Source organism: Scopulibacillus darangshiensis (assembly GCF_004341035.1).
GTDB classification, from domain to species: domain Bacteria; phylum Bacillota; class Bacilli; order Bacillales; family Sporolactobacillaceae; genus Scopulibacillus; species Scopulibacillus darangshiensis.
In genome coordinates this window covers 1-56,046 of record NZ_SLXK01000026.1, presented here as the reverse complement: position 1 = coordinate 56,046, position 56,046 = coordinate 1, and the positions used below count along the sequence as shown (strand labels likewise).

Sequence of the window (56,046 nt, the reverse complement as noted above, 5' to 3'; positions counted from 1 at the left end):
CCGTACCAGGAGGCAAATCAAGAATGAGATAATCTAAATCTCCCCAGTCAACCTCGCTAAAGAAATTATTCAGCATTTTGCCGAGCATTGGGCCGCGCCAAATAACAGGCGAATTGTCCTCAACGAAGAAACCCATTGAAATGACCTTTACGCCAAAGCGTTCAACAGGAATAATGGTTTTGCCTTCCACTTTAGGACGGTCTTCAATTCCCATCATATCAGGCACACTAAATCCATATATATCTGCATCAAGTATGCCAACCTTCTTGCCCATTCTTTGCAATGCAACAGCCAAGTTGACAGAAACAGTCGATTTTCCAACGCCGCCTTTCCCGCTTGCCACGGCAATAAAAACGGTTTTGCTCTCTTTTGACAACAGAGATGGACCAGCTTCAGGGACCCCCCCGAGATCTGCAATGTCTTCTTCAGACAAGGCTTCGAATCGTAATCCGACTGATTCTGCCCCTTTTTCCTTAAGCTTGTGGACTATTTCCTGCTGTACCTTCATTTGCTCTGCCGTGTTAATTTTCGCAAGAGCAACCTTGAGGCTCACAAAGGAATCAGTAATTTTCATTTCCCGGACACCATTTGTTTCCTCAATGCTTTTATGTAAATGTGGGTCCTTAACAGTTTTAAGGACCTCCATGACTTGATCCTTGGTAAGCATCTAAAGAATCATCCTCTCTCGAAATCAATTACATAGCTAGTATAACAAATTTGCTTATGAAAGCATAAAAAGAAAACTTTTACTGCTTTAGCCAAGAAAAAAGTGCGAAAGAGACATATGTTCTTAACGCACCTATTTCTTCCTAAGAAGAAGGTTCCTTTTCATTTGTAAAATACCTTAGAATACCGTTGTAGATTGATACGGCTATTTTCTTCTGATAATCCTTCGTTTCTAATAGCTGCCGCTCGTCCGGGTTAGAGAGAAAGCCAACCTCTACCAGTGAAGATGGGGCCTTAGAGCGTTTCAACAAGTAAACGTGTTCAATAGCCTTAGCAAAGCGATCTGTATTTTTTATCTGGTTACGCAGTGAGTCTTGAATAAATTTAGCTAGAACTTTATTTTCTTTTGACTTTGGATGATAAAATGTTTGCGCTCCACGCCATCTTGGGGATGGTATTGCGTTAAGGTGCAAACTTATGACGCAATCTGGATCAGCATCATCAATGAATTTTGCCCGCCGTTTCAAATCCTGAGTTTTTCTGGCGCTTAACCCTCCTTTATCTTTGTCAGCCAAGTCTCTATCCGTCTCCCTCGTCATTAACACGAGGGCACCCGATTCCTGCAAATAATCCCTTAGGTCCTTGGAAATTTTCAGTGCAATATCCTTTTCTTTTGTTTTCCCTCCTTCAGCCCCGCCATCCGGACCGCCATGACCAGGGTCAATGACAATAACCCTCCCGGATAAAGGCAGATTCCACTGTGACCAAGAGTTTCGATTTACAATTTCGTAATTTAAAATGGCAATTAATAATATTACCCCGATTATAATGATGCCGTTTCTAACCCATTTTCTCCTCATCTCTTCTCCTCCGCCCGAAACAATGCATGTTTTACGTTACATTTATATGGGACAAAGAGTAAGTTTATGCGAAAGAGAAAAGTTTAAAGGATACTCAATTGTTATTAATGCAGACGCATCCTATAACGACGTACAGCTGATTCAAAACCTTCCTTCCACCAATGGTATAAGTAAGCTTCACAGGCCAGATAAATTGATTCATTAGCCATATTATCAACGTAATACCAGAAAAGCCAAAAGTCATAAAAATCATCCAGTAATGTTTTAAAACGGCTCTGGCTTCGGCTGTAAACTCGTTCAACCGGCTCACCATAGTAACCGAAACGCCCGTATGATGCCCCAAGCAAAAAGGACTCAATAGCATAGTCGAGACACATGTCAGAAATCGTCTGCCAATATGCTGCCACCGGTTTAATAAAATCTTCAAATACATTGTTTATTGCTGTCTCTATTTTTTGTATGGATAATTCCTGAAGGGCTTTTCGTTCAAAATCAAGCTGTTTATGGCGGTATTTCTCGTGGAAATTCATAACAGTAGCCATGTCAGCGCCTCCTTTCGTCATTAGCATCTGACAATCAGAGACTTAAAATGCTGGTTATTTTTGGTGCCTGGCACCGCAGTGCCTGGCACCAAAAAACCCCGGCTTCGATAGCCGGGGTTGATTGAAAATATAAAATTAACGCTTTGAGAACTGAGGTGCACGACGAGCGCCTTTAAGACCGTATTTTTTACGTTCTTTCATACGTGGGTCACGAGTTAGAAAACCAGCGCGCTTAAGAGATCCACGGTATTCAGGATCAGCTTGAAGAAGTGCACGGGCAACACCGTGGCGTACCGCACCAGCTTGGCCGGTAAAACCTCCGCCTTGTACATTTACAAGAACATCATATTTGCCTTCTGTTTCAGTTTCAACGAGAGGCTGCTTAATAATAGCTCGAAGTGTTTCGAGATTGAAGTATTCATCTATTGTGCGTCCGTTAACAACAATTTTGCCTTCACCGGGTACGAGACGTACACGGGCAACAGAATGTTTACGGCGACCAGTGCCGTAATATTGTACTTGTGCCAATTCGAGTCCCTCCTTATCGATTAGCCGCGAAGCTCGTAAACTTCAGGGCTTTGTGCTTGATGTGGATGTTCGTTACCTTCATAGACATGCAGCTTCTTAGCCATTTGGCGTCCAAGGCTGTTGTGAGGAAGCATGCCTTTGATTGTTCTTTCTAACATTTCACGAGAGCGTGTTTCACGCATTTCGTAAGCCGTACGTTCCTTTAGACCACCTGGATGTCCTGTATGTCTGTAATACTTTTTATCAGTAAGCTTATTGCCTGTTAAATGAATTTTGTTTGCGTTGATAAGAATAACGTGATCACCAGTGTCAACATGCGGTGTATAAGTCGGCTTATGCTTACCGCGAAGCATTGATGCAACTTCACTAGCAAGACGGCCGAGTGTCTGACCTTCCGCATCAATGACGTACCATTTGCGCTCAATATTTTGCGCGTTTGCCATAAATGTTGTACGCATGATGTTCCCTCCTCATTTCATATGTTTCCATTAATTTCATTTCATCTATTTTTGACCAAACATTCGGGGCTAGTAGTGGTCTAATTTAGAAATGCCAAATCATATAATATAACACCTTGGCCCTTTTGTCAAGATAAGAATGACTATTTCAGCTATCTAATAAACCACTTGCCACATTGTCAGTCCGTGGGCAGGTGCTGTTTTTGGGGCCAGCCTTCTATCTTTCTTTGATAGGATTTGCTCAATTTCTTCAGGCTTAATTTTTCCCGCACCCACATCGATAAGGGCACCGGTCATAATTCTCACCATCTGATAAAGAAAACCGCTGCCAGCCACCTGGATGATCAATTCATCGTGGTCAGGGGAAATATCCAGCTTATAAATCGTCCTGACCTTATCGACCACAGAGGTATTTGAAGCACAGAACGATGTGAAGTCATGCGTTCCTTCAAAATAAGGACAGGCCGCTTTCATCTTTTTAATATCCAGCGGGGCGGAAAGATAATACGTATAAAGGCGGCGAAACATATCTCTTCTATCTGAATTCAAAATCCGATAACGATAAACCTTTTTTTTGACATTAAAACGAGCGTGAAATGTATCATGAACATGTTCAACCCGAGTGATGTTGATATCATCCGGCAAAAGCGTATTTAATGCTCTGCACCAATTCTGAGGCGGTATATTAAGTGATGATTCAAAATGGAAAACCTGTGCTCTTGCGTGGACGCCTGCATCGGTCCTGCCTGAAGCAATAATTCTTATCTCTTCCCCTTTATGCATCCGGGTTAGAGCAGCCTCAATTTCCCTTTGCACAGTCCGCTTGTCCGGTTGAACTTGATAACCGGAAAAATAGGTTCCGTCATAGGCCACTGTGCACTTGAACTTTGGCATAATCGTTCTCCCCTAGCCTCTTAAAATAAACAAAGCAGCCGTCAAAAACAATGTGACGAGCATTAAAAATGTGTCAGACAGGGACCAAATCAGCTGCCTCAGCCTTGTTCTCCCCACATCACCGCGATAACCCCTTGCTTCCATCGCCATTGCCAGCTCCTCAGCCCTCTTAAAAGCACCGACAAACAAAGGGACTAATAACGGAATGATGGCCTTCACACGGCTTTTCAATGATCCGCTGGTAAAGTCGGACCCTCTTGCTGATTGAGCCTTCATAACCTTTTCAGTCTCTTCTAACAGCGTCGGTATAAATCTTAAAGCGATTGACATCATAAGTGCAAACTCATGAACTGGTAATTTAATTTTCTTTAAAGGACCTAATAAAATTTCTAGACCATCCGTAATATCAATTGGGGAGGTTGTTAATGTCAAAAGCGTCGTCGCAACAATAATAACCAGAAGACGCATTGAAATGAAAACAGCTTGTATCAAACCGCCTTCATATATATGAAACCATCCATAACTAACGAGTAACTCGCCTTCTTTTGTAAACAGCACATTTAGAATAAAGGTGAAAATAATGATAATAATGATTGGTTTAAGGCCCCTATAAATAAAACGGACTGGCACTTTAGAAAGAAAAACACCTAACAGTGTAAAAATAATAGCGAGTGCATAAGTCACCCAGTTATTTGCTAAAAAAATAATAATAACAAAAAGAAAAACTGCTAAAAGCTTCGCACGCGGGTCGAGACGGTGGATAACAGATTGTCCGGGAACATATTGGCCGATAATGATATTAAACATGACCAGTCTCTCCCCTTCCCTGTCTTAACATCTTGATGGCAGCATCCGCTGTTTCCTCAATAGAAAACACCGGTCTAACAGACTGCCCATGAACCTTTTTGTTAAGCTTAGCTAAAAAGTTCATCGTAACAGGGATGTCTAGGCCCAATTGCTTCAATTGCTTACTGTCCGAAAAGACATGTTCAGGCTTATCCATCATTACGACCTGCCCTCTGTCCATAACTAAGACCTTATCGGAGTAATAAGCCGCATCATCCATGCTGTGGGTGACCATAATGGTCGTCACTGCCTTTTCTTCGTGAAGTCTTTCAAAAAGCGATAAAATGTCTCTCCTGCCCATCGGGTCGAGTCCCGCAGTCGGTTCGTCAAGGATAATAACTTCCGGTTCCACCGCTAAAACGCCGGCGATCGCGACACGCCTCATTTGGCCTCCGCTTAAATCGAATGGTGACCGCTGCAAAAAGTCTTGGGGTAAACCAACAAGTTTTAACGCCTGGTGTGCTTTTGCCTTAGCCTCCTCAAGAGGAAGACCGAAATTCATGGGACCGAAGCACAGATCCTTTTCCACTGTCTCTTCAAAAAGCTGATGTTCAGGATATTGAAAGACGAGACCAACCCGCTTTCTTAGATCTTTCAATCGCGGTGCTTTCTCCCTCGCCTTAATCGTCACATCACCGACTGTTATCTCGCCCCTTGAGGGCTTTAACAGGCCATTGATATGCTGTACAAGTGTCGACTTTCCCGATCCGGTATGACCAATGACAGATACGAAGCTCCCAGATTTGATTTGAAGGTTTATATCTCTTAAAGCTATTCGTTCAAACGGAGTATTTGGATGGTAAAGATGCGTTAAATTTTTGATTGTAATGTCCATAATTCTTCCACCAATTCTTCCTGCAGCAAGGCATTTTCCGACAGAGGGACACCCAGTTTGCTCAAAGCCTGTCTCATTTTTACCGTAAAAGGCAAATCCAGCCCTATATCCTCCAGCATCTTGGCTTCTTTAAAAATCTCACTAGGAAGCCCTTCGCGAAGAACCTTGCCCTGATTCATAACAATCATCCGATCAGAATAAATCGCCTCTTCCAAGTCATGAGTAATGGAGAGCACAGTAATATTATTTTCTTTGTTCAAATAACGCATCGTTTCAATAATTTCCTGACGCCCTTGTGGATCAAGCATCGATGTGGCTTCGTCCAAAATGATAATTGAGGGAGATAGAGCAATAATTCCTGCAATAGCTACCCTCTGTTTTTGCCCGCCTGATAATCGATGCGGTTCCTCGGCGGCATACTCTTCCATTTGAACCAGTTTCAATGCCTCATCCAAACGAACGATCATATCATTACGAGGAATTCCGTGGTTTTCCATACCAAACGCCACGTCATCCTTCACCGTTGTCCCGACAAACTGATTATCCGGGTTTTGAAATACCATACCGACTTGGCGGCGAATGTCCCAAATTGCTAACTCATCTCGTGTATCAAGTCCGCCGATCTTAACGGACCCCTCTTCAGGCAGCAGCAGACCGTTAAGACACTTTGCCAGAGTTGATTTTCCAGAGCCATTATGACCAATTATGGAAAGCCACTCGCCTTCATTAACAAATAGGCTAACACTGTCAATCGTCCAAGGATCGTGTTCATAATATCTAAAGCAAAGATCATTCACTTCAATGATTTTCCCCATGCTTGCTAATACCTCCCAAGCCCTGCTCCACTATTCTCTGCTCTTTTTTGATGAATGTATATCATCCCATTGTCAAAGACTATAAATAAAATACAAAAAAAGGGCAAAGAAGCAGGTTCATGATGAGCCGGCTCTGCCCTTCAATTGCTGATTATACAAATTCAATAATTGCCATCTCAGCGTTGTCGCCGCGGCGTGGTCCTAATTTTAATACACGTGTGTATCCGCCTTGACGCTCATCGTAACGCTTTGCAATATCTTCAAAAAGCTTTTGTACCGCTTTTTTGCCTGTTTCTTCATCAGCAATTTCATTGCGAACAAATGCTGCCGCTTGGCGTCTTGCATGGAGATCACCGCGCTTGCCAAGGGTTACTAGCTTTTCTACTATTGAACGAAGCTCTTTAGCTTTTGAATGTGTTGTTTCGATTCGCTCATTGATGATAAGATCAGTAGCCAAATCGCGAAATAAAGCTTTGCGTGCACTAGAGTCACGCCCTAATTTTGCGTATGCCATGAACACATACCCTCCTTTACAAAATACATACTTCAACCATCTCGATTTCTTTTTTGCGCAAAAAAGAAAGTGAATGACCTGTTTGTCAACTATTCTTCTATACGTAAACCTAAGCCTAATTCAGCTAATTTCTCTTGAACTTCTTCCAATGACTTGCGGCCAAGATTTCTGACCTTCATCATATCCTCTTCGGACTTTTGGGTAAGTTCTTGCACAGTATTAATGCCTGCACGCTTAAGGCAATTGTAAGAACGCACCGATAGGTCAAGCTCTTCAATTGTCATTTCAAGCACTTTTTCCTTTTGATCTTCTTCTTTTTCAACCATAATTTCAGCGTTCTGCGCCTGGTCTGTTAAACCGACAAAAATGTTAAGATGCTCATTTAAAATCTTGGCGCCAAGTGAAACGGCTTCTTCAGGCCGAATGCTGCCGTCAGTCCATACATCGAGGGTTAATTTGTCGTAGTTTGTTACTTGACCGACGCGTGTGTTCTCAACCTGATAGTTAACCCGGGAAACCGGCGTATAAATGGAATCAATAGGGATGACACCAATTGGTAAATCATCGTTATTATTACCTTCAGCTGGAACATATCCCCGGCCCCTCTTTGCAACCATTCTCAAATGAAAACGGCTGTTAGCGGAGAGCGTAGCAATTTCGAGTTCCGGATTTAGAATTTCAACATCGCTGTCATGAATAATGTCAGCAGCCGTGACTTTCCCTTCCTTTTGAACATCAATTTCCAGCGTCTTTTCCTCTTCAGAATAAAGCTTCATAGCGAGCTTTTTAATGTTAAGGATGATCGCTGTCACGTCTTCTACTACGCCTTCAATGGTAGAGAACTCATGCAGGACCGTGTCAAACTGAACAGTCGTTACAGCAGCGCCTGGGAGGGAAGAAAGCAATATCCGACGCAGGGAATTCCCTAGAGTGGTCCCATACCCACGTTCAAGCGGTTCAACGACAAATTTTCCATATGATGCATCGCCGCTGGCTTCAACCGTTTCGATTTTTGGCTTTTCGATTTCAATCATCCAACAAAACCCTCCTTCAAAACGTCGAAACTTCGGTTAGAAAGTTCTAACCGAAATTTCCCGTACAATTCCCATAGGGCATACGGTGTAAGCTTTAATACACTAGCCTTTGGCAGGTCGCCAATTGCAAGGTTTCATAAAAAGCTGTCTCGTCCATATTTATGAATAGTAACCATTATAAACAAATCTTGAAAAGATATACGTGTAACTTAGACGCGACGACGTTTTGGCGGGCGGCAGCCGTTATGAGGAACTGGTGTCACATCACGAATTGCAGTGACTTCCAATCCAACAGCTTGAAGTGCACGAATAGCAGCTTCACGTCCTGCACCTGGTCCTTTAACGGAAACTTCGATTGTCTTCATACCATTTTCCATTGCTGCTTTACCTGCAGTTTCCGCAGCTGTTTGGGCAGCAAAAGGAGTTGATTTACGAGAGCCTTTGAAGCCTAAGCCACCTGCACTCGCCCAAGACACAGCATTTCCGTGCGGGTCCGTAATCGTTACAATGGTGTTGTTAAAAGTTGAACGAATATGCGCAATGCCACTTTCTATGTGTTTTTTCACACGACGTTTGCGGCTGCGGTTGTCTTTACGTTTAGCCATCGTTCACATGACCTCCTTTTCTTATTTTTTCTTATTAGCGATCGTACGACGCGGTCCTTTACGCGTACGAGAGTTGTTTTTCGTATTTTGTCCCCGTACAGGTAAGCCCCGACGATGACGAATGCCTCTGTAAGATCCGATTTCGATAAGACGCTTAACGTTAAGTGAAACTTCACGGCGAAGGTCACCTTCAACTTTGTAGCTGTCAATAACTTCACGGATACGGTTAAGTTCTTCTTCGGTAAGATCGCGTACGCGTGTTTCCTCGGATACATTAGCATCAGCCAGGATCTTTTGTGCTGTAGTTTTGCCAATACCATAGATATATGTTAAAGAGATCACGATGCGTTTCTCTCTTGGTACATCGACACCTGCGATACGTGCCATAGATTATAACACCTCCCTGTTTTTTAACCTTGTTTTTGTTTATGCTTAGGATTTTCGCAAATAACCATTACGGTTCCTTTACGACGAATCACTTTACATTTTTCACAAATGGGTTTTACTGATGGTCTGACTTTCATTGTGAACCCTCCTTATAACGCGGGCTGCTTACTTATGTCTAAAAGTAATCCGTCCGCGAGATAAATCGTACGGCGATAATTCTACCGTAACTTTGTCTCCAGGTAAAATTCTAATGTAGTGCATGCGAATCTTCCCAGATACGTGAGCTAGTATTTTATGACCGTTCTCTAGTTCGACGCGGAACATTGCATTCGGCAGCGGTTCTATAACAGTGCCTTCCACCTCAATGACATCTTCCTTAGCCATCGACTGACTCATCCTTCCTCAGGTCACTGACTTTTTCGTTCGTAAACTTTATTAATGCAAAACGTAATTTCCCATTGGTGACACGCCCGGTTTCATGAATGCTGTTCTTTACTTCAGCCGATACATATTGTTGCAGTTCCAAATGGTTGATATTCTTCCGTTTGGCATTATCAAACTTACGCTTATCACCATCCGCAATTTCAACAAAACGACTGTTTAGGACTTTCACAACAACACAATAATTGCCGGCATCCCTGCCCTTTAATACACGAACAATCTGTCCGGGTATGGGGATAGAATCTGATTCACTCACCAATCAATCATCACCTTCACTTAAGCCTTTGTCAAGATTTCATAGCCGTTATCCGTAATAGCAATCGTGTGTTCAAAGTGTGCACACCATCTGCCGTCTTGAGTTACGACAGTCCAGTCGTCTTCCAAGACTTTAACGTAACGGCGTCCTGCGTTAACCATAGGTTCAACAGCAAGAACCATTCCAGGCAGCAATCGGGGGCCGTGACCTGGACGCCCGTAATGCGGGACCTCAGGATCTTCATGCAAATCCCGCCCAACACCGTGCCCGACAAACTCACGAACGACAGAGAATCCCTCAGACTCTACATACTTTTGTACGGCATGGGAAATATTTGTGAGTCTGGCATTTGGCTTTGCTTCCTTAATACCTTCATATAACGATGCCTCTGTAACTTCCAGGAGCCGTTCGGTGTCATCAGAAATCCGGCCAACTGGATAAGTCCACGCTGAATCTCCATGGTAACCCTCGTATTCTGCGCCTATATCAATACTAATGATGTCACCCTCCTGCAAAACACGCGAACCTGGAATGCCATGCACAAGTTCGTTGTTCACAGATGTGCAAATACTTCCGGTAAAACCATTATACCCTTTAAAAGATGGAACAGCCTTGCAGCTTCGGATAAACCGTTCTGCTTTGATGTCGAGTTCTTTTGTTGTAATACCCGGTGCAATCACTTTCTTTAGTTCCCGATGAGTTAAAGCTACAATTTTTCCAGCCGTTCTCATAACATCGAGTTCTAATGGTGTTTTACGGATAATCACTTATTCAAACTTCCAAGAATAGTATCAACTGATGCAAAGACAACATCGATATCTTGATTTCCATCGATCGTGCGCAAATAACCTTTTTCCTCATAAAACTTAAGGAGCGGTTGTTGTTGCTTGACGTTCACTTCCAAGCGCGCCCTTACTGTTTCCTCACGGTCATCATCACGCTGTTTTAATTCACCGCCGCATTTATCGCAAATGCCTTCCTGCTTTGGCGGATTAAATTCTGTGTGATAAGTCGCTCCACAATTTGAGCAAATCCGGCGCCCTGTCAAACGTCTCATCAACTTAGCCTGATCTACATCGATGTATAGAACAGCATCAATACGTCGATTACTATCGGACATTATATGCTCCAATGCTTCTGCCTGGGCGACAGTTCTAGGAAAGCCATCTAAAAGAAAGCCATTGTCGCAATCATCTTTTCCTAAACGTTCACGAACGATACCTATCGTAACTTCATCAGGAACAAGGTTCCCTTCATCCATATAAGACTTGGCTTCATTTCCCAAGTCTGTGCCTTCTTTAATTGCAGCGCGAAACATATCTCCTGTTGAAATGTGAGGCAAACCATACTTTTCAACAATCCGTTCTGCTTGGGTGCCTTTGCCGGCACCGGGTAGTCCCATAAATATCAGGTTCATTCTACCACTCCAAACTCGTTTCATTCTGCCCTAGAACGGGCTTGCTATCTCTTGATAAATCCTTTGTAATGCCTTTTAACCAACTGTCCTTCGATACGCTTCATCGTATCAAGCGCAACGCCCACAACAATCAACAAGCTTGTGCCGCCGATTTTGACACTGGCGGGAAGCTTTGCTATATCTACGAATAGCATAGGCAGTATTGCAATGACAGCTAAGAAAATTGATCCAATTAAGGTCAAACGATAGAGAATACGAGTAATATATTTTTCGGTGTTCTTGCCGGGTCTAATCCCAGGGATGTAACCACCTTGCTTTTGCAGGTTTTCTGCCATTTTCTCTGGATTGACCTGTACGAACGTGTAAAAGTAGGAAAAGGCGATAATCAGCGCTGCATAAATGACCATCCCCGCAACCGTCGTATAATCAAAGGTTCGAATAATCCAATTCGTTACGGCGTTGCTTGGAAAAAAACGAGCAATTGTCGGCGGGGTAATCATTAACGAAATCGCAAAGATAACCGGTATAACGCCAGCCGCATTGACTTTGATCGGCAGGTGTGTTGATTCACCGCCATACGTTTTTCGTCCTACGGTCCGTTTCGCATATTGAATAGGAATCTTACGCATCCCCTGCTGGACGAAAATCGTACCTACCACAATAACTAAAATAACAAGCAAAATGACTAATACCGTGATAATTTGCAGGAACATGTTATCTGAGTTCTCAAAGCGCTGTGCATAGATCTGATTTACAGCATTAGGGATGCGGGCAACAATACCAGCAAATATGATAATAGAAATACCATTCCCAATGCCGTTTGCTGTGATCTGTTCACCCAGCCACATCAGAAAAGCGGTTCCGGCAGTCAAAATCACTGCGATTAGCAAGAAAGTCCAAACGGTAGGATTTTCTACAAGGCCTTGAAACCTCGCATTAAAGCCATATGCTAATCCGATGGCTTGTATAAACCCTAACACAACAGTGCCATATCGGGTGACCTGGGAGATTTTCTTTCTGCCCATTTCACCTTGCTTTGACCATTCTGTAAACTTTGGTACAACATCCATCTGCAACAATTGCATGATGATGGATGCTGTGATATACGGCATGATCCCCATTGATAAAATGGAGAAATTCTGTAGGGCTCCGCCGCCAAAGGTATTTAAAAACCCAAATACACTTGAATTATTAAATTTAATCAAATCGCTGTTGATGTTTGGAACCGGTATAAAGGTTCCAATTCGGAAAACAACCAACATCAATAGTGTAAAGATCACCTTACGGCGTATATCACCCACGCGCCAAATATTGGAGATCATTGCGAACATTAGATCACCTCTATGTTTCCGCCAGCCGACTCAATTGCTTCTTTGGCAGAAGCAGAAAATTTGTGTGCTTTAACCGTTAACTTGTTTTCCAATTTACCGTTACCTAGAATCTTAACACCGTCGTTAATCTTGCGAACAACACGAGTTTCAATTAAAAGCTCGGGTGTTACTTCAGTTCCAGCTTCAAAGCGGTTTAACGTTTCAACATTAACAACCGCGTATTCTTTACGAGTTGGATTTTTGAAACCGCGTTTAGGCAATCGTTGAATTAAAGGCATTTGTCCGCCTTCAAACCCAGGTCGCACGCCACCGCCAGAACGGGACTTTTGGCCCTTTTGACCGCGTCCTGATGTTTTGCCAAGACCGGAACCATATCCGCGTCCAACACGTTTACTAGTTGAACGAGAACCTTCCGCAGGTTTTAATTCATGGAGTTTCATGATGGCACCTCCTCATTTGTCGATTTTATTTCTTTATTCACTAAGTTCGTTCACTTTGACAAGGTGAGATACTTTGTTAATCATACCGCGAATCGCAGCATTGTCTTCTTGAACAACCGTTTGGTTCGTTTTATTTAAACCAAGGGTTTTAACCGTAACACGTTGATCCTGTGGACGTCCGATGACACTGCGTGTGAGGGTAATTTCAAGTTTTTTTGCCATTGTATTTCCCCCCCTTATCCTAACAATTCTTCTACTGTTTTGCCACGTAGTTTTGCAACATCTTCAGTACGTTTAAGACTCTTAAGTCCTTGAACTGTTGCACGCACCATGTTTGTCGGATTGTTAGAACCAAGGGACTTAGATACTATGTCACCAAGACCGGATAATTCCAGCACCGCACGAACAGGGCCGCCAGCGATGATTCCTGTACCTTCAGGAGCTGGTTTTAAAAGCACATTGCCCGCACCGAACTTCCCGACTACTTGGTGAGGAATTGTCGTTTTAACAATCGGTATATTAAACATATTTTTCTTAGCGTCTTCAATTGCTTTGCGGATCGCCTCAGGTACTTCCTGAGCTTTACCATGACCAAATCCGACATTGCCTTTTTTGTCGCCTACGACAACAAGGGCAGCAAAACGGAAACGGCGTCCGCCTTTAACAACCTTTGCTACACGGTTAATCGCAACAACACGTTCTTCCAATTCTGATTTGTTACGTTCATTGTTATGCATGGATTCCCCTCCTTTGTTTTAGAATTTAAGTCCTGCTTCACGGGCTCCTTCAGCTAACGCTTTAACACGTCCATGATAAAGATATCCGCCTCTGTCGAACACAATGGTTTCCAAACCTTTATCCAATGCGCGTTTTGCGACAAGTTCTCCAACCTTTTTTGCTGCGTCAACATTGGCGCCCTTTTCAAGAGAAAGTTCTTTATCAACTGTTGAAGAAGAAACAAGTGTTTCACCTTTGACATCATCTATAAGTTGAGCATAAATATGCTTTGAAGAACGGAACACATTCAAACGTGGGCGCTCGGCCGTACCAACGACACGGCGACGCACATGCTGATGCCTTTTTTTACGCACAGCATTTTTGTCTTGCTTTGTGATCATTGATTATGTCACTCCTTTCCGTTAGCGCTTATTTACCAGTCTTACCTTCTTTGCGTCGTACACGTTCATCTTTATAACGAATGCCTTTCCCTTTGTAAGGTTCTGGCGCACGCACGGCGCGAATGTTTGCAGCAACAGCGCCAACACGTTCTTTGTCAATGCCTTGAACGTTGACTTTGTTGTTGCCTTCAACATTTATTTCAATTCCTTCTTCAGGAATGATTTCAACTGGGTGGGAGTAACCGACGTTAAGGATAAGATTCTTACCCTGTTTGCTGGCACGATAACCGACACCAACTAATTCTAGTTTTTTCTCGTAACCATTCGTTACACCCTGAACCATATTATTGATGATACTGCTTGTTGTGCCATGCAATGAGCGGTGTTCTTTGGAATCGCTTGGGCGTTCCACCGTCACCGCGTTGTCTTCTTGTTTGATGATCATATCAGGATGAAAAGAACGAGACAACTCGCCTTTTGGTCCCTTGACCGCCACATGGTTGCCGTCAATTGTGACTGTGACGCCATTAGGCACTTCAGTAGGTCTTAAACCGACACGAGACATCGTGACACCTCCATTCTTTCTTTAAGGTTTACCAAACGTATGCTAGTACTTCGCCGCCGACTTGTTGTTGGCGAGCTTCTTTATCTGTAAGAATACCTTTTGATGTAGATACAATCGCAATGCCGAGACCTCCAAGTACACGAGGTACTTCGTTTGCTTTTGCATACACTCTAAGGCCAGGTTTGCTGATCCGTTTTAAACCTGTGATAACACGTTCATTGCTTGCTCCGTATTTAAGGAAAATACGAATCATACCTTGCTTAGCATCTTCGATAAATTCAACATCTTTCACAAAGCCTTCACGCTTTAGAATTTCTGCAATTTCCTTCTTGACTCTTGAGCCGGGTAGTTCCAACTGTTCATGGCGAACAGTATTCGCATTTCTTATGCGAGTCAGCATATCCGCAATTGGATCTGTCATGACCATTCGAATGACCTCCTTCCCTTAACTTGGGTTTACCAACTTGCTTTTTTAACGCCTGGGATTTGTCCTTTATAAGCTAGTTCACGGAAACAAATTCTGCAAAGCTTGAATTTGCGTAGAACGGAGTGAGGACGCCCGCAGCGTTCACAGCGAGTGTATTCACGAACTGAGTATTTCTTTTCTCGCTTTTGCTTAGCGATCATTGACTTTTTAGCCAAGACTTTCCCTCCTTACATCGTTTTATTTTGCGAATGGCATACCAAGAAGGCCTAATAATTCAGCTGCTTCTTCGTCTGTCTTTGCAGTTGTTACAATGACGATATCCATGCCGCGTACCTTACTTACTTTGTCATAATCGATTTCAGGGAAAATAAGTTGTTCACGAACACCAAGTGTATAGTTCCCACGTCCGTCAAAAGCTTTTTTTGAAATACCGCGGAAGTCACGAACACGTGGTAATGATACTGCAATTAATTTATCTAAGAAATCGTACATGCGTCCGCTGCGTAGCGTCACCTTTGTACCGATTGGCATACCTTCGCGAAGTTTGAAGCCTGCAATAGACTTTTTAGCGCGGGTAATGACTGGCTTTTGACCAGCGATTGCCGTTAATTCTTCAACAGCGCTGTCCAATGCTTTTGAATTTTGTACCGCGTCACCAACACCCATGTTAATGACAACTTTTTCGATTGTCGGCACTTCCATGATTGAAGAATAATTGAACTTCTCCAATAAAGCAGGGACAACCTCATTTTGATATTTTTCTTTGAAACGGCTCATGCGTTTTACCTCCCTTCAAAGACGACATTATTTATCTAATAATTCACCGGATTTTTTTGCTACACGAACTTTTTTGCCGTTTTCTACTTTATAACCAACACGGGTTGGTTCATTTGATTTAGGATCCAATGGCATAACATTAGAAACATGAATCGGTGCTTCTTGTTCAATGATGCCGCCTTGTGGATTAACTTGGGTTGGCTTGGAATGTTTCTTAACCACATTAACACCTTCAACAATCACACGATTCTTGGAAGGGTATGCTTCTAAGATGACACCTTGCTTACCTTTGTCCTTACCGGAGATAACTTGGATCTTATCTCCCTTTTTTACATGCATGTGAGCCATAGCGGATAGCGCACCTCCTTCTTATCTAACATTCCGTATTATAAAACTTCTGGAGCGAGCGATACGATTTTCATAAACTGCTGGTCACGCAATTCGCGAGCAACCGGTCCGAAAATACGAGTGCCGCGAGGGCTTTTGTCATCACGAATAATGACGGCTGCATTTTCATCAAAACGGATGTAAGAACCATCAGGACGACGCACCCCTTTGCGTGTCCGGACAATAACAGCTCTGACAACGTCACCTTTCTTGACAACGCCACCTGGTGTTGCTTGTTTTACCGTAGCAACAATAACATCACCAATGCTAGCTGTCTTGCGGCCTGAACCACCTAAGACTTTAATCGTTAAAATCTCACGCGCACCTGAGTTATCAGCAACTTTCAAACGGCTTTCTTGTTGGATCATTCGACGTAACCTCCCTTCGGACTGTCGTACCGAATCGTATTATATAATAACAGCTTCTACTACGATTTCGACAAGACGGAAACGCTTATCTTTTGATAGCGGGCGTGTTTCCATAATTTTTACAACATCGCCGTTTTTTGCCTTGTTTTCTTCGTCATGAGCTTTATACTTCTTTGAGTACTTTACGCGCTTGCCATACAGTGAATCAGTTTTATATGTTTCGACAAGAACGGTAATTGTCTTATCCATTTTATCGGAAATGACGCGTCCTACATATGACTTGCGACTATTGCGTTCTTCGGTCATTCGGAAAACCTCCTCTCATTTAACCGTTTTGGATTTTTAATTCGCGTTCACGCAAGACTGTTTTGGCACGGGCAATTGATTTACGCACCTCGCGAATACGGGCAGGGTTTTCCAATTGACCTGTAGCTAATTGGAAGCGAAGATTGAATAACTCTTCTTTAAGAGTCTTCATATTTTGTTCTACTTCAGCAGTGGTTAAATTACGGATATCATTAGCTTTCATTTGCGTCACCACCCACTTCTTCGCGTTTTACAAACTTCGTTTTTACCGGTAGCTTGTGTGAAGCAAGACGAAGTGCTTCGCGGGCAACATCCTCAGATACGCCACCAATTTCAAACATAATTTTACCGGGCTTAACAACAGCAACCCAACCTTCAGGAGCCCCTTTACCGGAACCCATCCGAACTTCTAGAGGTTTTGCTGTGTAAGGCTTTTGAGGGAATATTTTAATCCAAACTTTACCGCCACGTTTCATGTAACGTGTCATCGCAATACGGGCAGCTTCGATTTGACGGCTGGTAATCCATGAAGCAGTGACAGCTTGCAAGCCGTATTCACCAAATGTAATTTCAGCTCCGCCTTTTGTGCGGCCACGCATTTTACCACGATGTTGTCTACGATATTTTACGCGTTTTGGCATTAACATGATTATTTTCCTCCTTCCTTCTTGTTCGTTCCTTTCGTTGGAAGGACTTCACCACGATAGATCCAGACTTTAACGCCCAGCTTACCGTAAGTTGTGTCAGCTTCAGCCGTGCCATAATCAATGTCTGCACGTAGTGTGTGAAGCGGTACTGTTCCTTCACTATAATCCTCAGAACGAGCGATATCAGCGCCACCAAGACGACCTGATACTTGTGTGCGGATACCTTTAGCTCCTGCTCTCATCGCTCTAGTAAGCGTTTGTTTTTGAGCACGGCGCCATGAAATACGATTTTCTAATTGACGTGCAATATTATCTGCAACAAGCTTTGCATCAACATCCGCTTGTTTGATTTCAAAAATATTGACATGAACGCGTTTGCCAGTTAATGCGTTTAGGGATTTCCTAAGAGCTTCAACTTCTGAGCCGCCTTTACCGATAACCATTCCTGGTTTTGCGGTTTTGATCGTAACGTTGATGCGGTTAGCAGCACGTTCTAACTCAATTGAAGAAACAGCAGCATCTTTAAGTTTCTCTTCGATATATTCACGAATCTTGATGTCCTCGTGGAGATATTCTGCATAATTCTTATCAGCGTACCACTTGGATTCCCAGTCGCGAATAACACCAATTCTAAGTCCCACCGGGTTAACTTTTTGTCCCACGCATTATCCCTCCTTTTTTTCTGAAACAATTATAGTAATATGGCTTGTGCGTTTATTAATTCTTCCGGCACGGCCCATAGCACGCGGACGGAATCTCTTTAATGTTGCACCTTCATCGACAAATGCTTGTGCCACCACAAGGCTATTTGGTTCCATTTCGTAATTGTGCTCTGCATTGGCAATCGCAGAATTTAGTACTTTCTCTACAACCGGGGAAGCGGCCTTTGGCGTGTTGCGAAGAATCGCAATCGCTTCGCCAACTTCTTTGCCCCGGATGAGATCAACAACTAAGCGAGCCTTACGAGGAGCAATACGAATTTGTTTAGCAATAGCTTTTGCTTGCATTGGTTATTCCTCCTCTCATTAACGGCTTGTTTTCTTATCTGACGCTGCGTGACCGCGATACGTCCGAGTAGGAGCAAATTCTCCTAATTTATGCCCTACCATATCTTCAGATACATAGACAGGTACATGCTTGCGTCCGTCATATACCGCGATGGTATGACCAATAAATTCAGGGAAAATCGTAGAACGACGTGACCATGATTTGATAACTCTCTTATCGTTCTTTTCGTTTAAAGCCACAACTTTATTCATTAAATGATCATCGACAAAAGGTCCCTTCTTAAGGCTTCGACCCATTGATAGACCTCCTTTCAGCTGTGTGTAAATTTATGAACTAGGTTATTATTTTTTCTTGCGTCGGCGTACAATAAACTTATCAGAAGGCTTATTGCGCTTTCTTGTCTTGTAACCAAGTGTTGGTTTACCCCAAGGTGACATAGGTGACTTACGTCCGATAGGCGCGCGTCCTTCACCACCACCGTGCGGGTGATCATTAGGGTTCATGACAGATCCTCGAACTGTTGGGCGCTTGCCTAACCAGCGAGAACGACCCGCTTTACCTACAGTAACGAGTTCATGTTCAAGATTTCCGACTTGACCGATCGTCGCACGGCATGTTTCAAGAATCATGCGCACCTCGCCGGATACTAGACGTACAAGAACATATTTGCCTTCTTTACCAAGAATTTGTGCTTCTGCGCCTGCAGATCTCACCAATTGACCACCGCGTCCTGGTTTCAACTCAATGTTGTGCACGATTGTACCAACAGGAATATTTTTAAGAGGCAGAGCGTTACCGACTTTAATGTCAGCTTCTGGACCAGCCATGATCTCAGTTCCCACTTTAATTCCTTTTGGTGCAAGAATATAACGTTTTTCTCCGTCTGCATAATGAATCAATGCGATGTTAGCAGTACGGTTTGGATCATATTCAATCGTAGCAACGCGTCCTGGTATACCATCTTTGTTCCGCTTAAAGTCAATGACACGGTATTTACGCTTGTGACCGCCGCCTTGATGACGTACAGTTAATCTGCCTTGGTTATTTCGTCCTGCTTTCTTAGGCAAGGCTTCAACAAGCGACTTCTCAGGTTTGTTAGTAGTAATTTCGCTAAAGTCTAAAGTTGACATATTACGTCTACCATTAGACGTTGGTTTATACTTTTTGATTGCCATCGTGTTTTCCCTCCTTCTCTAGTGATGATTAGACACCTTCGTAAAACTCAAGCTCTTTGCTGTCAGGTGTTAATGTTACCACAGCTTTCTTGCGTTGAGCAGTATATCCGAAGTAACGTCCGAAGCGCTTTGGCTTGCCTTTATAGTTCATTGTGTTGACTCCAGATACTTTTACGCCAAAGATTTCTTCAACGGCGCGTTTGATTTCTGATTTGTTCGCACGACGATCAACATCAAATGTGTATTTTTTATCTGCCATTTGTTCTGTTGAACGTTCAGTGATGACGGGGCGCTTAATGACATCGCGTGGATCTCTCATTATCCAAGCACCTCCTCTAATTTGGCTGTCGCATCCTTTGTGAGGATAAGCTTATCATGGTTAACGACATCCAATACATTAAGCTCTGCAGCTGTCAGTACTGTGACGCCAGGAATATTGCGAGCAGATAATGCAAGTGTATCGTCAAACTCTCCTGTAACGATAAGCGCTTTTTGATTGACTGATAAGCTGTTAAGTACGTTAACAACTTCTTTTGTCTTAGGTGCATCCATTGTTAGCTCGTTAAGAACAATCAAATCGTTATCATTGACCTTAACTGACAATGCTGACTTAATGGCCAAACGGCGCATTTTTTTAGGCAGTTTGTAACTATAGCTTCTTGGAGATGGTCCAAATACTACACCGCCGCCAACCCATTGTGGTGAACGAATAGATCCTTGACGCGCACGGCCTGTTCCTTTTTGGCGCCATGGTTTGCGTCCGCCGCCTCGTACAGCAGAACGGTTCTTAGTTGCGTGTGTTCCTTGACGCAATGACGCTTGCTGCATAACGATGGCTTCGTATAATACATTTTGATTCGGTTCAATACCGAATACAGTATCAGCTAATTCGATATTTCCGACCTCAGTACCCTTTTGGTCTAATACAGCTAATTTTGGCATGGAAGCATCCTCCTTTCTTATTTAGCTTCTGTTGCTTTAACAGCACTTTTTATTGTTACGTAGCTTCTCTTAGGTCCTGGAACATTGCCTTTTACTAAAAGAAGATTGCGGTCTGTGTCAACTTTAACAATCTCAAGGTTTTGTACAGTGATCTGTTCTCCACCCATGCGTCCAGGTAAGTTTTTACCTTTAGGAACACGTGCAGCATCGACAGCACCCATAGAACCAGGACGACGGTGATAACGAGAGCCGTGGCTCATTGGTCCGCGTGATTGGTTATGGCGCTTAATGGAACCTTGGAATCCCTTTCCTTTTGATGTCCCAGTGACATCAATCGCGTCGCCTACTTTAAAAATATCTACCTTGACTTCTTGACCAAACTCATACTCGTCAAGATTTACATCACGGATTTCCTTAATGAAGCGCTTAGGAGCCGCTTGTGCCTTTTCTGCGTGACCTTTATCCGCTTTTGTTACACGTGATTCTCTCTTTTCTTCAAAACCGACCTGAATGGAAGCATAGCCGTCATTTTCTACAGTTTTCTTTTGCAGGACAACATTGCCCGCAGCTTCAACAACTGTTACAGGGATTACATCGCCGTTCTCAGAAAAGATTTGGGTCATGCCGAGTTTTTTCCCTAAGATTCCTTTGGTCATCCGTAACACCTCCTATTAATGTAATAAAATATATTATTTTATAGTTTGATTTCAATGTCGACGCCAGACGGAAGATCTAAACGCATAAGTGAATCAACCGTTTGCGGCGTTGGATTAACAATATCGATTAGACGCTTATGTGTACGCATTTCAAACTGCTCACGTGAATCTTTGTACTTGTGTACCGCACGAAGGATCGTGTAAACAGATTTTTCTGTTGGAAGCGGAATCGGTCCAGACACCTTTGCTCCCGAGCGTTTTGCAGTCTCAACAATCTTTTCTGCAGATTGATCAAGAATGCGATGATCATAAGCTTTTAAACGAATGCGAATCTTTTGCTTTGCCATTATAATTCCCTCCTTTTCGCCCATTTTCATAAATAGACTAACTCCACGAAAATTTCCCGTTTACCCCAGCCTTGGCAAAGGAGCCGGGTGTATCCGCAACCTTTCGCATCATCGCTAAAACCAACATTCCCTATTATATAAAAAAAACAGGGCTGACGCAAGCCTTAGTTGCCTACTTATTAATAAAAATCCACCTCTCATATTATAGAGAGCATCACCTAAAAGGTCAAGGTATTTGTGAAAAAGAAACACATTCCATAAGTTGGTGAACTTTTTTCTTCTATATTAAAGTAGTTGATAAATAAAAGAAGACATCCAAAATGGATGTCTTCTTTCGATGATTTTACATTATTCAACGATTGAAGAAACGACACCAGATCCAACTGTACGTCCGCCTTCACGGATAGAAAATCTAGTACCATCTTCGATAGCGATTGGTGAAATAAGCTCAACAGTCATTTCAACGTTATCGCCAGGCATAACCATTTCAACGCCTTCTGGAAGGCTGATTGTACCAGTTACGTCAGTTGTACGGAAGTAGAACTGAGGACGATAGTTAGAAAAGAAAGGAGTGTGACGTCCACCTTCATCTTTAGAAAGCACGTAAACTTCAGATTTAAATTTCTTATGAGCATTAACAGTACCTGGTTTTACAAGCACTTGGCCACGCTCGATTTGCTCGCGGTCTACACCGCGAAGAAGAGCGCCAATGTTGTCTCCAGCTTCTGCGTAATCAAGAAGTTTACGGAACATTTCTACACCAGTAACAGTTGTTTTCTTAGGCGCTTCAGAAAGACCAAGAATTTCAACTTCGTCACCAACAGAAACTTTACCGCGTTCTACACGGCCAGTTGCTACAGTACCGCGGCCAGTAATTGAGAATACGTCCTCAACAGGCATCATGAATGGTTTGTCGTGGTCACGTTCTGGTGTTGGGATATAGCCATCAACTTCATTCATAAGCTCAATGATTTTTTCTTCATAAGAAGCATCACCTTCAAGAGCCTTAAGAGCAGAACCAGCAACAACAGGTACGTCATCACCAGGGAAGTCATACTCAGAAAGAAGATCGCGAACTTCCATTTCTACAAGTTCAAGAAGTTCTTCATCGTCTACCATATCAACCTTGTTAAGGAAGACAACGATAGAAGGTACACCTACGTTGCGAGAAAGTAGGATGTGTTCACGAGTTTGCGGCATTGGGCCGTCAGCTGCGGACACAACTAGAATCGCACCGTCCATTTGCGCAGCACCAGTGATCATGTTTTTAACATAGTCAGCGTGTCCTGGGCAGTCAACGTGAGCATAGTGACGAGCGTCTGTTTCATACTCAACGTGTGCAGTTGCGATTGTAATTCCGCGTTCTCTTTCCTCAGGAGCACCGTCGATGGAATCGTAAGCGCGAGCTTCACCGCGATTGAATTTTTTGTGAAGAACAGTTGTGATAGCAGCTGTTAGAGTTGTTTTACCGTGGTCAACGTGACCGATTGTACCAATATTAACGTGTGGTTTTGAACGGTCAAATTTTTCTTTACCCATTGATATGTTTCCTCCTTTAACCTTCAAAAGAAAATTTAAATTATTTATGTGTACTAAGACAGCGGGCTAAAATCGCCCATCCATCTTAGCTTACAATAAAACATCTTTGTAAACAACAGTGTTTGTCGGTCCAGTGAAGGACTTATTCACCAGTTGATTTCTTAATAATTTCTTCGCCGATATTTCTAGGCACTTCTTCGTAGTGGTCAAAGTGCATAGAATAAACACCGCGTCCTTGAGTACTGGAACGCAACGTTGTTGCATAACCAAACATCTCTGATAGCGGCACGAACGCTTTAACAATCTGCGCTCCGGAACGTGCATCCATTCCTTCAACACGTCCGCGGCGACTTGTGACGTCACCCATAATGTCACCCATGTATTCCTCAGGGATCGTCACCTCGACTCTCATAATTGGCTCGAGAATAACCGGATTACATGCTTCCTTCGCTTTTTTAAGCGCCATTGAAGCAGCGATCTTAAACGCCATCTCATTGGAGTCAACATCGTGATATGAACCATCAACAAGTCTAGCCTTAATGTCAATAAGCGGGAAGCCGGCAAGAAGACCATTCTGCAGGGAGTCCCTTAGTCCTGCTTCTACCGCCGGGATGTATTCACGAGGAACGACACCACCGACAATTTTGTTTTCAAATTCAAATCCGCCACCCTCTTCAAGAGGCTCGAATTCGACCCAGACGTGACCATATTGACCACGGCCGCCAGATTGGCGTACAAATTTACCTTCAACCTTACCGGCTGATTTGATCGTTTCACGGTAAGCAACTTGAGGTGCACCCACATTAGCATCAACTTTAAATTCACGTCTTAGACGATCTACGATGATGTCGAGGTGGAGCTCACCCATACCGGAGATAATGGTTTGTCCAGTTTCTTCATTTGTTTCTGTCTTGAATGTTGGATCCTCTTCAGCAAGCTTTGCAAGGGCAATACCCATTTTATCCTGGTCAGCTTTTGACTTTGGCTCAATCGCTACAGAGATAACCGGGTCAGGGAATTCCATGGACTCAAGAATAACTTGATTCTTTTCATCACTAAGTGTATCACCTGTGCTTGTATCTTTAAGACCCACAGCAGCAGCAATGTCACCCGAATAAACTGTTTTGATTTCTTCACGGGTGTTTGCGTGCATTTGTAGAATCCGGCCAAGACGCTCACGCTTGCCTTTTGTAGAGTTCTGAACATAAGAACCTGCCGTCGCTGTACCTGAGTAAACGCGGAAGAAGGTTAGCTTACCAACGTAAGGGTCTGTCATAACTTTAAATGCTAAAGCAGAGAACGGCCCCTTATCATCAGCCTTGCGCTCAACTTCTTCTTCGGAGTCAACCAGATGCCCCTTAATTGGAGGAACATCAGTTGGTGAAGGAAGATAATCAATAACTGCATCGAGAACAAGTTGAACACCCTTGTTCTTGAAGGCTGATCCGCAGAGAACAGGATAAAATTCCACGTTACAAGTTCCTTTACGGATAGCTGCTTTGATTTCTTCGATGGTAAGCTCTTCACCCTCAAGATATTTCATCATGAGATCCTCGTCCAGCTCTGCAACCGCTTCGACGAGCTTATCATGGTATTCTTGAGCCTGATCTTTGTACTCATCTGGAATATCACGCGAATCAGAACGAGTGCCAAGGTCATCTTCATAGAAGTAGGCCTTCATTTCGACAAGATCAATAATCCCTTCAAATTGATCCTCAGCACCAATCGGCAATTGGATTGGGTGGGCATTAGCTTGAAGGCGATCATGCATCGTGCCTGTGGAATAAAGGAAGTCAGCCCCGATTTTATCCATTTTATTAATAAAGACTATTCGAGGAACACCATAAGTTGTTGCCTGACGCCAAACCGTTTCAGTTTGAGGCTCAACCCCGGATTGTGCATCAAGTACTGCAACCGCGCCGTCAAGAACACGCAATGAACGCTCAACTTCAACTGTGAAGTCGACGTGTCCAGGTGTGTCGATTATATTTACACGATGATTATTCCATTGAGCGGTCGTCGCGGCAGATGTGATTGTGATACCGCGCTCCTGTTCCTGTTCCATCCAGTCCATTTGGGAAGCACCCTCGTGTGTTTCACCGATCTTATGGATCCGTCCGGAATAGAAGAGAATACGCTCAGTAGTAGTGGTTTTACCGGCATCAATATGCGCCATAATACCAATATTACGTGTTTTCTCCAAGGAGAAATCTCTTGCCATGGGTTTCTCTCCTTTCTTTGAAAGAATCTATTACCAGCGATAGTGTGCAAATGCTTTGTTAGCTTCTGCCATTTTGTGCATATCTTCACGCTTCTTCACAGCAGCACCAGTATTATTAGCTGCGTCGATGATTTCATTCGCAAGTCTTTCAACCATTGTCTTTTCACCGCGAAGGCGAGCATAATTTACTAAATAACGCAATCCAAGAGTCGTACGGCGTTCAGGGCGGACTTCGACTGGCACTTGGTAGTTAGAGCCACCGACACGGCGAGCCTTAACTTCTAATACCGGCATAACGTTTTTAAGCGCTTGATCGAACACTTCCATCGGCTCTTGATTTGTACGTTCTTTAATTAGATCAAAAGATTTATAAAGTACAGTTTGTGCTATACCTCTTTTTCCATCCTTCATAATCCGGTTAATTAACCGTGTTACAAGCTTTGAATTATAAAGCGGGTCAGGTATAACATCACGTTTTTCAGCAGGTCCTTTTCTAGACATCATAACCCCTCCTTTCATCGTAGTTATATCAATAATTTTAATTATTATTTTGGCCTTTTCGTACCATACTTAGAACGGCCTTGTTTGCGTTCATTCACTCCGGCAGTGTCAAGTGCACCGCGGACGATATGATAGCGTACACCCGGAAGGTCTTTTACACGACCACCGCGAATAAGTACAACACTGTGTTCTTGCAGATTGTGGCCAATTCCTGGAATATAAGCCGTTACTTCGATTCCATTTGTTAAACGAACACGCGCATATTTACGCAATGCTGAGTTCGGTTTCTTAGGTGTCATTGTGCCGACACGTGTACAAACTCCGCGCTTTTGAGGTGATGTTTCATTAGTCAAAGACTTCTTGAAGCTGTTATATCCTTTGTTAAGCGCCGGTGAGTCAGATTTCTTCATTTTAGATTGACGGCCATTGCGCACCAACTGATTAATTGTAGGCATTATTGTTTCCTCCCTTCATTTAATTTTAAACCCACTGATCCAGGCGGTTCATCTTAGTGCAAAAAATTTGTTTTTGCCCAAGCTATACGCTTCATGCAAAAACATTATCGCTTTATTGCCACAGCCGCTGCCCCAACATCGATCCCGCATGCCTTGCCGAGTTTTTTCATTGAGTCAACGGTAATAACCGGCACTTCCATTTCCTGTGCCAGTTCCAGCACTTTATTGGTCACGCGAATATCAGCATCCTGAGCAATTACCAACTCTTCGATCTGATCGCTTTTCATAGCTTTAATCGCTTGCTTTGTACCAATAATAAGTCCATTTCTCGCCTGTGTTACTTTATCATAAGACATGCCTATATCCTCCAAAGCAACAAGGTGTTCAGGAGCACTCCGTTATAATAACACCGAGCGCTCCCCCTTGTCAATACTAATAATTAACTTTCCTGATTAACTAATTCTTCACTGACAGGTCCTTCCGAACCCTCCTCTGGGGATAGTTCTTCCGGTGTGTCCGATACAACATTTCGGTAACGTGACATTCCTGTACCAGCAGGAACCAGTTTGCCGATTATGACGTTTTCTTTCAATCCAAGCAATTCATCGCGTTTGCCTTTAATTGCAGCATCAGTTAGAACACGAGTGGTCTCTTGGAATGATGCAGCGGATAAGAATGATTCAGTTTCAAGAGATGCTTTTGTAATACCGAGTAAAACCGGTCTTCCTGTTGCAGGCTTTTCGGCCTTAATAAGGACCTTCTTATTGACATCCTTAAAGGTGTGAATATCAACAAGTGAACCCGGCAATACGCTCGTATCACCCGCATCAGTGACACGGATTTTCCGCATCATTTGGCGAACCATTACTTCAACGTGCTTATCACCAATTTCCACACCCTGCATGCGGTAAACCTTCTGCACTTCACGAAGCAAATATTCTTGCACACCTTCAATGCCGGCGACAATAAGGAGTTCCTTAGGATCAATTGAGCCTTCTGTTAGAACCTGCCCAGGCACCACATGAGAATCCACAGCTACCTTTAGCCTTGCTCCAAGAGGAACGGTGTAGGTCCTTGATTCAATTTCACCTTGAACAATGATCTCGCGCTTATCTTTAAGTTCTTTAATAGATGTAACCGTTCCAGGCAGCTCGGAAATGACAGCCTGCCCTTTGGGGTTACGCGCTTCAAATAATTCCTGAATACGCGGAAGACCTTGTGTAATGTCATCACCTGCAACACCGCCGGTATGGAAGGTTCGCATCGTCAACTGTGTGCCCGGCTCCCCAATGGATTGGGCTGCGATAATTCCCACTGCTTCGCCAACCTCAACATCAGAACCAGTGGCTAAGTTGCGACCGTAACATTTCTTACATACACCATGGCGTGTGTCACACATAAATACAGAACGGATCAACACTTCTTTGACACCTGCGTCAACAATGTTATTTGCTGTGTCTTCGCTAATTGTATCGCTTTTATTGATTAATACCTCACCTGTTTCAGGATGTGCGATGTCCTCATGCACCGTCCTTCCGACAAGGCGGTCGTATAATCCTTCAATTTCTTCGTTGCCTTCTCTAATTGATTTTACAACTAGGCCTCGGTCAGTGCCACAATCATCTTCTCTTACAATTACGTCCTGAGCGACATCAACAAGACGGCGGGTCAAATAACCTGAGTCGGCAGTTTTCAGAGCCGTATCCGCAAGACCTTTACGTGCACCGTGAGTGGAAATAAAGTACTCCAATACGGTTAAACCTTCTCGGAAGCTTGAACGGATCGGAAGTTCTATAATTCGTCCCGATGGGTTAGCCATCAAGCCCCGCATACCCGCAAGCTGCGTAAAGTTTGATGCGTTACCACGGGCACCGGAATCACTCATCATGAAGATTGGGTTCGTTTTATCAAGCGAGTTCATCAGTTTGTTCTGAATCGTATCCTTAGCGCCGCTCCAGATTGAGATAACACGCTCGTAACGTTCTTCTTCGGTGATCAGACCTCTTCTAAATTGTTTCAGAACCTTATTAACCTTTTCCTCAGCTTCTGCAAGAATCTCCGGCTTATCAGCTAGAACAATAATATCAGATACACCGACTGTAATCCCCGCTTTTGTTGAATAGGCAAATCCAAGTGCTTTCATACGATCAAGCATTTTGGATGTCTCGGTAATCTTAAATCGTTTGAAAACTTCAGCGATAATATCACCCAGAATGCCTTTTTTAAACGGTGAAACCTCTTCCCTTTCGGCAATAATTTCTTTCACATTTGTGCCCATTGGTACAAAGTATTTCTCCGGTGTTGCGACTTCCAGGTTAAAACGCGTCGGTTCATTAATATAAGGGAACGATTCAGGGAGAATCGCATTGAAAATTAATTTACCAACTGTTGTTAAAAGATATTGCTTATTTTGTTCCGCTGTAAACGTAGCATTGCCGACTACTGCTGCCGGTATGGCGATCCGTGTGTGCAAGTGTGCGTAACCACTTTGGTAAGCCATCATTGCTTCATTTGAATCTTTAAAAACCTTTCCTTCCCCAATGGCACCTTTTCTTTCAAGTGTCAAATAGTAGTTACCCAGCACCATATCCTGTGATGGCGTAACAACGGGTTTTCCGTCTTTAGGGTTCAGAATGTTTTGTGCAGCAAGCATCAATAATCTCGCTTCCGCTTGCGCCTCTGCAGACAATGGTACGTGAACAGCCATTTGGTCACCGTCAAAATCGGCGTTATAAGCCGTACAGACGAGCGGATGCAGACGAATTGCCCTGCCCTCAACCAATGTCGGTTCAAACGCCTGGATACCAAGCCTATGCAATGTTGGTGCACGGTTTAGCAGGACAGGGTGTTCCTTAATAACCTCTTCTAAAACGCCCCATACATCAGGATGAACCTTTTCAACCTTACGCTTTGCACTTTTGATGTTATGAGCAATCCCTTTGTTAACAAGCTCTTTCATCACAAATGGTTTGAAAAGCTCAAGCGCCATTTCCTTCGGCAAACCGCATTGATACATATGAAGATTTGGTCCAACCACGATAACGGAACGACCGGAATAGTCAACACGTTTACCCAAAAGGTTCTGACGGAAACGCCCTTGTTTACCTTTCAGCATATGCGACAAGGATTTCAGCGGACGGTTACCCGGACCAGTTACAGGACGGCCCCTGCGGCCGTTGTCAATTAAGGAGTCAACTGCCTCTTGCAGCATCCGCTTTTCATTTTGAACGATAATACTAGGCGCACCTAGGTCCAATAGACGCTTCAAACGGTTATTTCTGTTAATAACACGACGATAGAGATCATTCAAGTCCGACGTTGCGAAGCGGCCGCCGTCAAGTTGAACCATCGGACGCAATTCAGGCGGGATCACCGGAAGCACATCTAGAATCATCCATGATGGATCATTTTCCGACCCTCTAAAAGCTTCCAATACTTCCAGTCGTTTGATTGCACGTGTACGGCGCTGGCCTTGGGCTGTCTTAAGTTCCTCTTGAAGGGCAGCCACGTCTTTTTCTAGATCAATGTCTTGAAGAAGCTTTTTGATGGATTCCGCACCCATGCCTGCTTTAAAGGTTGCGCCATACTTTTCACGATAGTTGCGATATTCCTTTTCAGATAATAACTGTTTCTTTTCCAACGGTGTATCGCCTGGTTCAGTGATAACGTACGAAGCAAAGTAAATGACTTCCTCCAAAGCCCTTGGGGACATGTCTAATAGTAGACCCATTCTGCTTGGAATTCCTTTGAAATACCAAATGTGAGAAACAGGGGCAGCTAGCTCTATGTGCCCCATTCTTTCTCTCCGTACCTTTGCTCGTGTTACTTCTACACCACATCGATCACAAACGACACCCTTGTATCTTACGCGCTTATACTTCCCGCAATGACACTCCCAATCTTTGGTTGGGCCGAATATTCGTTCACAGAATAGACCGTCCTTTTCCGGCTTTAACGTTCTATAGTTAATCGTTTCCGGCTTTTTAACCTCACCGCGAGACCATGAGCGGATTTTGTTTGGAGACGCAAGACCGATCTTCATAAATTCAAACTTATTGACATCCAACAAGGGGGCAACCTCCCTTATAAATTCAGTGTTCTAAGCCACTTGTAACCTTGAGTCAGTTTATGTTAAGCATTGACATTCATTGTTTCACTTGTTGCTTCGTCTTCCTCATCAATTTCACGAATGTCAATTTCCTCTTCGTTACTTGATAAGATTTTTACGTCCATTCCGAGACTTTGAAGTTCTTTAATAAGGACTTTAAACGATTCCGGCACACCCGGTTCAGGGACATTTTCGCCTTTAACAATGGACTCATAAGTCTTCACACGTCCCACGACATCATCAGACTTGACTGTAAGGATTTCCTGAAGCGTATATGCGGCACCGTAAGCTTCAAGCGCCCAAACCTCCATTTCACCAAATCGCTGTCCGCCGAATTGAGCTTTACCGCCAAGCGGCTGCTGTGTGACAAGCGAATATGGGCCAGTTGAACGAGCGTGAAGTTTGTCATCTACCATATGCGCCAACTTAATCATGTACATAACGCCAACAGACACCCGATTATCAAAAGGTTCACCTGTGCGTCCATCATAGAGAACTGTTTTACCATCTCGTGACAGCCCGGCTTCAGCCAGTGTCTCCCATACATCTTCTTCATGAGCACCATCAAATACCGGTGTCGCAACGTGAATACCTAATTCACGAGCGGCCATGCCAAGATGTAGTTCAAGCACTTGCCCGATATTCATACGCGATGGAACACCCAATGGGTTTAACATGATATCAATCGGACGGCCATCCGGCATATACGGCATATCTTCTTCTGGCAAAATACGAGAGATAACACCTTTATTACCGTGGCGGCCGGCCATTTTATCGCCTTCATGAATTTTCCGTTTCTGAACGATATAAGCCCTGACAAGCTGGTTTACGCCTGGCGGCAGCTCATCACCGTCTTCTCGATTAAATATCTTAACATCATGGACAATCCCATCACCGCCATGAGGTACTCTTAGGGATGTATCACGCACTTCCCTCGCCTTTTCGCCAAAAATAGCATGGAGAAGTCTTTCCTCGGCTGTAAGTTCTGTTACCCCTTTAGGTGTGACTTTGCCTACAAGAATATCGCCATCTTTAACCTCAGCGCCGACGCGAATAATACCGCGTTCATCAAGGTTTCTAAGCGCATCTTCCCCGACGTTCGGGATATCCCTAGTAATTTCTTCTGGCCCAAGCTTTGTATCCCGTGCTTCAGATTCATATTCTTCAATATGAACTGAGGTGTAAACATCATCTTTCACTAGACGTTCACTCATAATAATAGCATCTTCGTAGTTGTAACCATCCCATGTCATAAACCCGACAAGGACGTTGCGTCCAAGGGCCAATTCACCTTTTTCCATTGAAGGGCCGTCGGCAAGGATTTCACCTTGGTCAACAATTGTCCCCTTTTCAACAATCGGTTTTTGGTTATAACAGGTGCCTTGGTTGGAACGTTCATATTTTAATAATTTATAGGCAACGAGATCGCCTTCCACATCACGGCCGTCAATTTCTTCAATTGTACGTATTTTGATCAGCTTTGCGGAAACCTCTTCTACTCTGCCGCGATATTTAGCGCGAATCGCAGCACCGGAATCCTTTGCAGAGACATACTCGATACCAGTACCGACAATCGGTGCCTCTGGAACAAGAAGCGGAACGGCCTGCCGCTGCATGTTCGCCCCCATTAAAGCCCGGTTAGAATCATCGTTCTCAAGGAAAGGTATACAGGCAGTGGCTGCAGAAACAACTTGTTTCGGCGACACATCCATGTAGTCCACACGATCTTTACGTACAACAAGGTTTTCCCCACGGAAACGTGAAATAATTTCATCATCCATGAAGGTACCGTCATCATCAAGCTTCGCATTGGCCTGTGCAACAACATAATTGTCCTCTTCATCAGCTGTAAGGTAATCAATCCGTCCGGTTACCCTGCCTGTTTCCGGGTCCACCCGTCGATAAGGCGTTTCAATAAACCCAAATTTATTTACCTTAGCGTAACTTGACAGCGAGTTAATCAAACCAATGTTTGGGCCCTCTGGCGTTTCGATCGGACACATACGGCCATAGTGGGAGTAGTGAACGTCACGAACTTCCATTCCGGCACGTTCTCTTGTCAAACCGCCAGGTCCCAATGCTGAAAGACGACGTTTGTGTGTTAATTCAGCAAGCGGATTCGTCTGGTCCATAAATTGCGAAAGCTGAGAGCTGCCGAAAAATTCCTTAATGGAAGCAATCACCGGCCTGATGTTAATCAATGCCTGCGGTGTAATCGCATTGGTGTCTTGAATAGACATCCGTTCGCGAATCACACGCTCCATACGGGATAGACCAATCCTAAACTGATTTTGCAAAAGTTCACCAACCGAACGCAAACGACGGTTTCCTAGGTGGTCAATATCGTCCGTATCACCAATACCGTGCAATAAGTTAAAGAAATAGTTAATAGACGCAAGGATGTCGGCAGGTGTAATATGTTTTACAGTATTATCAATTTGGCCGTTGCCCATGACTTTAATAACTTTATCACCGTCATCATCGTTCGGTGCATAAACGCTGATCGATTGGAGTGTAATATCCTGACCTTCAACTACACCTCCTGAAGGAGTATACTCTCCGTAACCAAGCTTTTCCTCAATAATTGGCAGCAACCGATCGAGTGTCCGCCGGTCAAGAAGCGTGCCTTCATCCGCCACAATTTCTCCCGTTTCCGGATCGATTAGTTTTTCTGCTAAACGCTGGTTAAAAAGTCTATTTTTAATATGAAGTTTTTTATTAATCTTATAGCGACCGACATTCGCAAGATCATAACGTTTTGGATCGAAGAAGCGAGTATCGATTAAACTTTTTGCATTATCAACTGTTGGCGGTTCACCAGGACGCAATCGCTCATAGATTTCAATAAGCGCTTTTTCAGTCCCCTCGGTATTATCCTTTTCAAGTGTGTTTCTCAAAAATTCATCCTCACCGAGCAAGTCGATGATTTCTTGATCAGATCCAAACCCTAATGCACGCAAAAGCACCGTAACAGGAAGCTTCCTTGTACGGTCGATTCGTACATAGACGACATCTTTGGCGTCCGTTTCATATTCAAGCCATGCGCCACGGTTTGGAATAACAGTAGCGGTAAAACCTTTTTTACCATTTTTGTCGAATTTTTCGTTATAGTAAACACTAGGTGAACGAACAAGTTGTGAAACGATAACCCGTTCAGCACCATTGATTATAAACGTCCCCGATTCCGTCATAAGAGGGAAGTCACCCATAAACACTTCTTGTTCTTTGACTTCACCGGTTTCCTTATTGATCAATCGGACTTTCACTCTTAATGGTGCAGCATAAGTAACGTCGCGTTCCTTTGATTCATCAACTGAATACTTTGGTTCTCCCAGACTATAGTCTATGAATTCTAAAACAAGATTTCCCGTGAAATCTTCTACTGGTGAAATGTCTTGAAACATTTCTCGTATACCCTCATCAAGAAACCATTGATATGAAGCAGTTTGAATTTCGATGAGATTAGGGAGTTCTAGAACTTCATTAATGCGAGCATAACTCCGACGTTGGCGGTGGCGTCCGTATTGCACGAGTTGACCTATCAACTGTTTCACCCCTCAAATCAAGCATATTGAAAAATCGGCAAACTTTATGGCTTACCGTAATACATACACATTCGCTTAGTTTTCCCTTCATAATTGAAGGATATACATGTATAATTAAATAACCGAATTTATTGGCATTGAATTATATTATCACAACAGGACCAGCCCGTCAAACCTTTTTTGCCTTGATAATATAATAGCCTTTTTTCTTAACTACAGTCTCAACTTCCCCAAATTGCTCTCCCAAGGCCTCAAGTGCTGAAGGTGCTCCCTGCTTTTTCTGAATCACTACCCAAAGTTCCCCCTCATCTGATAAAAGTGAATAAGCACCGGAAAATACATTATGGACGATCTGCTTTCCCGCTCTTATTGGAGGGTTTGTTATAACCGCAGCATAATTACCTGAAACGTTTTCAAAAAGATCACTTTGCACAACCGTCACCTTAGCGTCATTGCGTTCTGCGTTGTTCTTAGCAAGTCCTACCGCACGTTCATTTATATCGATCATTGTTACTTCGCGATTCGGAAACGCCTTGGAAATTGTAATACCCAAAGGTCCATAGCCACAACCTACATCAAGAATAGATCCATCAATTTCAGGTAATTGGAATGTTTCTGCGAGCAATCTTGATCCAAAGTCAATATCGCCTTTTGAAAAGACACCTCTGTCGGTTAAAAATGACAATGATATGCCTCTTAGTGAAGTGTTAAAGGAAATGGGACAACTTTCAGTTTGGGGCTTTTTAGAATAGTAATGGTCACTCATTATATCACCCGGCTCTAAAAAGATATCAAAAGGTTGGTTGGGGTTAAAAAAAGCCCGCTGCAAAGGCGGGCTTTAAGGTGAGCTTACTTAAGCTCGATAGAAGCGCCTACTTCTTCAAGCTTAGTTTTCATTTCTTCAGCTTCTTCTTTAGCAACGCCTTCTTTGATTGCTTTTGGAGCGTTGTCAACTAATTCTTTTGCGTCTTTCAAACCAAGACCAGTGATTTCGCGAACCACTTTAATAACTTTGATTTTTGAGCTTCCAGCACTTGCAAGAACAACATCAAAGTCAGTTTTTTCCTCAGCAGCACCTTCGCCGCCGCCAGCGCCTTGTACAGCTACTGGAGCCGCTGCAGTTACACCGAATTCTTCCTCAATTGCTTTAACAAGATCATTTAATTCAAGTACAGACATCTCTTTAATTGCGCCAATGATATCTTCTTTAGTCATGGATAAATCCTCCTTAGTTAATTAATGTTTATTAGTTTAAATACAATTTGTTGTTAAATTAGGGTTAGGCACCTTGCTCTTCTTTCTGATCTGCCACAGCTTTCGTAGCCAATGCAAAATTGCGGATTGGCGCTTGAAGGACGCTAAGCAGCATAGAAAGCAGGCCGTCTCTTGATGGGAGCTCTGCAAGTGCTTTGATTTGATCAACGCTTGCGATTGAGCCTTCAATCACACCCGTTTTGATTTCTAATGCATCATGTTCTTTTGCGAAATTATGAAGAACTTTTGCCGGAGCAACAACATCTTCTGTACTGAAAGCTACAGCAGTCGGACCAACCAAAAATTCATCTAGGTCTGAGAGACCAGCTTCAGCGGTCGCGCGGCGAATCATCGTATTTTTATACACCTTATAATCCACACCAGCTTCACGAAGCTGCTTACGAAGTTCAGTTACTTCCGCAACAGTCAAACCGCGATAATCGACAACAATGGTTGATACGCTGTTCTTTAACTTTTCGCTGATTTCTTGAACGATTTGTTTCTTGGCTTCAATGACGCTCATTTTTTCCACCTCCTAATTAGGATCACACCAATATATCGAGGGCTATTTATATTAAAAAAGCCTTCATGTCATAGACATGAAGGCACGGATAATCTATCTAACAACGTTATCTAGAGTCTCACAAGCACCTCGGCAGGAGATTTAAGCGTAAATTACGCTCCTGCTGTCTACGGTATGTTCATTATATTTTATTTTCAAACCAATGTTATTATATTGGTTTTACAAATCGATGTCAACTAAAATTTATTTGGCAGGTGCTGTAACCTTTACACCAGGACCCATCGTTGAAGAAACAGCGATGTTTTTAATGTAGGTTCCTTTAGCAGCTGCAGGCTTTGCTTTGATTAGAATATCAATTAATGTGTTGTAGTTTTCAACAAGCTTTTGATCATCAAATGATACTTTACCGATTGGCACATGGACATTTCCGTCTTTATGAGCACGGTATTCTACTTTACCTGCTTTAATTTCGTTAACTGCCTTTTCAACTTCAAAAGTTACCGTGCCAGTTTTAGGGTTAGGCATAAGACCTTTTGGTCCTAAGACACGGCCAAGCTTACCAACTTCAGCCATCATGTCAGGGGTTGCTACGATTACATCAAAATCAAACCAACCTTGGTTGATTTTTTCGATGTACTCTGACTCGCCTACATAATCAGCACCGGCTGCTTCCGCTTCTTTTGCCTTTTCACCTTTCGCAAACACCAAAACGCGTTGTGTTTTACCAGTACCATGAGGTAAAACAACCGCACCGCGCACCTGCTGGTCATTTTTGCGAGTGTCAACTCCAAGACGAACAGCTACGTCAACAGACTCGTCAAACGCTGCTGGAGCGACTTCCTTAATCAATTTTACAGCTTCGCTAACATCATAAGCCTTTTGGCGATCAATGACTTTAGCAGCTTCTTGGTATTTCTTGCCTCTTTTAGTCATTCTCTTTTCCTCCTTTGTGGTTTTAACGGTTATACCTCCCACCAAATAAAGGTTGCGAGCAAGTAAGACCCGCAACCTTTCGATGCAAAATTAGTCTTTTGCGGGATCAGTCTTCGATGACAATGCCCATACTCCGGGCAGTACCTTCAACCATCCGCATGGCAGATTCTACATCAGAAGCGTTTAAATCCGGCATTTTTTGTTCTGCAATCGCACGAACTTTGTCGCGCTTAAGTGTTGCAACTTTGTTGCGGTTTGGTTCACCGGATCCCGATTCGATGCCAGCTTCCTTCTTAAGAAGAACAGCTGCTGGCGGGGTTTTCGTTATAAAAGTAAATGAACGGTCTTCAAATACCGAAATTTCTACAGGAATAATCAAACCAGCTTGATCAGAAGTACGAGCATTGAATTCCTTACAGAAACCCATAATGTTGACACCCGCTTGACCTAGGGCTGGACCGACCGGCGGAGCTGGATTAGCTTTGCCAGCAGGAATTTGCAATTTAACAACTTTAATGACTTTTTTAGCCACGAGACACACCTCCTTAGTCCGTGATGTGGTAACGGGATAACCCTCCCACTACTCGCCTATATCTCTTATTCATAATGGCGACAGGTAAACCTTGCAAACAAGAAAATTATACAATCATTGAATACAGAATGCAAGTGCCTTTAAACTTTTTCAACTTGATTAAAGTCCAATTCAACCGGCGTTTCCCTGCCAAACATATTCACATGGACTTTAATTTTTTCTTTCTCAGGATCAATTTCTTCTATTGTGCCGACAAAATCAGCAAAAGGTCCCTCATTGACTCTTACTTGCTCTTTGAGTTCAAAATCAACATCCACTTTTGCTTCCTTAATGCCCATTTGCTTAAGGATCGCTTCAACTTCATCAGGTAAAAGGGGGGTTGGTTTGGAACCAGCTCCTGTTGAACCAACAAAGCCCGTAACACCAGGCGTGTTACGCACAACATACCAAGAGTCATCAGTCATAACCATTTCTGTCAGCACATAGCCAGGGAACACCTTTTTCAATGCTGTCTTTTTCTTCCCATTCTTAATCTCTGTCTCTTCGTCTACAGGAACAAGAATACGGAAGATTTTATCAGACATCCCCATTGATTCAACGCGCTTTTCAAGATTCGTTTTTACCTTATTTTCATAACCAGAGTATGTGTGGACAACATACCAGTTTTTCTCCATAAATTATTTCCTCCAAACCTATAATCCCTAACCAACTCACCCAAAGGTTATTATTCAGAAATAAGTCTCAGTAACTCAGAGATACCTAAATCTATAAGCGCAAAAAACACCGTTAAAAAAACAACGGTGACAACGACCGTAATTGTGTAGCCCGTCAGCTCTTTGCGTGTTGGCCAGCTGACCCTTTTCATTTCAGTGACGACGTTGCGGAAAAACTTCCCTGTACCCTTTACGATGCCTGTCATTAGCCTTTATAACCCCCAACACCATAATTAAAAGTTTATTTTGTTTCACGATGCAATGTATGTTCATTACATGTTTTACAAAATTTATTAACTTCAACCCTCTCCGGATTGGTGCGCGCATTCTTTGTCGATGTGTAGTTTCTTTGCTTACAAATGGAGCAAGCCAATATAATTTTCTTTCTCATACTAAACACCTTTTCAGCGATTTCTGCTTAAGCCTTCTAATGAACTGTACATAAAACCGCCCAATATAATGATGGTTACAATGTATCATAGGGAAGGCGAGCCTGTCAATAAATGAAAAAACAGGGTTAGCCCCTGTTATAGACTGATTTCTTTAAGCTCAAGGTAGCGTTCCAACTTGCGCTTAACGCGTTGTAAAGCGTTATCAATTGATTTAACATGGCGCTTAAGATCCACAGAAATCTCCTGGTAAGTACGGCCATCTAGATACAGCATGAGGACCTGCCGTTCCAAATCGCTTAATATTTCAGTCATTTTAAGCTCAATATCATCAAACTCTTCCTGATTAATCAATAATTCTTCCGGATTGGTCACCCGCGACCCGCAAATAACATCTAATAATGTCCGATCAGACTCTTCATCATAAATAGGCTTGTCCAACGATACATAAGAATTAAGCGGGATGTGCTTTTGCCTTGTTGCGGTCTTTACAGCTGTTATCATTTGACGGGTAATGCATAGTTCAGCAAAGGCTTTGAAAGAAGACAGTTTGTCCCCTTTAAAATCCCTGATCGCTTTATAGAGCCCTATCATTCCTTCTTGAATGATATCTTCACGATCGGCACCGATAAGAAAGTACGACTTCGCCTTAGCCCGCACGAAATTCTTATACTTAAAAATCAAGTGCTCAAGAGCATGAATATCACCAACTTGTACATATTCAACGACTTGTTCATCCTCTAGTTCTTCGAATCTTGCATGGGTAGTCTCTTTAGGGTCCACACTCACACAAATCCCTCCGACCATGACGGTGCCTATTATAGCAATATTATACAGCAAAAAATTTTAAATCGTCAAGAAATTTCAAAAACCTCTCCGCCACTTTTCAAAAACTTTTGCCATTTCATGGTCGAGGTGGATGGTGACCCTCGTTTTTTTGTCATGATTTTTGCGAATATCCTCACTAATCCGCTTTTCAATTTTCTCAGTTTCTATTAAAAGTTCTCTGGAAGACTTCCTTAAGGCGCCTTGGGAAAAAACCGTCCATTGCTCAGTATAGTCGGATGTTGCTACATGAATACGTGTTTTAACATTTTTGAGCTGACCGACAAGCTTTTCAATCCGTTCATCAGCAGTCTCTTTTTCCTTGGTATAAATGACTTCAACACGGGATTGAAGCTTCCTGGATTCAATACCAGGTACGAGATGGGCGTCAAAAATAATCATAACGCGCCACCCCGTGTAGGCCTGGTATTCAGCCATTTTGCCAATTAAATGGTCCCTGGCCCCGGCAAAATCCGATGCTCTTATTTCACGTAGCTCCTCCCATGCTCCAATGACGTTATAGCCGTCAACCAGTAAAATATCCATTGGTCATTCACCTTGCCCATGACGCTTTCGATAGACCTCGTACATTAACAGGCCTGCGGCGACTGAGGCGTTTAAGGAGGTCACCTTGCCCGCCATAGGGATACTAATAAGAAAGTCACATTTTTCCTTGACAAGCCGTGACATGCCCTTCCCTTCATTACCGATCACTAGACAAAGCGGCATGTCACAGTCCGCCTGTCTATAATCACGATCACCTTCCGCAGCTGTTCCAACGAACCATACGCCTCGCTTTTTTAGCTCATCCATAGCCCTTGCTAAGTTAGTCACTTTAGCGACAGGTATATATTCAATTGCACCAGTTGACGCCTTGGCTACAGTTGACGTCAGTCCAACTGCCCGCCGTTTGGGTATAATCACCCCATGTGCTCCCGCCGCGTCAGCCGTTCTTAACACCGAGCCAAGATTATGCGGATCTTCTACACCATCTAGTAATATAAAAAACGGCTGTTCCTCCCGTTTATCCGCAAGGGAGAATAAGTCGTCAAGATCTGCATACTCATAAGCGGCAATTGAAGCAACGATGCCTTGGTGCTGTGGTGATTGAACGAGTTGGTCAAGCTTTTTCTTCGGGACATATTGGACCGTGATGCCCTTTTCTTTTATTTGGTCAAATAACGATTGGCTTAATCCCTGGCTTTGATTATTGATCCATATTTTATTTATTCCTCTTCCTGACTTAACAGCCTCGCTTACCGGGTGTCGGCCCATGATAAATTCATCGCCCACTTGACTTACTCCTTTCAACCTGATTGATTCCAAGCATTTTATCCATTATTTCATCAATACGGTTTTCGTTTTCCAGAAAGTATAAATATCCGATTAAAGCTTCAAACGCTGTGCTGTAATGGTAAGTTTGGACATCTGTATTTTTGGGGACAGTACCTGATTTTGCATTTCTTCCCCTTTTTACGATCTTTTCTTCCTCTTCAGTTAAAAAACTCTCTTCAAAAAGCTGGTGAAGAAAAGCAGCCTGCGCCTTAGCTGAAACATATTTTACGGCCAGTCTATGAAGCTGTTTGGGCTTTACTTGTCCACTTTTTATCAAAGCACGGCGAACATGTAAGTCTATGACGGCATCTCCCATGTACGCTAATGCCAGCGAGCCGATGCCCGCGAGTTCTAATCTCTTTTGTTCCATCGTCTACACTCTTTTCCATCGGACGCCCTGCGGTGTATCTTCCAAGACAATGCCCTTATCCTTTAAATCATCCCGAATCTGATCGGCAACATCAAACCGGCGTGTCTTTCGTGCATCTTCCCGTTGGCTAATCAGATTTTCAATGTCTTCATCGAGAAGTTCCTCTTGCTTTGCCAATGACAGTCCCAAAACGCCAGTTAATTCATCCAATAGCGCTAAATACGCCTCTAAAATCTCTTTGGAAGAGTTTTTGTCTTGCAACAGTTTGTTCGCTTCTCTAGAGGCATCGAATAAGACAGAAATTCCATTTGCTGTATTAAAGTCATCATCCATTTCAGCAATGAAGCGATCTTTAAGGCCTTTAATTGTCTCCATCCACGCGTTCCTCTCATCTGTTTCCAGCAAGTCGGCGCTGTGCTGTAACCGATGCAATAGATTGTAATATGTGGTCCGGAGCCGATCATAAGCCTGTTCTGCACTGCTAAGCAGCTCATCATTGAAATTGATTGGGTGTCGGTAATGAACCGTTTGAATAAAGAATCTTACGACGTTAGGGTCATACTTTTTGACCAATTCATGGACCAGGATCACATTCCCAATGGATTTAGACATTTTTTCATTATTTATTTTGATGTAGCCGTTATGAAGCCAGTAATTCGCCATCATATCATCGTGCAGGGCTTCAGACTGCGCAATTTCATTTTCGTGGTGCGGGAAAGTAAGGTCTTGTCCGCCAGCGTGAATATCAATCGTATCCCCAAGGTACTTTTCGACCATTGCCGAGCACTCAATATGCCAACCCGGACGTCCGACACCCCATGGGCTTTCCCAGGTTATCTCACCAGGTTTCGCTGCCTTCCACAAGGTGAAATCCAGGGGGTCCTCTTTGTGTTCACCTACATCAATTCTCGCGCCAACTTTCAATTCATCGATCGATTGATGTGACAGCTTGCCGTATCCTTGAAACTTCCTGGTCCTGAAGTAAACATCACCGCCAGCCTCGTAGGCATAGCCTTTGTCAATAAGCTTTTGAATAAAAGCAATGATCTCTGGCATTGTTTCCGTTGCCCGCGGGTGAAGATCAGCTTCTCTCACGTTCAATGCATTGACATCTTCTTTATAAGCATTGATAAACCTTTCGGCTATATTTAAAACAGAATCACCTTGCTCAATGGATGCCTTAATCAACCGATCGTCCACATCGGTAAAATTTGATACATACAAAACATCATAGCCGCGGTACTCAAGATATCTCCTTATTGTATCAAAAACAACCGCCGGCCGGGCATTGCCGATATGGATATAGTTGTAGACAGTAGGCCCACAAACGTACATTTTAACCTTATTTTCTTCGATTGTTTTAAAAGGTTCCTTTTTTCTATTTAATGTATTATAAACCTGAATCGCCATCGGAATCACAACCTTTCTCTCTTAAAGATTTTACCTCATTTTCCAACTGATTAATCTGGCTTTCCATTTGTTTTAATTTATCCGCAATCGGATCAGGCAAATCACCGTGGTTTAGATCGTGATCTATTCTAACACCATTTTGCCGAACAACCCGGCCTGGTATCCCCACAACCGTTGAATGATCCGGAACATTCTTAAGGACAACGGATCCCGCACCGATTTTGGAATCATTGCCAATTGTGATGGAACCGAGCACTTTAGCCCCGGAAGAAATTAGAACATCATTGCCAAGCGTCGGGTGCCGTTTTCCTTTTTCTTTACCTGTCCCTCCAAGCGTTACACCTTGGAATATCGTGACATTATCGCCAATTTCACACGTTTCCCCAATAACTACTCCCATGCCATGGTCGATAAAAAACCGCCGCCCGATTTTTGCGCCTGGATGAATTTCTATCCCTGTAAAAAAACGGCTGATCTGCGATAACAATCGCGCAAGGAAAAAAAACCGTTTCTTCCAGAACCAATGAGCCGCGCGATGGGACCAAATGGCATGAAGCCCTGAATATGTTAAGATGACCTCGAAATAATTCCTGGCAGCGGGGTCCTGGTCAAAAACCACTTCTAAATCTTCCCGAAGGATATTTGGCATTTAATAACCCTCCCATTTTTTTCTAACAAAAAATAAGCGCCTCTATGTCACATGACACAGAGACGCTTAAATGGCGCGGTCCCACTCTGTTTGAGTAAATCTTACTCTCCACTTTACCAGATAACGGCTGTAAGCCGCCCTTGCCTACTCAGGTTCAACAAGGGACTCAGAGGGGCAATTCAGATAGATTCTTTCCCAAACCACTTTCAGCCGGTGATGGTTCTCTCTACTCGGAAAGGGGCATCTATCCTACTATCCTCGTCAACATTTTTTATAGATCTTTTTTGAACTATACTTTTTTAGATGATGTATTAATATATCAATTTAAAATCAAAACGTGATTACTTTTCGAGACTTTGGACTAAATCATTCAAGCGGCTTACGACAGTGTCTTTCCCTAGCAGGGCAATGGACTGCGGCAGCTCAGGGCCATGCATCTGGCCGGTTGTTGCCACACGGATAGGCATAAATAACTTTTTGCCTTTTTGCGCTGTTGCCTTTTGTGTCGCCTTTATTTTCTTCTTAATGTCTTCAGGCGTCCACACTTCTAAGCTTTGCAATTCTTCACTGAAGGTTTTCAGTACTTCCGGAACCTGTTCCTCATTAAGAATAGCCATTGCTTCTTCATTATATGTGATGTCATCTCTAAAAAACAACTCTGTTAACTCAACAATTTCTGAGCCATACTGCAATTCTTTTTGATAAAGGGCTATCAGCTCTCTTACCCACGCTTCCTGTTCACCGCTTAACTTCTCCGGCAACTTTCCGGCTTTGACCAAGTGCGGCAAGGCTAAATTAACAACAGTATCCAGGTTCGCTTCCTTAATATAATGGTTGTTCAGCCAAGCTAATTTCATTGGATCAAAGACCGCTGGTGATGTGCTTAGCCGCTCCGAATCGAAAATGTTAATTAACTCTTCGCGGGTGAAAATCTCTTCCTCGCCTTTTGGGGACCATCCCAATAATGAGATGAAATTAAATAATGCTTCAGGCAGATACCCAAGCTCACTGTATTGTTCAATAAATTGAACAATGCTTTCATCTCGTTTGCTAAGCTTCTTCCTTTGTTCGTTAACTATCAATGTCGTATGGCCAAACACTGGAGGAGCCCAATCAAAGGCTTCATAAATCATAAGCTGCTTTGGTGTATTGGAAATATGGTCTTCTCCTCTTAATACATGGGAGATCGCCATCAAATGATCGTCAATAACAACAGCAAAGTTGTAAGTCGGTATACCATCCTTCTTGACAATAACAAAGTCACCAATACCATTTGAATCAAAAGAAACCGTTTCTTTAACTATATCATCAAAGCTATATGTCTTATTTTGCGGGACTCTAAAGCGGATACTCGGCTTTCGCCCTTCCGCTTCAAGGCGCTCCTGCTCATCAGAAGCCAAGTGGCGGCATTTTCCTGAATACCGGGGCATTTCTCCGCGAGCCAACTGTTCCTCGCGGCTTTCTTCCAACTCTTCTTCCGTACAATAACATTTGTAAGCGAGATCTTTGTCAAGGAGCGCTTGCCAATGCTCTTTGTATAGATCCAGCCGTTCCATTTGGCGATATGGGCCATAGTCACCGCCGACATCGACGCTTTCATCCCAATCGACGCCAAGCCATTTAAGATATTCTAGTTGGTTGTATTCACCGCCTTCGACATTCCGCTTTTGGTCTGTGTCCTCAACCCGAATAATAAATTTTCCATTTTGGCTTCTGGCAAACAAATAGTTAAAAATTGCAGCTCGTGCATTGCCTATATGTAAATGTCCCGTTGGGCTTGGGGCATATCTTACTCTTATATCATTCATTATTCATCCACCACCATCTATTAGTATCATCTATTTTAGCACTGAACTAGGGTTTATACCAGCAGACACACCGCCTGCGCTGCTATGCCTTCTCCTCTTCCCGTAAACCCAAGCTTTTCTGTTGTCGTTGCTTTAATATTAATCCTTCGGGCATCCACTTCAAGCAATTTAGCAATAACAGCCCTCATTTCTTCAATGTAAGGTGCCATTTTGGGCTTTTGCGCGATGATGACACTGTCAATGTTTTCAAGATGATAGCCCTGGTCCTTAACAAACCGCCACACTTCCTTCAGCAATTCTTTAGAATCAGCGCCTTTGTATGCCGGATCATTATCTGGAAAATGCTTGCCGATGTCTCCCTCGCCAATGGCACCGAGCAGCGCATCACTAATCGTGTGCAGCAGAACATCAGCATCAGAGTGGCCGAGAAGTCCTTTTTCATGGGGAATGGTTACGCCGCCTATTATTAATGGTCTATCTTCACAAAATTCATGTACATCAAATCCTTGCCCGATTCTCATTCTGCACCGACCCCTTCTTATTCCGCATAAATTGTTCAGCAATGAGCATATCTTCTGGTGTTGTGATTTTAATATTTTGGTAGTCACCCTCCACCACAGCAACAGTTTGTCCGGTTTGTTCCATCAGCGAGGCATCATCAGTTGCCTGCAGCCCCCTTTGCAATCCAGTCCGATGGGCTGCTAAAATAAGCGGGAGACGAAAGGCCTGCGGTGTCTGCACTGCCCACAAATCTGATCGTTCAACGGTTTCTTGAACCTTGTGGTCTAACACCTTTTTAATCGTATCTTTAACTGGGACTGCTAGAATCGCCGCACCCTCATCTCTCGCGGTTTCAGTGACCCGAGCAATACTCTCCTTTTTCACAAAGGGTCTTGCTCCGTCATGGATCAGGACAATCCCCTCACCACTCAAGACCTTAAGCCCTTGATAGACACTGTCCTGCCGTTCAGTTCCGCCTTGTACCATTTTCACGACTTTTGTTATATTAAAATGGGATAGAAAAGAGCTAAAGATATCTCTTTCACTTTCATTGATAACTAAAACAATCCTTGAGCATGCCTTATCACTTTCAAAAGCAAGAAGTGTATGGAGAATAATCGGAATCCCCGCCACTTCAAGCAGCATTTTATTTTTCCCTGCGCCCATTCGTTTCCCTTTTCCAGCAGCAAGGATGACAACATCATAATTCATGATAACCCCCGGTGAACCAGCTACACGGAAAAAAGGGCGGAATTCATCCGCCGCTTATAATCGTGTTATCGTTATTTGTTGATACTATAAAGCTTGTTCTAAAACTTTAGGCTTGGCAAAAATCATTCGCCCCGCTGACGTCTGAAGAACACTTGTGACAATCACATCGATTGTCTTGCTGATATACTTATGCCCTTCTTCCACTACAATCATCGTCCCATCATCAAGATAGCCAACACCTTGATTCTGCTCTTTTCCATCCTTTATTACTTGTACCTTAAGCTCTTCTCCTGGAAGGACAACAGGCTTAACAGCATTGGCTAGATCGTTAATATTAAGAACCGAAACGCCTTGCAGCTCACAAACTTTATTTAAGTTAAAGTCGTTTGTAACGACAATACCCGAGACAAGCTTTGCCAGTTTTACAAGTTTGCTGTCCACCTCAGAAATCTCATCGAAGTCGCCCTCATAAATCTCAACCTTAACAGCAAGTTCTTTTTGTATTTTGTTAAGTATGTCCAGTCCCCGTCTTCCTCGGTTTCTTTTTAAAACATCCGATGAATCGGCAATATGCTGAAGTTCTTCCAGAACAAAACGCGGAATAACAATAACCCCTTCTAAGAATCCGGTCTGACAAATATCAGCAATGCGTCCATCGATAATGACGCTTGTATCTAAAATCTTTAGCATTTTCCCGGTTTCTGCAGAATTTTCATCATCCTTTTCGCCGGCATCCTTCTTACGGTCCCTCGACCTGGGTGAAATGTGAAAAAGATTAATAAGTTCATCTCGCTTTTTGAAACCAATTTGAAATCCGAAATAACCTAAGAACAGATAAATAAAGATCGGTAATACGGTACTAATACCAACGATATTTAGTTTTTCCAAAGGGATTTGGATCAAGAATGCGACAATCAAACCAATGACAAGACCTAATGTACCAAACAACACATCGGTTACAGGAGCCTTTACAATTTTCTCCTCAAACATTTTGATCGTCCCCACCAAGGTATCAACAAACCAGAAGGTCAATAAGAAAAAGATAATACAACCTAAAATCGCTCCGGTATATGGTGAATGAAGCCAAGCTGGTATGCTGTCTCCAAAGTTTAATACTGTTATTATCATAGGGATATATACAAATCCGAGTGTCCCGCCTAAAATAATGAAAAATAATTGGATCATTCTTTTCATCATCCTTGGTCACCTCCTTTTACCATTATAGACAAATTGCTGAATTTGAAACTTAATATCGTGAAATTTACATAATTAGCATAAATGTCAAGCTTTTTCACCTTTTACTATCTCACTTCAATTTCCATAATACTACAAATATAACCTATCATAAGGAAATAAAGCGTGTCAATAATAACATTATATCTTACAATAAAGTTAATACATTAGTCAATAATTATACAATCCTATCAATAAACAGCTGCTCTTGAATGCGTTCAAGTCCATCCTTAATTTTCTTGGCCCTTTTTTCGCCGATTCCTTCCACTTCATCCAATTCAGCAATGGATGCTTTGACAATATTATTCATATTGCCAAATTTCTCGATTAAATTTTTTATGATGGATTGCGGTAATCTTGAAATACGGTTCAACACGCGGTAGCCTCTAGGAAACACAACCTCTTCGCTTTGGTTCTCGTGAGGGGTATGCCCTAATACTTTTATAATTATATTTTCATTTAAAAGGTCTTCATTGGGCAGGGGCCTTAACTGCTCTAATATGCCTTCTATGTCTCCCGTTTCATCGTGCATATAATCGCGGATAAGCCATTCTGCTTCCCGTTCAACATTCTTGATTAATTCAGTCATTTGCATTTTAATTAGGCGGCCTTCTGTTCCAAGCTCATTGATATATATATTAATTTCATCCCTAATCCTCAATACCATTTCAATCCGGTGAATAACTTGTGTGATTTCTTGAAAGGTAGCAAGCTCTTCAAATTCAAGCGCTCCAAGATTAACAAGATCCTTATCCAGAACCGAGCGGTATTTCTCCAGGGTTTGCATAGCCTGATTAGCCTTAGTTAAAATGACGCCAATATCTTTTAATGAGTAGCGAAAAAGCCCTTTATACAAGGTCACCACATTCCTGCGCTGTGAGATGGAGATCACCAAATTACCGGTTTGTTTTGCCACACGCTCTGCGGTTCGATGTCTAATACCTGTCTCAACAGAGGAAATGCCCGAGTCAGGCACAAGCTGTGTGTTAGCCAGCAAAATGGCCTTCGCTTCCTCATTTAGGATGATAGCACCATCCATTTTTGCTAATTCGTAAAGGTTCGCCGGGGTAAATGGGCAATTAATTGAGAAGCCTCCCTCGACAATGCCCTTTAATTTATCATCATAGCCTACAACGATCAGCCCTCCTGTTTCCGCCCGCAAGACATTATCTATGCCATCGCGCAATGAGGTCCCCGGTGCGACCATTTTAAGTATCTGATTGATAAATTGCTGTTTTTGTTTCATGTGTTGCTCCTCCCAACGCATAGTCCATCGCTTCTTTCACAGAAGAAACGCCTATGACTTCCATACCCTTTGGAAAAGTCCATCCGTCCAGACTCTTTTCCGGTATGTACGCCTTTTTGAAACCGAGTTTACTGGCTTCAAAAACCCTTTGTTCAATTCTCGAGACACGCCTTACTTCTCCGGTTAAACCCACTTCTCCTATAAAGACATCCGCCGGCTGTGTCAATTGATCGCGAAAACTTGATGCAATACTAATCGCGACAGCAAGATCTGTCGCTGGTTCATCCAAACGAATCCCGCCTGCTACATTAATGTAAGCATCCTGATTTTGCAAGAGAAGTCCTACCCTTTTTTCAAGAACAGCCATTAACAAGGAAATACGGTGATGGTCAAGTCCTGTGGCCATTCGTCTGGGGTTGCCAAAGCTTGTCGGTGAAATTAAAGCCTGAATTTCAACCAATACGGGCCTCGTTCCCTCCATCGCGGCAACAACTGTCGATCCAGCGGCGCCGTTTGTCCTTTCTTGTAAAAAGACTTCAGACGGGTTTGCCACTTCAACCAATCCGGATTCTTTCATTTCAAAAACGCCCATTTCATTCGTTGATCCAAAACGGTTCTTGACCGCTCTTAAAATTCGAAAAGTATGGTGCCTCTCACCTTCAAAGTACAGCACTGCATCAACCATATGTTCAAGCAGACGCGGCCCCGCAATCGCGCCGTCCTTGGTTACATGGCCAACAATAAATGTCGCAACGCCTTCGCTCTTAGCTATTCGCATCAATTGCCCGGTGCATTCTCTGACCTGCGCTACACTTCCCGGGGCGGAAGCCACATCAGTATTATAGACGGTCTGAATAGAATCAATCACAAGGAAATCAGGTGATACATCCCGCATTCTTTCCTCTATTTCATGTATATCGGTTTCAGCCAGTACATATAAGTTGTCCGATAGAATTCCCAAGCGTTCAGCACGCATTTTTGTTTGTTTTATGGATTCCTCACCGGATATATACAAAACCTTTTTACCCAACGACGCGAGCTGATCGGACGTTTGAAGCAGCAAGGTTGATTTGCCAATGCCCGGGTCGCCGCCGACAAGAACAAGTGAGCCCGGTACAACACCGCCGCCGAGTACCCGGTTTAACTCGTTCATCTTCGTTAATACCCTTGGTTCCTTCTCCGACTCTATGCAATTTATTGGTGTTGCCTTATTTGCTTTCTTTTTGACGGTTTTCCCGCCCGATTGAACCTTGCTGACCTTTTCTTCAACCATCGTGTTCCACTGATTGCAACCCGGGCATTTTCCCATCCATTTTGGACTTTCATATCCACATTCCTGGCAAAAGAAAACTGTTTTTTGCTTTGCCATTTATTAACCCACCTTTTTCATGCTCTTAGCCCCAATTTTACCACATCAATACCATTTTAACGCTTTTACCGTCAACATCTTATGTTTCATTTTGAAGACATTTTCCACACAAATGGGAAAAACACCTTATCCTTTATACGTTTTGATCGATAAAAAGGTTTTATATTTATGAAAAAAGCCAAGGGGTGACCATGCCCTTGGCTTTAACTTCGTATTATTTGTTTGCTGCAGCCTCCGTTTTGTCAACAACAACATATTCGTTATTTTGATAATCGATTGTTACCGCTGTCCCCTTGGTAATGTTGCCTTTTAGTAATTCTTCGGAGAGACGGTCTTCAATTCTTCGTTGAATGGCCCTTTTCAGCGGCCTGGCACCATATTCAGGGTCGTAGCCTTCCTCAGCTATTTTCATTTTGGCTGCATCGGTTAATTCAATTGTAATGCCCTGCCCTTCGAGACGATTCTTAAGCTGGTCCGCAAGCAGTGTCACAATTTGCTTCAATTGGTCTTTATTAAGTTCATGGAATACAATGATCTCATCAATACGGTTTAAAAATTCCGGCCTGAATGTCCGCTTGAGCTCTTCCATGACCTTATCCTTCATTTCTTGATATTCGTGGTTTTCACTTTGAACAGTAAAGCCAACATATTTATTTTTCTTAAGTGTATTAGCCCCGACGTTTGATGTCATGATAATGGCTGTATTCCTAAAATCAACTGTCCGCCCTTTTGAATCCGTTAACCTGCCGTCATCAAGCACTTGTAATAAAATATTGAAAACATCCGGGTGCGCTTTTTCGATTTCATCAAGCAAGATAACAGAGTATGGCTTTTGTCTGACCTTTTCAGTTAATTGACCACCTTCGTCATGGCCAACATACCCTGGAGGTGAACCGACCAATCTTGAAGTCGTATGCTTTTCCATGTATTCCGACATATCAATTCTGATAATGGCATCTTCATCACCGAAAAGAGATTCAGCAACAGCACGGGCGAGCTCTGTTTTACCAACGCCTGTCGGCCCTAAGAAGATGAATGAGCCAATGGGCCGCTTAGGATCTTTGAGACCGGCGCGGGCTCTCCGCACAGCTTGGGAAACAGCCTTCACTGCTTCCTCTTGGCCAATCACACGCTCGTGAAGGATTTCTTCCATATTCAATAATCGTTGGCTTTCTTCTTGTTCAAGTTTTGACACGGGAACACCGGTCCAGTTTGATACAACAATGGCGATATCCTCTGGTGTCACCTCGGTGTTTTCCTGACCTTGCTTCTCTTTCCATTCTTTCTGAGTAACCTCAAGCTCTTCCTTCAGTTTTTGTTCAGTATCCCTTAGAGAAGCTGCCTTTTCAAATTCCTGGCTTTGAACTGCTGCATCCTTTTCTTTCTTAACTTCTTCAAGTTTTTGTTCAAGCTCTTTTAAATTCGGCGGTGCAGTGTATGAACGCAATCTTACCTTTGAAGCCGCCTCATCGATTAAGTCAATGGCCTTATCGGGCAAAAAGCGGTCTGAGATATAACGGTCGGAAAGGCGGACAGCGGCATCGATGGCGTCGTCCGTAATTTTAACCCTATGGTGGGCTTCATATCTGTCACGCAAGCCCTTTAAGATTAATATGGATTCCGTATTTGTCGGCTCATCGACCTTAATCGGCTGGAAGCGCCGTTCAAGTGCCGCATCCTTCTCAATATATTTTCTGTATTCATCAAGGGTCGTTGCTCCAATGCATTGCAGCTCTCCGCGGGCAAGGGACGGTTTTAAAATGTTTGATGCATCGATCGCGCCTTCAGCCCCGCCTGCCCCAATTAATGTGTGCAATTCATCTATGAATAAAATGATATTTCCTGCTTGACGGATTTCATCCATTACTTTTTTGAGACGGTCCTCGAATTCACCGCGATATTTTGTACCTGCGACAACAGTTCCCATATCAAGTGTCATCACACGTTTATCACGCAGAATCTCCGGAACTTCGTTGTTGACAATCTGTTGCGCCAACCCTTCTGCCACAGCTGTTTTACCTACACCAGGCTCACCGATTAATACCGGATTGTTCTTGGTCCGACGGCTCAAAACTTCAATAACTCTCTCAATTTCCTTACTCCGGCCAATTACAGGGTCTAAACCGCCTTCCTTTGCAGTCGCCGTTAAGTCCCGCGCCAGACTGTCAAGTGTCGGTGTATTTGCACTTGAAGCACTTCTCCCTTGTTGACCAGAGGACCCCGATTCGTGACTGCCCAACAATTGTAAAACCTGTTGTCTTGCTTTATTAAGACTTACGCCAAGGTTATTAAGCACACGGGCTGCAACGCCTTCACCCTCACGAATCAGCCCTAGAAGGATATGCTCGGTGCCTACATAGGAATGGCCAATCTTGCGCGCTTCATCCATTGAAAGTTCAATAACTTTTTTGGCGCGCGGTGTATAGTGAATGGTCTGCACACTTTCACTGCCACGGCCGATCAGCGTTTCAACTTCTTTTTGGATCTTTTCCGGGCTTAAATTCAATGCCTTTAGTGCCTTTGCCGCAATCCCTTCACCTTCACGGACAAGCCCCAAAAGAATATGCTCCGTCCCTACATTATTATGTCCCAGCCTTACCGCTTCTTCTTGGGCAAGTGCCAATACCTTTTGAGCTCGCTCTGTAAAACGTCCGAACATCATAAGTGTTCAGCCTCCTTTAGTCAGTTGGTTTTTGGAAATCTTCAAGATTCAAACGTTCACGAATAAGTGTTGCACGCTTTATATCCCTTTCATCTGGGCTAAGGGCCTCCTTGAAATAATGCTGCAGAAACCCCGGTTGGGTCAGCACCATTAATTCATTTAAAATACTGCGTGAAACACCTTTTATCAATCCCAGGTCTATCCCCAGCCTCACATCTGATAAACATGTTGCCGCTTCTTTGGAGTGAATAATTCTGCTGTAGGCAAGGACACCATAAGAACGGTAGATCCTGTCTTCAAGTTGGATCTTAGACATATCAAGCAAATCACGCCGAGCAGCCTTTTCTTGTTGAATAAGCTGCATGACGACACCTCTGAGATCTTCTACGATGTCTTCCTCTGATTTGCCAAGTGTCATTTGATTTGAGATTTGGAACACATTTCCTAGCGCCTCACTGCCTTCACCATAAATCCCCCTAACGACAAGCCCAAATTGGTTGATGGCTGGTGCAATTCTGTTCATCCGTTGGGTCAACATCAATGCCGGCAAATGCACCATGACAGATGCTCTCAGACCCGTACCGACATTCGTCGGACAGCTTGTTAAATAGCCCCTTGTTTCATGAAATGCATAATTAAACTTTTCCTCCAGCCAATCATCAATACCATTGGATAACGTCAGTGCCTCATTCAGTTGAAAGCCGGGAAAAAGACATTGAATTCGTAAATGATCCTCTTCATTAACCATAATACTAACGGACTCATTTTCGTTGATTAAAACAGCCGCATGATTTGAATATTGAATAAGATTGGGGCTAATAAGATGCTTCTCAACAAGCACTTCCTTTTCTATTGGTTCCAACCCATCCATATTGATCCATTCAAACTGACCCATAGAATGATATGCTTCCTTTTCCAATCGCTCCTTTATGTAATGAAATGCCTTTTCCCTTTGATCCTTAGAAGCATTTACCGGAAAGGCGAAATCGGTCAAATTTCTAGCTAAACGAATCCGGCTGCTTAATACAATATCCGCGTCAGGCCCCTCCGATTGCATCCATGGGCTAATGGCCTGATCAATGAATTTTTGCAGACTCATTCATCATTCCTCCCATTTTCAAGCGCACGTATTTCATCTCTTATTTCAGCTGCCTTTTCAAACTCTTCATCTTCAATGAGCTTCTGTAATGTCTCTTTTAACGTTGAGACTTTCCGTTTCATGTTCATGTTTTTCCCGGCCCGTTTCGGAATTTTACCGGTATGCATTGTATTCCCGCTATGAACTTTTCTAAAAACAGGGTCAAGTTTATCATGAAACGCCTTATAGCATTCATCACAACCAAATTTTCCAATTTCAACGAACTCTGGATAAGTTAAGCCACATTTTGGACATTTTAAGACAGAATGATTATGGTGATGATTTTCTCCAACGTGCTGTTCAAAATTCAGCAGGCCTGATAGAAGATGGTGAATCGAAAAACTGCCGGATCCTGCCATAACATCACCTTTTTCCTTAGCGCACTGATCGCAAAGATGGTATTCCATCTTATCGCCATTTACAATTTTGGTAAAATGCAACGTTGCCGGCCTAAGATGACATTCCTGACATTCCATTGTATTAGTCTCCCTTCTATTTGGCATCTATTTTAATCCGTTTTTCCGGACTATTTTTATGCAAATCATTAATTAAAGTTTATATTTCAAAGCCTGGAGCATAGATTTTAATATATTCGCCCTGACCTCGTCTCTTAGCGGGATACTTAAGTCTAAAACGGAACGGTCAATAGCGCTGACCATTAGACGTGCTTCCCTTTTGCTTATAATCCCTTCTTCAAGAAGACGAATGATCATTGATTGCGATATATTTTGTGTCATCCTTATGTCAATGAGCTCAATCATTTCATTAATTAATTCAGCATCAGTATTTGGCTTTACCTTTATAACACGGATATACCCTCCACCGCCCCGTTTACTTTCAACGATATAACCCCGTTCAATCGAGAAACGTGTTTTTAAAACATAATTTATCTGCGAAGGGACGCATTGGAATTTTTCAGCAAGCTCACTGCGTTTCAATTCAATGACATTGCCGTTGCTCAGAATCTGCTTGATATATTGCTCTATAATGTCTGAAACATTTTTCATCTCTTATGCGCCTCCCTTCTGACTTTGACTATCTTTGACTTTAATTATAATCATCTTTTCAAAATTATCAACTGATTCACTTAAAAAAGTAGCCTATTCTTCAGTAAAAACTTTGTGGATACCATCAATTTGGGTTAATTCATCATAAAGTTTCGGGAAGGTCTTATCATTAGGAAGAATAGTGACAAACCGATATTTTAAAAGCATTTGATCAGTGTCACCATGGTTTTCGACATTAACTTTATCGACCTTCACATGATAGCTTTCAAGGATTTCAAGGACATTTGATAAACTTGGTTTATTATTTGATACTAATAAATAAAGTGTTTCTTTATGTGCCGTCTTGATAAATACATTCTCCCACTTATTTAAGAAGATTAAACTTAAAATAACAATAACTGTTGTTAAAACTGCAACATAATACATGCCAATCCCAACAACAAGCCCTATGCCTGCCACAATCCAGATTGAGGCTGCGGTTGTAAGACCTCTTACGGTAATGCCGTGGACGAGTATTGTTCCGCCTCCCAAAAAGCCGATTCCACTTATAACATAAGAAGGAATTCTCGAGGGGTCATACCTCACTGCAAAGTCTGACGGGTAATTTATAAATTCCTTAAAACCATACAAGGATAAAATCATTAATAAACACGACCCCAACCCCACTAACAGATGTGTTCGGAAGCCTGCCGGATGCCTTTTTACCTCCCTTTCCAAACCGATTAACCCACACAAAAATGCTGCAATCAATAACCTCATTGTAATAATCATTGTGTCGCTTTGAAGCCAATCAAAAGACATGTAACATCCCACCTCTCAAACCTACTATCGTAATTATATGTTGTCATAATCTCCTTCAGTTCACAACAGATACGAAAAAGGAACGATAGCCGATTTTGGACAGATTGTGTGTTCTCAGAGCCGTGTATGGCTTAATCACCTTGCCTTTCACCCAACATCCGAAAGACAGGTAAACCGAAGAACTAAGGGACAGAGGAATCACCATCCTATACCCAGGAAACACCCTTATGCGGACGGAGAAAATCATTATGCTGTTTATTTTAAGGACCATGATATGAATAAAATTAGAATTGGTTGACCTAACACTAGTGAATAGATATGGGGTTTAAAGATAATTATCATGCGTTAATAATACAAGGGGGCAGTCGTTTAGAAGAATCATTTCCCGACCTTTGATAAACCTATATAAATTAAATGGTGATTTTAATTTTTAAATGAATAATCGATGCTCAATAAAAATAATCAAAAAACCTATAAAGTGCATAAAGAAAACTCGCCGATTGGTGAGCCTTTGGTGAAGACAGAGGCGTAGTTGCGACGCACAGGACGTGCTAGTACTGGCGTTGTAACAGGATGTTACATCTTTAGCCAGTGCACTTATGTGCGTCAGAAAGGCTACTGCTTGCTACACTTCTTTGCTGCCTTGCGACAAAACGAAGTGGAGGAGCACTTATAC

Annotated in this window: 72 protein-coding genes and 2 other annotated features (1 of these 74 only partly in view); all 72 genes read right to left on the bottom strand. The window is 43.0% G+C overall.

Annotated elements, in window-relative coordinates:
* A protein-coding gene (locus tag EV207_RS15795) for an Mrp/NBP35 family ATP-binding protein (RefSeq protein ID WP_132747124.1) crosses the window boundary here: on the bottom strand, positions 1–667 show its 5' portion. Its footprint begins 374 nt before the window's first position; only the first 667 of its 1,041 coding nucleotides appear in the window; the start codon lies at positions 665–667; its stop codon lies off the left edge, out of view.
* Positions 668–809: 142 nt separating this feature from the next.
* Entirely contained in the window at positions 810–1,526 is a 717-nt protein-coding gene (gene cwlD / locus EV207_RS15790) for an N-acetylmuramoyl-L-alanine amidase CwlD (RefSeq protein ID WP_132747123.1), read from the bottom strand.
* Between the two features lie 104 nt (positions 1,527–1,630).
* On the bottom strand, positions 1,631–2,068 hold the full coding sequence (locus EV207_RS15785; RefSeq protein ID WP_165886969.1) for a DUF2521 family protein: 438 nt from the start codon (positions 2,066–2,068) through the stop codon (positions 1,631–1,633).
* Between the two features lie 135 nt (positions 2,069–2,203).
* The gene (gene rpsI / locus EV207_RS15780) at positions 2,204–2,596 is read right to left on the bottom strand and encodes a 30S ribosomal protein S9 (RefSeq protein WP_132747121.1); all 393 of its coding nucleotides are present in this window, start codon (positions 2,594–2,596) and stop codon (positions 2,204–2,206) included.
* Positions 2,597–2,616: 20 nt separating this feature from the next.
* Positions 2,617–3,054: a 50S ribosomal protein L13 gene (rplM, locus tag EV207_RS15775; protein ID WP_132747120.1), complete on the bottom strand. Its 438-nt coding sequence runs from the start codon at positions 3,052–3,054 to the stop codon at positions 2,617–2,619.
* A 156-nt stretch (positions 3,055–3,210) separates the two neighbouring features.
* The gene (gene truA / locus EV207_RS15770; protein WP_132747119.1) at positions 3,211–3,948 is read right to left on the bottom strand and encodes a tRNA pseudouridine(38-40) synthase TruA; all 738 of its coding nucleotides are present in this window, start codon (positions 3,946–3,948) and stop codon (positions 3,211–3,213) included.
* Between the two features lie 12 nt (positions 3,949–3,960).
* Entirely contained in the window at positions 3,961–4,755 is a 795-nt protein-coding gene (locus EV207_RS15765) for an energy-coupling factor transporter transmembrane component T family protein (protein WP_132747118.1), read from the bottom strand.
* Positions 4,748–5,629 carry an energy-coupling factor ABC transporter ATP-binding protein gene (locus EV207_RS15760; RefSeq protein ID WP_132747117.1) on the bottom strand — a complete coding sequence of 294 codons (882 nt, stop codon included), beginning with the start codon at positions 5,627–5,629 and terminating at the stop codon, positions 4,748–4,750. Before EV207_RS15760 ends, EV207_RS15765 begins: the two co-directional genes overlap by 8 nt.
* Entirely contained in the window at positions 5,605–6,444 is an 840-nt protein-coding gene (locus EV207_RS15755) for an energy-coupling factor ABC transporter ATP-binding protein (RefSeq protein ID WP_132747116.1), read from the bottom strand. The genes EV207_RS15760 and EV207_RS15755 overlap by 25 nt, the downstream gene beginning before the upstream one ends.
* Before the next feature lie 151 nt (positions 6,445–6,595).
* Positions 6,596–6,958, bottom strand: a complete 363-nt coding sequence (rplQ, locus tag EV207_RS15750) for a 50S ribosomal protein L17 (protein ID WP_132747115.1) — start codon at positions 6,956–6,958, stop codon at positions 6,596–6,598.
* An 89-nt stretch (positions 6,959–7,047) separates the two neighbouring features.
* Entirely contained in the window at positions 7,048–7,992 is a 945-nt protein-coding gene (locus EV207_RS15745; RefSeq protein ID WP_132747114.1) for a DNA-directed RNA polymerase subunit alpha, read from the bottom strand.
* A 209-nt stretch (positions 7,993–8,201) separates the two neighbouring features.
* A complete protein-coding gene (gene rpsK, locus EV207_RS15740; RefSeq protein WP_132747113.1) occupies positions 8,202–8,597 on the bottom strand; it encodes a 30S ribosomal protein S11 in 396 nt (131 codons plus the stop codon).
* 21 nt (positions 8,598–8,618) lie between these two features.
* Positions 8,619–8,984 carry a 30S ribosomal protein S13 gene (gene rpsM / locus EV207_RS15735; protein WP_132747112.1) on the bottom strand — a complete coding sequence of 122 codons (366 nt, stop codon included), beginning with the start codon at positions 8,982–8,984 and terminating at the stop codon, positions 8,619–8,621.
* 23 nt (positions 8,985–9,007) lie between these two features.
* Entirely contained in the window at positions 9,008–9,121 is a 114-nt protein-coding gene (rpmJ, locus tag EV207_RS15730; protein ID WP_003322638.1) for a 50S ribosomal protein L36, read from the bottom strand.
* 28 nt (positions 9,122–9,149) lie between these two features.
* A complete protein-coding gene (infA, locus tag EV207_RS15725) occupies positions 9,150–9,368 on the bottom strand; it encodes a translation initiation factor IF-1 (RefSeq protein WP_132747132.1) in 219 nt (72 codons plus the stop codon).
* Positions 9,361–9,681 (bottom strand): KOW domain-containing RNA-binding protein, encoded by a 321-nt coding sequence (locus EV207_RS15720; RefSeq protein ID WP_132747111.1) that lies wholly within the window; start codon positions 9,679–9,681, stop codon positions 9,361–9,363. Before EV207_RS15720 ends, infA begins: the two co-directional genes overlap by 8 nt.
* A 20-nt stretch (positions 9,682–9,701) precedes the next feature.
* Positions 9,702–10,448: a type I methionyl aminopeptidase gene (gene map / locus EV207_RS15715; protein ID WP_132747110.1), complete on the bottom strand. Its 747-nt coding sequence runs from the start codon at positions 10,446–10,448 to the stop codon at positions 9,702–9,704.
* Positions 10,445–11,098: an adenylate kinase gene (locus EV207_RS15710; RefSeq protein ID WP_132747109.1), complete on the bottom strand. Its 654-nt coding sequence runs from the start codon at positions 11,096–11,098 to the stop codon at positions 10,445–10,447. Before EV207_RS15710 ends, map begins: the two co-directional genes overlap by 4 nt.
* A 44-nt stretch (positions 11,099–11,142) precedes the next feature.
* Positions 11,143–12,429, bottom strand: coding sequence for a preprotein translocase subunit SecY (gene secY, locus EV207_RS15705; protein ID WP_132747108.1), 1,287 nt, complete (start codon positions 12,427–12,429; stop codon positions 11,143–11,145).
* Positions 12,429–12,869, bottom strand: a complete 441-nt coding sequence (gene rplO / locus EV207_RS15700; RefSeq protein WP_132747107.1) for a 50S ribosomal protein L15 — start codon at positions 12,867–12,869, stop codon at positions 12,429–12,431. Before rplO ends, secY begins: the two co-directional genes overlap by 1 nt.
* Positions 12,870–12,902: 33 nt before the next feature.
* Positions 12,903–13,091: a 50S ribosomal protein L30 gene (gene rpmD / locus EV207_RS15695; protein WP_132747106.1), complete on the bottom strand. Its 189-nt coding sequence runs from the start codon at positions 13,089–13,091 to the stop codon at positions 12,903–12,905.
* A gap of 14 nt (positions 13,092–13,105) precedes the next feature.
* The gene (gene rpsE, locus EV207_RS15690; protein ID WP_132747105.1) at positions 13,106–13,606 is read right to left on the bottom strand and encodes a 30S ribosomal protein S5; all 501 of its coding nucleotides are present in this window, start codon (positions 13,604–13,606) and stop codon (positions 13,106–13,108) included.
* Positions 13,607–13,624: 18 nt separating this feature from the next.
* Entirely contained in the window at positions 13,625–13,987 is a 363-nt protein-coding gene (gene rplR / locus EV207_RS15685) for a 50S ribosomal protein L18 (RefSeq protein WP_132747104.1), read from the bottom strand.
* 28 nt (positions 13,988–14,015) lie between these two features.
* Complete coding sequence (gene rplF / locus EV207_RS15680) at positions 14,016–14,552, bottom strand: 50S ribosomal protein L6 (RefSeq protein ID WP_132747103.1); 537 nt, start codon at positions 14,550–14,552, stop codon at positions 14,016–14,018.
* A gap of 28 nt (positions 14,553–14,580) precedes the next feature.
* On the bottom strand, positions 14,581–14,979 hold the full coding sequence (gene rpsH / locus EV207_RS15675) for a 30S ribosomal protein S8 (protein WP_132747102.1): 399 nt from the start codon (positions 14,977–14,979) through the stop codon (positions 14,581–14,583).
* Between the two features lie 29 nt (positions 14,980–15,008).
* Positions 15,009–15,194, bottom strand: coding sequence for a type Z 30S ribosomal protein S14 (locus EV207_RS15670; protein ID WP_132747101.1), 186 nt, complete (start codon positions 15,192–15,194; stop codon positions 15,009–15,011).
* Between the two features lie 22 nt (positions 15,195–15,216).
* Positions 15,217–15,756 carry a 50S ribosomal protein L5 gene (gene rplE, locus EV207_RS15665; protein ID WP_132747100.1) on the bottom strand — a complete coding sequence of 180 codons (540 nt, stop codon included), beginning with the start codon at positions 15,754–15,756 and terminating at the stop codon, positions 15,217–15,219.
* A 27-nt stretch (positions 15,757–15,783) separates the two neighbouring features.
* On the bottom strand, positions 15,784–16,095 hold the full coding sequence (gene rplX, locus EV207_RS15660; protein ID WP_132747131.1) for a 50S ribosomal protein L24: 312 nt from the start codon (positions 16,093–16,095) through the stop codon (positions 15,784–15,786).
* Positions 16,096–16,142: 47 nt separating this feature from the next.
* On the bottom strand, positions 16,143–16,511 hold the full coding sequence (gene rplN, locus EV207_RS15655; RefSeq protein WP_132747099.1) for a 50S ribosomal protein L14: 369 nt from the start codon (positions 16,509–16,511) through the stop codon (positions 16,143–16,145).
* Positions 16,512–16,550: 39 nt separating this feature from the next.
* Positions 16,551–16,817 (bottom strand): 30S ribosomal protein S17, encoded by a 267-nt coding sequence (rpsQ, locus tag EV207_RS15650; RefSeq protein WP_132747098.1) that lies wholly within the window; start codon positions 16,815–16,817, stop codon positions 16,551–16,553.
* A 19-nt stretch (positions 16,818–16,836) separates the two neighbouring features.
* Positions 16,837–17,040, bottom strand: a complete 204-nt coding sequence (rpmC, locus tag EV207_RS15645; protein WP_132747097.1) for a 50S ribosomal protein L29 — start codon at positions 17,038–17,040, stop codon at positions 16,837–16,839.
* Positions 17,030–17,464 (bottom strand): 50S ribosomal protein L16, encoded by a 435-nt coding sequence (rplP, locus tag EV207_RS15640; protein ID WP_132747096.1) that lies wholly within the window; start codon positions 17,462–17,464, stop codon positions 17,030–17,032. Before rplP ends, rpmC begins: the two co-directional genes overlap by 11 nt.
* 2 nt (positions 17,465–17,466) lie before the next feature.
* Positions 17,467–18,126 carry a 30S ribosomal protein S3 gene (gene rpsC, locus EV207_RS15635; protein WP_132747095.1) on the bottom strand — a complete coding sequence of 220 codons (660 nt, stop codon included), beginning with the start codon at positions 18,124–18,126 and terminating at the stop codon, positions 17,467–17,469.
* A gap of 3 nt (positions 18,127–18,129) precedes the next feature.
* Complete coding sequence (rplV, locus tag EV207_RS15630) at positions 18,130–18,471, bottom strand: 50S ribosomal protein L22 (RefSeq protein ID WP_132747094.1); 342 nt, start codon at positions 18,469–18,471, stop codon at positions 18,130–18,132.
* Positions 18,472–18,489: 18 nt separating this feature from the next.
* The gene (gene rpsS / locus EV207_RS15625) at positions 18,490–18,768 is read right to left on the bottom strand and encodes a 30S ribosomal protein S19 (RefSeq protein WP_132747093.1); all 279 of its coding nucleotides are present in this window, start codon (positions 18,766–18,768) and stop codon (positions 18,490–18,492) included.
* A 45-nt stretch (positions 18,769–18,813) separates the two neighbouring features.
* A complete protein-coding gene (rplB, locus tag EV207_RS15620) occupies positions 18,814–19,647 on the bottom strand; it encodes a 50S ribosomal protein L2 (protein ID WP_132747092.1) in 834 nt (277 codons plus the stop codon).
* A 28-nt stretch (positions 19,648–19,675) separates the two neighbouring features.
* Positions 19,676–19,966: a 50S ribosomal protein L23 gene (gene rplW / locus EV207_RS15615; RefSeq protein ID WP_132747091.1), complete on the bottom strand. Its 291-nt coding sequence runs from the start codon at positions 19,964–19,966 to the stop codon at positions 19,676–19,678.
* Positions 19,966–20,589, bottom strand: coding sequence for a 50S ribosomal protein L4 (rplD, locus tag EV207_RS15610; protein ID WP_132747090.1), 624 nt, complete (start codon positions 20,587–20,589; stop codon positions 19,966–19,968). Before rplD ends, rplW begins: the two co-directional genes overlap by 1 nt.
* A 17-nt stretch (positions 20,590–20,606) precedes the next feature.
* The gene (rplC, locus tag EV207_RS15605) at positions 20,607–21,245 is read right to left on the bottom strand and encodes a 50S ribosomal protein L3 (protein ID WP_132747089.1); all 639 of its coding nucleotides are present in this window, start codon (positions 21,243–21,245) and stop codon (positions 20,607–20,609) included.
* A 38-nt stretch (positions 21,246–21,283) separates the two neighbouring features.
* Positions 21,284–21,592, bottom strand: a complete 309-nt coding sequence (gene rpsJ / locus EV207_RS15600) for a 30S ribosomal protein S10 (protein ID WP_132747088.1) — start codon at positions 21,590–21,592, stop codon at positions 21,284–21,286.
* A 348-nt stretch (positions 21,593–21,940) separates the two neighbouring features.
* Positions 21,941–23,131: an elongation factor Tu gene (tuf, locus tag EV207_RS15595; RefSeq protein ID WP_132747087.1), complete on the bottom strand. Its 1,191-nt coding sequence runs from the start codon at positions 23,129–23,131 to the stop codon at positions 21,941–21,943.
* Between the two features lie 142 nt (positions 23,132–23,273).
* Positions 23,274–25,352 carry an elongation factor G gene (gene fusA / locus EV207_RS15590; RefSeq protein ID WP_132747086.1) on the bottom strand — a complete coding sequence of 693 codons (2,079 nt, stop codon included), beginning with the start codon at positions 25,350–25,352 and terminating at the stop codon, positions 23,274–23,276.
* A 30-nt stretch (positions 25,353–25,382) separates the two neighbouring features.
* Entirely contained in the window at positions 25,383–25,853 is a 471-nt protein-coding gene (rpsG, locus tag EV207_RS15585; protein WP_132747130.1) for a 30S ribosomal protein S7, read from the bottom strand.
* 44 nt (positions 25,854–25,897) lie between these two features.
* Positions 25,898–26,308, bottom strand: coding sequence for a 30S ribosomal protein S12 (rpsL, locus tag EV207_RS15580; RefSeq protein ID WP_132747085.1), 411 nt, complete (start codon positions 26,306–26,308; stop codon positions 25,898–25,900).
* 104 nt (positions 26,309–26,412) lie between these two features.
* Complete coding sequence (locus tag EV207_RS15575) at positions 26,413–26,664, bottom strand: 50S ribosomal protein L7ae-like protein (RefSeq protein ID WP_132747084.1); 252 nt, start codon at positions 26,662–26,664, stop codon at positions 26,413–26,415.
* Positions 26,665–26,747: 83 nt separating this feature from the next.
* Positions 26,748–30,377, bottom strand: coding sequence for a DNA-directed RNA polymerase subunit beta' (rpoC, locus tag EV207_RS15570; protein WP_132747083.1), 3,630 nt, complete (start codon positions 30,375–30,377; stop codon positions 26,748–26,750).
* A gap of 62 nt (positions 30,378–30,439) precedes the next feature.
* On the bottom strand, positions 30,440–33,961 hold the full coding sequence (gene rpoB / locus EV207_RS15565) for a DNA-directed RNA polymerase subunit beta (protein ID WP_132747082.1): 3,522 nt from the start codon (positions 33,959–33,961) through the stop codon (positions 30,440–30,442).
* Positions 33,962–34,130: 169 nt separating this feature from the next.
* Positions 34,131–34,727 carry a class I SAM-dependent methyltransferase gene (locus EV207_RS15560; protein WP_132747081.1) on the bottom strand — a complete coding sequence of 199 codons (597 nt, stop codon included), beginning with the start codon at positions 34,725–34,727 and terminating at the stop codon, positions 34,131–34,133.
* Between the two features lie 83 nt (positions 34,728–34,810).
* The gene (gene rplL, locus EV207_RS15555; protein ID WP_132747080.1) at positions 34,811–35,176 is read right to left on the bottom strand and encodes a 50S ribosomal protein L7/L12; all 366 of its coding nucleotides are present in this window, start codon (positions 35,174–35,176) and stop codon (positions 34,811–34,813) included.
* Between the two features lie 64 nt (positions 35,177–35,240).
* A complete protein-coding gene (gene rplJ, locus EV207_RS15550; protein WP_132747079.1) occupies positions 35,241–35,738 on the bottom strand; it encodes a 50S ribosomal protein L10 in 498 nt (165 codons plus the stop codon).
* A 44-nt stretch (positions 35,739–35,782) separates the two neighbouring features.
* Positions 35,783–35,929: a sequence feature (ribosomal protein L10 leader region), on the bottom strand.
* A gap of 52 nt (positions 35,930–35,981) precedes the next feature.
* Positions 35,982–36,671, bottom strand: a complete 690-nt coding sequence (gene rplA, locus EV207_RS15545) for a 50S ribosomal protein L1 (RefSeq protein WP_132747078.1) — start codon at positions 36,669–36,671, stop codon at positions 35,982–35,984.
* 106 nt (positions 36,672–36,777) lie between these two features.
* Positions 36,778–37,203 (bottom strand): 50S ribosomal protein L11, encoded by a 426-nt coding sequence (rplK, locus tag EV207_RS15540; protein WP_165886968.1) that lies wholly within the window; start codon positions 37,201–37,203, stop codon positions 36,778–36,780.
* A 140-nt stretch (positions 37,204–37,343) separates the two neighbouring features.
* Positions 37,344–37,877 carry a transcription termination/antitermination protein NusG gene (gene nusG, locus EV207_RS15535; protein WP_132747076.1) on the bottom strand — a complete coding sequence of 178 codons (534 nt, stop codon included), beginning with the start codon at positions 37,875–37,877 and terminating at the stop codon, positions 37,344–37,346.
* 50 nt (positions 37,878–37,927) lie between these two features.
* Positions 37,928–38,122 (bottom strand): preprotein translocase subunit SecE, encoded by a 195-nt coding sequence (secE, locus tag EV207_RS15530; RefSeq protein ID WP_132747075.1) that lies wholly within the window; start codon positions 38,120–38,122, stop codon positions 37,928–37,930.
* Positions 38,123–38,157: 35 nt separating this feature from the next.
* Positions 38,158–38,307 carry a 50S ribosomal protein L33 gene (gene rpmG, locus EV207_RS15525; RefSeq protein ID WP_132747074.1) on the bottom strand — a complete coding sequence of 50 codons (150 nt, stop codon included), beginning with the start codon at positions 38,305–38,307 and terminating at the stop codon, positions 38,158–38,160.
* Positions 38,308–38,443: 136 nt separating this feature from the next.
* On the bottom strand, positions 38,444–39,112 hold the full coding sequence (gene sigH / locus EV207_RS15520; RefSeq protein ID WP_207902963.1) for an RNA polymerase sporulation sigma factor SigH: 669 nt from the start codon (positions 39,110–39,112) through the stop codon (positions 38,444–38,446).
* Positions 39,113–39,169: 57 nt separating this feature from the next.
* Positions 39,170–39,676 carry an NYN domain-containing protein gene (locus tag EV207_RS15515; RefSeq protein WP_132747072.1) on the bottom strand — a complete coding sequence of 169 codons (507 nt, stop codon included), beginning with the start codon at positions 39,674–39,676 and terminating at the stop codon, positions 39,170–39,172.
* A 3-nt stretch (positions 39,677–39,679) separates the two neighbouring features.
* A complete protein-coding gene (gene rlmB, locus EV207_RS15510; protein WP_424511378.1) occupies positions 39,680–40,423 on the bottom strand; it encodes a 23S rRNA (guanosine(2251)-2'-O)-methyltransferase RlmB in 744 nt (247 codons plus the stop codon).
* Entirely contained in the window at positions 40,413–40,835 is a 423-nt protein-coding gene (locus EV207_RS15505; RefSeq protein ID WP_132747071.1) for a Mini-ribonuclease 3, read from the bottom strand. The genes rlmB and EV207_RS15505 overlap by 11 nt, the downstream gene beginning before the upstream one ends.
* Positions 40,836–40,838: 3 nt before the next feature.
* Positions 40,839–42,245, bottom strand: a complete 1,407-nt coding sequence (cysS, locus tag EV207_RS15500) for a cysteine--tRNA ligase (RefSeq protein WP_132747070.1) — start codon at positions 42,243–42,245, stop codon at positions 40,839–40,841.
* On the bottom strand, positions 42,226–42,894 hold the full coding sequence (gene cysE / locus EV207_RS15495) for a serine O-acetyltransferase (protein ID WP_132747069.1): 669 nt from the start codon (positions 42,892–42,894) through the stop codon (positions 42,226–42,228). The genes cysS and cysE overlap by 20 nt, the downstream gene beginning before the upstream one ends.
* Positions 42,895–42,949: 55 nt before the next feature.
* Positions 42,950–43,168: a binding site (T-box leader), on the bottom strand.
* Positions 43,169–43,235: 67 nt separating this feature from the next.
* A complete protein-coding gene (gene gltX / locus EV207_RS15490) occupies positions 43,236–44,705 on the bottom strand; it encodes a glutamate--tRNA ligase (protein WP_132747068.1) in 1,470 nt (489 codons plus the stop codon).
* Between the two features lie 50 nt (positions 44,706–44,755).
* Complete coding sequence (ispF, locus tag EV207_RS15485) at positions 44,756–45,223, bottom strand: 2-C-methyl-D-erythritol 2,4-cyclodiphosphate synthase (protein WP_132747067.1); 468 nt, start codon at positions 45,221–45,223, stop codon at positions 44,756–44,758.
* Positions 45,201–45,914: a 2-C-methyl-D-erythritol 4-phosphate cytidylyltransferase gene (gene ispD, locus EV207_RS15480; protein ID WP_132747066.1), complete on the bottom strand. Its 714-nt coding sequence runs from the start codon at positions 45,912–45,914 to the stop codon at positions 45,201–45,203. The genes ispF and ispD overlap by 23 nt, the downstream gene beginning before the upstream one ends.
* Before the next feature lie 84 nt (positions 45,915–45,998).
* Positions 45,999–47,111 carry a PIN/TRAM domain-containing protein gene (locus tag EV207_RS15475; RefSeq protein WP_132747065.1) on the bottom strand — a complete coding sequence of 371 codons (1,113 nt, stop codon included), beginning with the start codon at positions 47,109–47,111 and terminating at the stop codon, positions 45,999–46,001.
* Between the two features lie 214 nt (positions 47,112–47,325).
* On the bottom strand, positions 47,326–48,393 hold the full coding sequence (gene disA, locus EV207_RS15470) for a DNA integrity scanning diadenylate cyclase DisA (RefSeq protein WP_132747064.1): 1,068 nt from the start codon (positions 48,391–48,393) through the stop codon (positions 47,326–47,328).
* Positions 48,356–49,762 carry a DNA repair protein RadA gene (gene radA, locus EV207_RS15465; RefSeq protein ID WP_132747063.1) on the bottom strand — a complete coding sequence of 469 codons (1,407 nt, stop codon included), beginning with the start codon at positions 49,760–49,762 and terminating at the stop codon, positions 48,356–48,358. The genes disA and radA overlap by 38 nt, the downstream gene beginning before the upstream one ends.
* Before the next feature lie 214 nt (positions 49,763–49,976).
* On the bottom strand, positions 49,977–52,424 hold the full coding sequence (clpC, locus tag EV207_RS15460; RefSeq protein ID WP_132747062.1) for an ATP-dependent protease ATP-binding subunit ClpC: 2,448 nt from the start codon (positions 52,422–52,424) through the stop codon (positions 49,977–49,979).
* Positions 52,425–52,440: 16 nt separating this feature from the next.
* A complete protein-coding gene (gene mcsB, locus EV207_RS15455; protein WP_132747061.1) occupies positions 52,441–53,523 on the bottom strand; it encodes a protein-arginine kinase McsB in 1,083 nt (360 codons plus the stop codon).
* The gene (gene mcsA / locus EV207_RS15450) at positions 53,520–54,038 is read right to left on the bottom strand and encodes a protein-arginine kinase activator protein McsA (RefSeq protein ID WP_132747060.1); all 519 of its coding nucleotides are present in this window, start codon (positions 54,036–54,038) and stop codon (positions 53,520–53,522) included. The genes mcsB and mcsA overlap by 4 nt, the downstream gene beginning before the upstream one ends.
* Before the next feature lie 72 nt (positions 54,039–54,110).
* Positions 54,111–54,569: a CtsR family transcriptional regulator gene (locus tag EV207_RS15445; protein WP_132747059.1), complete on the bottom strand. Its 459-nt coding sequence runs from the start codon at positions 54,567–54,569 to the stop codon at positions 54,111–54,113.
* A gap of 93 nt (positions 54,570–54,662) precedes the next feature.
* Complete coding sequence (locus EV207_RS15440) at positions 54,663–55,370, bottom strand: MgtC/SapB family protein (RefSeq protein WP_132747058.1); 708 nt, start codon at positions 55,368–55,370, stop codon at positions 54,663–54,665.
* Between the last annotated feature and the right edge of the window lie 676 nt (positions 55,371–56,046).

Bases quoted from the DNA above. Each gene is read 5' to 3' on its own strand.
- cwlD (WP_132747123.1), bottom strand. From the start codon at position 1,526: ATGAGGAGAAAATGGGTTAGAAACGGCATCATTATAATCGGGGTAATA.
- EV207_RS15785 (WP_165886969.1), bottom strand. From the start codon at position 2,068: ATGGCTACTGTTATGAATTTCCACGAGAAATACCGCCATAAACAGCTT.
- rplM (WP_132747120.1), bottom strand. From the start codon at position 3,054: ATGCGTACAACATTTATGGCAAACGCGCAAAATATTGAGCGCAAATGG.
- truA (WP_132747119.1), bottom strand. From the start codon at position 3,948: ATGCCAAAGTTCAAGTGCACAGTGGCCTATGACGGAACCTATTTTTCC.
- EV207_RS15765 (WP_132747118.1), bottom strand. From the start codon at position 4,755: ATGTTTAATATCATTATCGGCCAATATGTTCCCGGACAATCTGTTATC.
- EV207_RS15760 (WP_132747117.1), bottom strand. From the start codon at position 5,629: ATGGACATTACAATCAAAAATTTAACGCATCTTTACCATCCAAATACT.
- EV207_RS15755 (WP_132747116.1), bottom strand. From the start codon at position 6,444: ATGGGGAAAATCATTGAAGTGAATGATCTTTGCTTTAGATATTATGAA.
- rplQ (WP_132747115.1), bottom strand. From the start codon at position 6,958: ATGGCATACGCAAAATTAGGGCGTGACTCTAGTGCACGCAAAGCTTTA.
- EV207_RS15745 (WP_132747114.1), bottom strand. From the start codon at position 7,992: ATGATTGAAATCGAAAAGCCAAAAATCGAAACGGTTGAAGCCAGCGGC.
- rpsK (WP_132747113.1), bottom strand. From the start codon at position 8,597: ATGGCTAAACGTAAAGACAACCGCAGCCGCAAACGTCGTGTGAAAAAA.
- rpsM (WP_132747112.1), bottom strand. From the start codon at position 8,984: ATGGCACGTATCGCAGGTGTCGATGTACCAAGAGAGAAACGCATCGTG.
- rpmJ (WP_003322638.1), bottom strand. From the start codon at position 9,121: ATGAAAGTCAGACCATCAGTAAAACCCATTTGTGAAAAATGTAAAGTG.
- infA (WP_132747132.1), bottom strand. From the start codon at position 9,368: ATGGCTAAGGAAGATGTCATTGAGGTGGAAGGCACTGTTATAGAACCG.
- EV207_RS15710 (WP_132747109.1), bottom strand. From the start codon at position 11,098: ATGAACCTGATATTTATGGGACTACCCGGTGCCGGCAAAGGCACCCAA.
- secY (WP_132747108.1), bottom strand. From the start codon at position 12,429: ATGTTCGCAATGATCTCCAATATTTGGCGCGTGGGTGATATACGCCGT.
- rplO (WP_132747107.1), bottom strand. From the start codon at position 12,869: ATGAAACTCCATGAATTAAAACCTGCGGAAGGTTCTCGTTCAACTAGT.
- rpmD (WP_132747106.1), bottom strand. From the start codon at position 13,091: ATGGCAAAAAAACTTGAAATTACCCTCACACGCAGTGTCATCGGACGT.
- rpsE (WP_132747105.1), bottom strand. From the start codon at position 13,606: ATGCATAACAATGAACGTAACAAATCAGAATTGGAAGAACGTGTTGTT.
- rplR (WP_132747104.1), bottom strand. From the start codon at position 13,987: ATGATCACAAAGCAAGACAAAAATGCTGTGCGTAAAAAAAGGCATCAG.
- rplF (WP_132747103.1), bottom strand. From the start codon at position 14,552: ATGTCTCGTGTCGGTTTAAGACCTACTGAAGTGCCTAATGGCGTCACA.
- rpsH (WP_132747102.1), bottom strand. From the start codon at position 14,979: ATGGTCATGACAGATCCAATTGCGGATATGCTGACTCGCATAAGAAAT.
- rplE (WP_132747100.1), bottom strand. From the start codon at position 15,756: ATGAGCCGTTTCAAAGAAAAATATCAAAATGAGGTTGTCCCTGCTTTA.
- rplX (WP_132747131.1), bottom strand. From the start codon at position 16,095: ATGCATGTAAAAAAGGGAGATAAGATCCAAGTTATCTCCGGTAAGGAC.
- rplN (WP_132747099.1), bottom strand. From the start codon at position 16,511: ATGATCCAACAAGAAAGCCGTTTGAAAGTTGCTGATAACTCAGGTGCG.
- rpsQ (WP_132747098.1), bottom strand. From the start codon at position 16,817: ATGACCGAAGAACGCAATAGTCGCAAGTCATATGTAGGACGCGTCATT.
- rpmC (WP_132747097.1), bottom strand. From the start codon at position 17,040: ATGAAAGCTAATGATATCCGTAATTTAACCACTGCTGAAGTAGAACAA.
- rplP (WP_132747096.1), bottom strand. From the start codon at position 17,464: ATGTTAATGCCAAAACGCGTAAAATATCGTAGACAACATCGTGGTAAA.
- rplV (WP_132747094.1), bottom strand. From the start codon at position 18,471: ATGCAAGCAAAAGCTATTGCTAAACAAATTCGTATTGCTCCTCGTAAG.
- rpsS (WP_132747093.1), bottom strand. From the start codon at position 18,768: ATGGGTCGAAGCCTTAAGAAGGGACCTTTTGTCGATGATCATTTAATG.
- rplB (WP_132747092.1), bottom strand. From the start codon at position 19,647: ATGGCAATCAAAAAGTATAAACCAACGTCTAATGGTAGACGTAATATG.
- rplW (WP_132747091.1), bottom strand. From the start codon at position 19,966: ATGAGAGATCCACGCGATGTCATTAAGCGCCCCGTCATCACTGAACGT.
- rplD (WP_132747090.1), bottom strand. From the start codon at position 20,589: ATGCCAAAATTAGCTGTATTAGACCAAAAGGGTACTGAGGTCGGAAAT.
- rplC (WP_132747089.1), bottom strand. From the start codon at position 21,245: ATGACCAAAGGAATCTTAGGGAAAAAACTCGGCATGACCCAAATCTTT.
- rpsJ (WP_132747088.1), bottom strand. From the start codon at position 21,592: ATGGCAAAGCAAAAGATTCGCATTCGTTTAAAAGCTTATGATCATCGC.
- tuf (WP_132747087.1), bottom strand. From the start codon at position 23,131: ATGGGTAAAGAAAAATTTGACCGTTCAAAACCACACGTTAATATTGGT.
- fusA (WP_132747086.1), bottom strand. From the start codon at position 25,352: ATGGCAAGAGATTTCTCCTTGGAGAAAACACGTAATATTGGTATTATG.
- rpsG (WP_132747130.1), bottom strand. From the start codon at position 25,853: ATGTCTAGAAAAGGACCTGCTGAAAAACGTGATGTTATACCTGACCCG.
- rpsL (WP_132747085.1), bottom strand. From the start codon at position 26,308: ATGCCTACAATTAATCAGTTGGTGCGCAATGGCCGTCAATCTAAAATG.
- EV207_RS15575 (WP_132747084.1), bottom strand. From the start codon at position 26,664: ATGTCTTATGATAAAGTAACACAGGCGAGAAATGGACTTATTATTGGT.
- EV207_RS15560 (WP_132747081.1), bottom strand. From the start codon at position 34,727: ATGAGTGACCATTACTATTCTAAAAAGCCCCAAACTGAAAGTTGTCCC.
- rplL (WP_132747080.1), bottom strand. From the start codon at position 35,176: ATGACTAAAGAAGATATCATTGGCGCAATTAAAGAGATGTCTGTACTT.
- rplJ (WP_132747079.1), bottom strand. From the start codon at position 35,738: ATGAGCGTCATTGAAGCCAAGAAACAAATCGTTCAAGAAATCAGCGAA.
- rplA (WP_132747078.1), bottom strand. From the start codon at position 36,671: ATGACTAAAAGAGGCAAGAAATACCAAGAAGCTGCTAAAGTCATTGAT.
- nusG (WP_132747076.1), bottom strand. From the start codon at position 37,877: ATGGAGAAAAACTGGTATGTTGTCCACACATACTCTGGTTATGAAAAT.
- secE (WP_132747075.1), bottom strand. From the start codon at position 38,122: ATGACAGGCATCGTAAAGGGTACAGGGAAGTTTTTCCGCAACGTCGTC.
- rpmG (WP_132747074.1), bottom strand. From the start codon at position 38,307: ATGAGAAAGAAAATTATATTGGCTTGCTCCATTTGTAAGCAAAGAAAC.
- sigH (WP_207902963.1), bottom strand. From the start codon at position 39,112: ATGGTCGGAGGGATTTGTGTGAGTGTGGACCCTAAAGAGACTACCCAT.
- EV207_RS15515 (WP_132747072.1), bottom strand. From the start codon at position 39,676: ATGGATATTTTACTGGTTGACGGCTATAACGTCATTGGAGCATGGGAG.
- EV207_RS15505 (WP_132747071.1), bottom strand. From the start codon at position 40,835: ATGGAACAAAAGAGATTAGAACTCGCGGGCATCGGCTCGCTGGCATTA.
- cysS (WP_132747070.1), bottom strand. From the start codon at position 42,245: ATGGCGATTCAGGTTTATAATACATTAAATAGAAAAAAGGAACCTTTT.
- cysE (WP_132747069.1), bottom strand. From the start codon at position 42,894: ATGCCAAATATCCTTCGGGAAGATTTAGAAGTGGTTTTTGACCAGGAC.
- ispF (WP_132747067.1), bottom strand. From the start codon at position 45,223: ATGAGAATCGGGCAAGGATTTGATGTACATGAATTTTGTGAAGATAGA.
- ispD (WP_132747066.1), bottom strand. From the start codon at position 45,914: ATGAATTATGATGTTGTCATCCTTGCTGCTGGAAAAGGGAAACGAATG.
- EV207_RS15475 (WP_132747065.1), bottom strand. From the start codon at position 47,111: ATGATGAAAAGAATGATCCAATTATTTTTCATTATTTTAGGCGGGACA.
- disA (WP_132747064.1), bottom strand. From the start codon at position 48,393: ATGAAACAAAAACAGCAATTTATCAATCAGATACTTAAAATGGTCGCA.
- radA (WP_132747063.1), bottom strand. From the start codon at position 49,762: ATGGCAAAGCAAAAAACAGTTTTCTTTTGCCAGGAATGTGGATATGAA.
- clpC (WP_132747062.1), bottom strand. From the start codon at position 52,424: ATGATGTTCGGACGTTTTACAGAGCGAGCTCAAAAGGTATTGGCACTT.
- mcsB (WP_132747061.1), bottom strand. From the start codon at position 53,523: ATGAGTCTGCAAAAATTCATTGATCAGGCCATTAGCCCATGGATGCAA.
- mcsA (WP_132747060.1), bottom strand. From the start codon at position 54,038: ATGGAATGTCAGGAATGTCATCTTAGGCCGGCAACGTTGCATTTTACC.
- EV207_RS15445 (WP_132747059.1), bottom strand. From the start codon at position 54,569: ATGAAAAATGTTTCAGACATTATAGAGCAATATATCAAGCAGATTCTG.
- EV207_RS15440 (WP_132747058.1), bottom strand. From the start codon at position 55,370: ATGTCTTTTGATTGGCTTCAAAGCGACACAATGATTATTACAATGAGG.